The organism is Methanomicrobia archaeon, assembly GCA_016930255.1.
In the GTDB taxonomy this organism is placed as follows: Archaea; Halobacteriota; Syntropharchaeia; order Alkanophagales; family Methanospirareceae; genus JACGMN01.
Window position 1 is genome coordinate 1 of sequence record JAFGHB010000063.1, and the last position, 40,786, is coordinate 40,786.

The 40,786-nt window shown below is 50.9% G+C and carries 38 protein-coding genes and 2 tRNA genes; 28 read left to right on the forward strand and 12 right to left on the reverse strand.

Annotated features, from left to right (window positions below; all coding sequences use genetic code 11):
* The coding region (locus JW878_08560) for a hypothetical protein (GenBank protein ID MBN1763107.1) at window positions 1-248 on the reverse strand (248 nt) is incomplete at its 3' end.
* Between the two features lie 7 nt (window positions 249-255).
* On the opposite strand from JW878_08560, the gene JW878_08565 reads away from it, so the two are divergent.
* Both JW878_08565 and JW878_08570 read left to right on the forward strand, forming a co-directional pair.
* On the forward strand, window positions 256-1,623 hold the full coding sequence (locus JW878_08565; protein MBN1763108.1) for a tyrosine-type recombinase/integrase: 1,368 nt from the start codon (window positions 256-258) through the stop codon (window positions 1,621-1,623).
* A 560-nt stretch (window positions 1,624-2,183) separates the two neighbouring features.
* Window positions 2,184-2,648, forward strand: a complete 465-nt coding sequence (locus JW878_08570) for a DUF2124 family protein (GenBank protein ID MBN1763109.1) — start codon at window positions 2,184-2,186, stop codon at window positions 2,646-2,648.
* Window positions 2,649-2,693: 45 nt separating this feature from the next.
* Here the strand turns inward: JW878_08570 and JW878_08575 are convergent, their stop codons facing one another.
* From JW878_08575 to JW878_08590, 4 genes are all read right to left on the reverse strand, one after another.
* Window positions 2,694-3,278, reverse strand: a complete 585-nt coding sequence (locus tag JW878_08575; protein MBN1763110.1) for a hypothetical protein — start codon at window positions 3,276-3,278, stop codon at window positions 2,694-2,696.
* Between the two features lie 154 nt (window positions 3,279-3,432).
* Window positions 3,433-4,563, reverse strand: a complete 1,131-nt coding sequence (locus JW878_08580; protein MBN1763111.1) for a DUF373 family protein — start codon at window positions 4,561-4,563, stop codon at window positions 3,433-3,435.
* Window positions 4,564-4,609: 46 nt separating this feature from the next.
* On the reverse strand, window positions 4,610-6,142 hold the full coding sequence (gene purF, locus JW878_08585) for an amidophosphoribosyltransferase (protein MBN1763112.1): 1,533 nt from the start codon (window positions 6,140-6,142) through the stop codon (window positions 4,610-4,612).
* Between the two features lie 53 nt (window positions 6,143-6,195).
* On the reverse strand, window positions 6,196-7,275 hold the full coding sequence (locus JW878_08590; GenBank protein ID MBN1763113.1) for a histone deacetylase: 1,080 nt from the start codon (window positions 7,273-7,275) through the stop codon (window positions 6,196-6,198).
* Between the two features lie 200 nt (window positions 7,276-7,475).
* Between JW878_08590 and JW878_08595 the strand changes: the two genes are divergently transcribed.
* The 7 genes from JW878_08595 (at window position 7,476) to JW878_08625 (ending at window position 13,097) form a co-directional block, all read left to right on the forward strand.
* Window positions 7,476-7,988, forward strand: a complete 513-nt coding sequence (locus JW878_08595) for a signal peptidase I (GenBank protein MBN1763114.1) — start codon at window positions 7,476-7,478, stop codon at window positions 7,986-7,988.
* Between the two features lie 30 nt (window positions 7,989-8,018).
* Window positions 8,019-8,540, forward strand: coding sequence for a 50S ribosomal protein L16 (locus JW878_08600; GenBank protein ID MBN1763115.1), 522 nt, complete (start codon window positions 8,019-8,021; stop codon window positions 8,538-8,540).
* Between the two features lie 118 nt (window positions 8,541-8,658).
* Window positions 8,659-9,210, forward strand: a complete 552-nt coding sequence (locus tag JW878_08605) for a flavin reductase family protein (GenBank protein MBN1763116.1) — start codon at window positions 8,659-8,661, stop codon at window positions 9,208-9,210.
* Window positions 9,207-10,373, forward strand: a complete 1,167-nt coding sequence (locus JW878_08610) for an argininosuccinate synthase (protein MBN1763117.1) — start codon at window positions 9,207-9,209, stop codon at window positions 10,371-10,373. Before JW878_08605 ends, JW878_08610 begins: the two co-directional genes overlap by 4 nt.
* 37 nt (window positions 10,374-10,410) lie before the next feature.
* Window positions 10,411-11,730, forward strand: coding sequence for a 3-phosphoshikimate 1-carboxyvinyltransferase (gene aroA / locus JW878_08615; protein MBN1763118.1), 1,320 nt, complete (start codon window positions 10,411-10,413; stop codon window positions 11,728-11,730).
* 29 nt (window positions 11,731-11,759) lie between these two features.
* The gene (locus JW878_08620) at window positions 11,760-12,980 is read left to right on the forward strand and encodes a potassium channel protein (GenBank protein ID MBN1763119.1); all 1,221 of its coding nucleotides are present in this window, start codon (window positions 11,760-11,762) and stop codon (window positions 12,978-12,980) included.
* Between the two features lie 43 nt (window positions 12,981-13,023).
* Window positions 13,024-13,097 (forward strand) — tRNA-Trp (locus JW878_08625).
* A 13-nt stretch (window positions 13,098-13,110) separates the two neighbouring features.
* Here JW878_08625 and JW878_08630 read toward each other — a convergent pair.
* Window positions 13,111-13,638, reverse strand: a complete 528-nt coding sequence (locus JW878_08630) for a MogA/MoaB family molybdenum cofactor biosynthesis protein (GenBank protein MBN1763120.1) — start codon at window positions 13,636-13,638, stop codon at window positions 13,111-13,113.
* Between the two features lie 105 nt (window positions 13,639-13,743).
* Here JW878_08630 and JW878_08635 point away from each other — a divergent pair, with 105 nt between their 5' ends.
* From JW878_08635 to fliE, 8 genes are all read left to right on the forward strand, one after another.
* A complete protein-coding gene (locus tag JW878_08635; protein ID MBN1763121.1) occupies window positions 13,744-14,535 on the forward strand; it encodes a slipin family protein in 792 nt (263 codons plus the stop codon).
* Window positions 14,536-14,584: 49 nt separating this feature from the next.
* Window positions 14,585-15,910, forward strand: coding sequence for a molybdopterin molybdenumtransferase MoeA (locus JW878_08640; GenBank protein ID MBN1763122.1), 1,326 nt, complete (start codon window positions 14,585-14,587; stop codon window positions 15,908-15,910).
* A 113-nt stretch (window positions 15,911-16,023) separates the two neighbouring features.
* A tRNA-Tyr gene (locus JW878_08645) sits at window positions 16,024-16,145 on the forward strand.
* Window positions 16,146-16,154: 9 nt separating this feature from the next.
* Window positions 16,155-17,201, forward strand: a complete 1,047-nt coding sequence (locus JW878_08650) for a M42 family metallopeptidase (protein MBN1763123.1) — start codon at window positions 16,155-16,157, stop codon at window positions 17,199-17,201.
* Window positions 17,202-17,223: 22 nt separating this feature from the next.
* The gene (locus JW878_08655) at window positions 17,224-17,994 is read left to right on the forward strand and encodes an anaerobic ribonucleoside-triphosphate reductase activating protein (protein ID MBN1763124.1); all 771 of its coding nucleotides are present in this window, start codon (window positions 17,224-17,226) and stop codon (window positions 17,992-17,994) included.
* Complete coding sequence (locus JW878_08660; GenBank protein MBN1763125.1) at window positions 17,988-18,320, forward strand: MmoB/DmpM family protein; 333 nt, start codon at window positions 17,988-17,990, stop codon at window positions 18,318-18,320. Before JW878_08655 ends, JW878_08660 begins: the two co-directional genes overlap by 7 nt.
* Window positions 18,321-18,348: 28 nt before the next feature.
* Window positions 18,349-18,795 carry a DUF22 domain-containing protein gene (locus JW878_08665; GenBank protein ID MBN1763126.1) on the forward strand — a complete coding sequence of 149 codons (447 nt, stop codon included), beginning with the start codon at window positions 18,349-18,351 and terminating at the stop codon, window positions 18,793-18,795.
* Entirely contained in the window at window positions 18,783-19,349 is a 567-nt protein-coding gene (gene fliE, locus JW878_08670; GenBank protein ID MBN1763127.1) for a flagellar hook-basal body complex protein FliE, read from the forward strand. Before JW878_08665 ends, fliE begins: the two co-directional genes overlap by 13 nt.
* Window positions 19,350-19,403: 54 nt before the next feature.
* Here fliE and JW878_08675 read toward each other — a convergent pair whose 3' ends face one another.
* Window positions 19,404-19,844, reverse strand: coding sequence for a hypothetical protein (locus tag JW878_08675; protein MBN1763128.1), 441 nt, complete (start codon window positions 19,842-19,844; stop codon window positions 19,404-19,406).
* A 178-nt stretch (window positions 19,845-20,022) separates the two neighbouring features.
* On the opposite strand from JW878_08675, the gene dnaJ reads away from it, so the two are divergent.
* The 3 genes from dnaJ to JW878_08690 all read left to right on the forward strand — a co-directional run bounded on the left by dnaJ (window position 20,023) and on the right by JW878_08690 (window position 23,933).
* Window positions 20,023-21,276: a molecular chaperone DnaJ gene (gene dnaJ, locus JW878_08680; protein ID MBN1763129.1), complete on the forward strand. Its 1,254-nt coding sequence runs from the start codon at window positions 20,023-20,025 to the stop codon at window positions 21,274-21,276.
* Between the two features lie 42 nt (window positions 21,277-21,318).
* On the forward strand, window positions 21,319-23,097 hold the full coding sequence (infB, locus tag JW878_08685; protein ID MBN1763130.1) for a translation initiation factor IF-2: 1,779 nt from the start codon (window positions 21,319-21,321) through the stop codon (window positions 23,095-23,097).
* A gap of 443 nt (window positions 23,098-23,540) precedes the next feature.
* A complete protein-coding gene (locus tag JW878_08690; protein MBN1763131.1) occupies window positions 23,541-23,933 on the forward strand; it encodes a 30S ribosomal protein S6e in 393 nt (130 codons plus the stop codon).
* Window positions 23,934-23,999: 66 nt separating this feature from the next.
* Here JW878_08690 and JW878_08695 read toward each other — a convergent pair whose 3' ends face one another.
* From JW878_08695 to JW878_08710, 4 genes are all read right to left on the reverse strand, one after another.
* Window positions 24,000-25,136, reverse strand: a complete 1,137-nt coding sequence (locus JW878_08695) for a hypothetical protein (protein ID MBN1763132.1) — start codon at window positions 25,134-25,136, stop codon at window positions 24,000-24,002.
* Window positions 25,137-25,328: 192 nt separating this feature from the next.
* Window positions 25,329-26,597: an HD domain-containing protein gene (locus JW878_08700; protein MBN1763133.1), complete on the reverse strand. Its 1,269-nt coding sequence runs from the start codon at window positions 26,595-26,597 to the stop codon at window positions 25,329-25,331.
* Between the two features lie 59 nt (window positions 26,598-26,656).
* A complete protein-coding gene (gene thiD / locus JW878_08705) occupies window positions 26,657-28,000 on the reverse strand; it encodes a bifunctional hydroxymethylpyrimidine kinase/phosphomethylpyrimidine kinase (GenBank protein MBN1763134.1) in 1,344 nt (447 codons plus the stop codon).
* A gap of 73 nt (window positions 28,001-28,073) precedes the next feature.
* Window positions 28,074-28,607, reverse strand: a complete 534-nt coding sequence (locus JW878_08710) for a hypothetical protein (protein MBN1763135.1) — start codon at window positions 28,605-28,607, stop codon at window positions 28,074-28,076.
* A gap of 93 nt (window positions 28,608-28,700) precedes the next feature.
* Here JW878_08710 and JW878_08715 point away from each other — a divergent pair, with 93 nt between their 5' ends.
* Genes JW878_08715 through JW878_08725 form a run of 3 tightly spaced genes read left to right on the forward strand, consistent with a single transcriptional unit; the run spans window position 28,701 to window position 30,924 of the window.
* Window positions 28,701-29,447, forward strand: a complete 747-nt coding sequence (locus tag JW878_08715) for a glycosyltransferase family 2 protein (GenBank protein MBN1763136.1) — start codon at window positions 28,701-28,703, stop codon at window positions 29,445-29,447.
* Window positions 29,444-30,646, forward strand: coding sequence for a TRC40/GET3/ArsA family transport-energizing ATPase (locus JW878_08720; protein MBN1763137.1), 1,203 nt, complete (start codon window positions 29,444-29,446; stop codon window positions 30,644-30,646). The genes JW878_08715 and JW878_08720 overlap by 4 nt, the downstream gene beginning before the upstream one ends.
* Window positions 30,625-30,924, forward strand: a complete 300-nt coding sequence (locus tag JW878_08725; GenBank protein MBN1763138.1) for a hypothetical protein — start codon at window positions 30,625-30,627, stop codon at window positions 30,922-30,924. Before JW878_08720 ends, JW878_08725 begins: the two co-directional genes overlap by 22 nt.
* A gap of 53 nt (window positions 30,925-30,977) precedes the next feature.
* On the opposite strand, the gene JW878_08730 is transcribed toward JW878_08725, so the two are convergent.
* On the reverse strand, window positions 30,978-31,964 hold the full coding sequence (locus JW878_08730) for a hypothetical protein (GenBank protein MBN1763139.1): 987 nt from the start codon (window positions 31,962-31,964) through the stop codon (window positions 30,978-30,980).
* A gap of 287 nt (window positions 31,965-32,251) precedes the next feature.
* Between JW878_08730 and JW878_08735 the strand changes: the two genes are divergently transcribed.
* From JW878_08735 to JW878_08755, 5 genes are all read left to right on the forward strand, one after another.
* Complete coding sequence (locus JW878_08735; GenBank protein MBN1763140.1) at window positions 32,252-36,418, forward strand: hypothetical protein; 4,167 nt, start codon at window positions 32,252-32,254, stop codon at window positions 36,416-36,418.
* A gap of 387 nt (window positions 36,419-36,805) precedes the next feature.
* Window positions 36,806-37,537 (forward strand): PGF-CTERM sorting domain-containing protein, encoded by a 732-nt coding sequence (locus tag JW878_08740; GenBank protein MBN1763141.1) that lies wholly within the window; start codon window positions 36,806-36,808, stop codon window positions 37,535-37,537.
* Window positions 37,538-37,715: 178 nt separating this feature from the next.
* Window positions 37,716-38,351 carry an exosortase H gene (gene xrtH, locus JW878_08745; GenBank protein MBN1763142.1) on the forward strand — a complete coding sequence of 212 codons (636 nt, stop codon included), beginning with the start codon at window positions 37,716-37,718 and terminating at the stop codon, window positions 38,349-38,351.
* A gap of 54 nt (window positions 38,352-38,405) precedes the next feature.
* On the forward strand, window positions 38,406-38,999 hold the full coding sequence (locus JW878_08750) for a hypothetical protein (protein MBN1763143.1): 594 nt from the start codon (window positions 38,406-38,408) through the stop codon (window positions 38,997-38,999).
* A 277-nt stretch (window positions 39,000-39,276) separates the two neighbouring features.
* A partial coding sequence (locus tag JW878_08755; GenBank protein MBN1763144.1) for a PKD domain-containing protein occupies window positions 39,277-40,786 on the forward strand: 1,510 nt, incomplete at its 3' end.

Genomic DNA, 40,786 nt, shown 5'->3' on the forward strand with positions numbered 1-40,786 from the left:
GAATCCGAGACGAGTGCGGGTTTGGTCTCCACCATGTGCTCCTGGATGGTTGCACCACCCGGTAACGCGTGGTTCACCACTTCCATGTAGTTGTTTATGGTATCGGGTGTGACTTCCTTACCCAATCTCGTCTCCAGAATCGCGTGCGCGTCATCCAATCCGAGCATGACGGTTCTTCTCATATCATCCCAGATCTGTTGCATCGCAGCATTGTTCACCCAATCCTTTTTATACAGGCAGATATCCATATAGGTGATGGAGAAGGTGACTGAGAAAGCGATTGACGTGGACTGGGTAGAAGCGAAAGCAGAACTCGAAAGAGACGATGATGCCTTTAGCGACACCAAAGAGGTACGGGTAACCCTCGTCGGAAGAGGCAGGAAAATCAGGGAAAACCGCGCACGACTGATAAAGTTATACTGCAATTGGAGAGCGCGAAGCCCTGGCGAACTGATAGAAGAAGCGAAACGAGTAGGCGTGAAGGATACAGAGCTGAAGCTAAAAGAGTTTTATGACTGGCTCCGGACTGACTACCTAATACCCGAAAAAGGAGGGAAGAGAAAAGGGGAAAGGGGACTGGCACCACGATCAGCGGGACGGATCATTGAGGATATACGGGTATTTTACAAAGAGAACGAGATTTCCATTGGAAATTTGCACTTGCCAACACCACGAAAACTAAAAGAGAACTTCAGAAAGTTCCTATCGGCACAGGATGTGAAGCGGATGATAGCGGTCTGTGAGCGGTTACGGGACAGAACGATCATCCTGTGCGCGTTCCAAGGCGGGCTGGGGATGAAAGAACTTATCACGCTGAACTATGGTGATGTGGCTGAGGGTTTAGAAAAGGGTGAAGTTCCACTCACGCTCCATCTCATGCGAGAGAAAGAGGGGATAGAATATTATACCTTCTTAGGGGAAGACGCGATAGATTCATTAAGCTGTTATATCAAGTTGAGGAAAAAAGGGTCGCGATATCTGGATCCCGAAGACATAAAGAGAGATTCTCCCCTCTTCATATCAGAATCCAACCGCCGCAGGAAGGAGCGTGTGAGGGCGTATGAAAGTGGGATTAACAGAGCGATGCAGGCAGTAGCACTGAAGGCAGGGCTGATAAGCGAAGAAGAGAAAGGGCGAACAATAAACACTGCGGGAATACACGCCTTACGTGCCTCGTTCTCCACACTCCTTCGGGATCAAGGTGTTCCTCCGGATTACGTAGAAGAGATGCTGGGGCATAAGCTTCCGTATGATAGCGCGTACATGAGAGCAACGGTAAACCGGCTCAAAGAGGCGTATATGAAGGCATATCCTGCATTGAGCATCAAACAGGTATTCGAGAAGCCCCCACAAAAAGAGGAGATAGATGAGCGAATCAAAGCGTATTTAGCACGAGTCGGCATAACGAATAATAATGGCAGGGTTTACAAATGCCCTTCTTGCAGTAGCAATCTCGATCAGAACTGGAATGTATGCCCTCACTGTGGATCGGATATCGGGGTTAAAAAATGCCCGAGCTGTAATTCCTCGATCGCGGCCTCGTGGAAATTCTGCCCTTATTGTAAACAAAATCTGAACAACCAGAAATATATCCATGACTGGATCCCTCGAGGGGATACGTGACTTAGATCCACAAACGCAATTGTGCCGGTAACATTTGCACAGTATTTAAATTAAATTTAGTAATAACTATGAAAAAAAGGTGAAAAATGAGCGAAGAGGCAATGCTGGAAGTGTTGGAAGCGCTATCGAAAATAGGGGGGCAATGGGAATTAGGAGAATCGGTGTGGCGTGTCTGGGGCTGGATACTGCTCCATTCCTGTCCCGTATCACAGAAGGAAATAGAGGAAGGCACGGGCTACAGCAGCGGATTGATCGCCATAAACGTGCAGAAATTGAAGATGGCGAATATGATTAATGAAACCTCTATGGGTGGAGATAAGCGTTATTTTGTTAATACCTCGTTAACTGACGCGTTTGGCACGTTTTCGAGGCGGTTTTTCGAGGATAACATAAAACCGGTGATTGCACTCCTCTCGGAAAACTTGGATAGGATAGAGAACGCAAAAGTGAAAAACACGTGCTGTGAACTCATAAACGAATATGAGAAATTAAATCCTATGGTTCTTGTCCTTTCCAGGCTAATCGAGGATATAAACACACGTGCGATAACCGGGGAGGAAATGAGAGAGAGAAACGGGATAGTGGATTTCACGGGAGCATTTAGAAACAGCATAGCAGACCTAAAGTATGGATCTAAAGTGGTGTTTACAGGTTCAGTAGCGGTATGCACACCTTTCATCGAATTGCTCGCGTACACGGTAAGAGATCGTGGTTTTAAGATGGTATATGTGCCGAGAGCGGATGCGAATGAGGCAAGGAAGATAAAGGAGATAGAGCACATAGGGTATAGCGTTATAGACGAAAAGGCGGATCCGAAAAAACCTGATGCCGTTGTCGTACTTGGTGGGCTGGCGATGCCTAAGTTTGGCTGTGAACCAGAGGATGTCACTCGTTTGATTGAAGAGCTATCTGGAGAGAAGAAACCGAAAGTTATCGGCGTGGGGTTCATGAACATCTTTGAGCGTACGGGCTGGGATAAGAAGCTCAAATTCGATACGCTAATCGATGAGGCCGTTGTTAAATAGCCCGTCCGTGTTCGGGATTGTGGCCTACCTACTCGAGTTCAAATTTTAAACTTTGTTTTGGATGGTGCGATACGTGTCTATTCGCTTTAAACTCCACTCGGCGTCGTCCATCTCGCCTTGCTCTTTCCAGTATTCATAGTTCTTTTGCCACGCGTCTGCGGGCACGTCATAATCCGAGATGTCTTCACCGGCGAGCGACATAACCTCCGCGGCATGTTCGTACGCGTCGGCGGCTCCGAAGAAGTTATCCTGCGCAAAGAAGAAATTACCAATGGTCTCGTAACGGTCCTTACAAGCCTCATAGTCCCCCGCCTTCTCATGCATCTGACATGCCATATTCATAAAGAACGCCCATAGTGAACGCTCCCCGAGCCGCTCAGCGAACGCGGATGAACGCTCAAAAAGCTCTGCTGCGTCCTTCCAGCGCTGGATCGTATCGCAAATCCGAGCGGCATTGAAATAGCCGTACATACACAAGAAGTAGCTGCCCTTACTCTCCTTTATCTCAGCATATCTTCTCCACAGTGCGATTGCACCCTCATAACTGCTCTTCTTCTCTTCTTCTCGCGCCTCACGCTCATAAGACCGTGCTGCCAAGTACGCATCCATCTCGTTTCCCTCCGCTTCCATCTTACATTCTGTAATAAATAATGCCTGACGTAATATATATAAGTTTCTAATTTTAATAATACATACCTATCAAACATTTCGTAATATCGTGAACCGATCGCACACTGGGATAATCGGTGTGAATTGATGGTCGTTCGGGCGTATGAATTACACGCTACTCGGTCTCTATTATCTTGTCATCGCCCTCATTTTCGTCTTTTATTGTCGTACCTTTCATATACAACGAAATCTTCACGCCTATAAAGGATATAAAAACAGCGCCGAGGATGGAGGAGAAGAGCGTCAGGTACCCTATAGGAGAAATACCTTTGTATAACCAGATGATGGCGTCGCTCCCGCCCCACAGAATCAGCCCCGAGGCAATTATAGAGAATAGAATGGCCCAGTGTCTCACTATTTTTTCGCCTTCTATCAGCATACTCATCATCTTGCCAATGAGCGGCGCGAGTGCAGCTCCAACGTACCACCATATGCTGAACTTGATGAAGTACACGATACCCACTAAGATCTGTTCGTCTAGCTCGGGTTCCACCTCGGTATAGCCCATAATGCCTTGGAAGGTGCCTGCTAAGAAAAGCACAAGCGCAACGATGTACGTAATAAACGATATCTTACCACCGTATAAGGACTGTTTCATGCTGTCAACGAGATTTATTATCAAGTTTTCACGCCCTAATCCTCTGAGCAGGATGTAAATTCCTACGACCCCTATGATAAGTCCCAGCGCTTTACCTGAGAGATTGAGCAGTAGCGAAACGGCTAACAGGAACATGATAAGACCTATTGGTGGCAAAAAGGTGTGCGAAAACTTTGGATCCTCTAACAACCGCTTGAACACATAAAACGTGTTCTCCAAAGGTTCACTCTGCTTTACCACCACTCGCCGGACAGAGTCAATCCGCACGCGCGACTGGATAATGGGGATAATCCATTCGTCCTCTGCACCATCACTCACGAGAATCGCAGATTTAGCCTCGAATTTGGAGAGAACCTCATCAAGTCGTTGTCCTATTCTCCTATCAGACTCTACGCCAACAATCTTATCGCCTGCGATTAAGACGACTTCCACCTCTGCGTCTTCCTCGCTTGCGTTCAGTCGTTCATAAATTCGAACCGCTTCAAATATCGCATTGATGTCCGACTCTTCGGAATCAGCGAGAGCCAACTTCGTTGCCGCGGATAAAAGCGCCTCTCTGCCTATAATGGGCGTCTCTAAACCTGCTTTCTCTCCGATGTCATTATCGCGGTCTACACAAATGATAAGTATCGTAGTTTTAGACCCCACTCTTCTCCCCCTCTACTCTAGCATTATTCACTTATAGGGTATAAAGCTATCGCTCGAATTGCGTCAGTCTCAACTGTCGCGCTATGCACGTTTCACCCGGTATTTCCACGGGATACTTACCAGTGAGACAGCCGAGGCACAGATTGTTTGCGTCTATACCCACGGCATCCATCAATCCTTCCATGCTTACATACCGTACCGAATCGGCGTTTAAAAATGCCGCTATCTCATCGAGGCTCCTCTCCCAGGCTACTAAATCCTTCCGCGTCGGCGTGTCAATGCCAAGGTAGCACGGCGCTATTATGGGCGAGCTCCCGATTCGCAGATGTACTTCCGTTGCGCCTTTCTTCTTCAAATAGTCCACGATTCTCCTCGAGGTGGTCCCCCGGACGATGCTGTCATCCACCAGCACAACCCGCTTCCCCTCTACGTTCGCTCGCACGACGTTTAATTTCAGTCGCACGGCAAGATCACGAGACGTTTGTTCCGGCATGATAAACGTCCGGCCTACGTAGCGGTTCTTTATAAAACCCTCCATATAATCGAGTCCTGAGCGTTTCGCGTAGCCGATAGCGTACGTTATGCCGGAATCCGGTACGGGTGATACAATGTCCGCGTCCACGCCGTGCTCCTCTGCTAGGCGCTCTCCTATCTTCAACCGCACGTTGTAGACCAATCGTCCGTCTAATACGGAATCCGGCCTCGCGAAATAGACATATTCAAAAACACAATGGGCGCTGGTAATCCCGCGGTATAACTGCTGAGAATCGAACGTAACAGCGTTTTTGGGCGTAGTTACACGACTCGGTAAGCCCTGCTGGGGGTTAATCATCAATACTTCACCGGGTCGCACATCGCGTAGTAAAGTCCCGCCTAACGTATCAATCGCAGGACTTTCTGAGGCTATTATGTACCCGGAATTAGCTCCGCCATTTCCATCTTTCAACTCGCCGAAGCACAGCGGTTTAATGCCCAACGGGTCCCTCACGGCTATCACCGTATTATTCATCAGAATAACCAACGAATAGGACCCTATCACGCATTTCATCACTTCCTTGATTGCTTCTATTGGATTACGTCGCATCAATTCCTTCGCCAGGAGCTGTGCTATCACCTCCGTGTCGGTATCAGAATGAAATATCCGACCCTCCTTCTCTAACGAGCGTCGTAACGCCTCCGCGTTGACCAGACTACCGTTCAGCGCTATAGCCATCTTTCCGTTCTTGTAATTGACGAGCAGAGGTTCGGTATTCTCGGCTTTTGACGCACCTACCGTGGAATACCGAACATGGCCGATGCCAATAGAGCCCTTCAGCGATTCTAATCGTTTTGGCGAGAACACTTCATAAACGTACCCCATAGCCTTTATCAGACTTATATCCTGCTCTGTTCTTGGTATATCGTTTTCTATCTCTGCGTTTGCACCGCTACTCACGCCTATACCTGCAGATTCCTGCCCCCGATGTTGCAACGCGTAGAGTGCATAATAGATGGGCAAGGCGACATCTCCGTTGGTTAGCGCGATACCCGCGATTCCGCATCCTTCCTTTTTGCTTACATCCACCTCATCATCCTTCATTTCTGAGACTCCTCCTTCACTCCTCCGCCGATTTACAATGGTCTAAATCCTCATCATAAATTCCAATAAACCTTTTGGACTGTCTTAATCTCCGCTATCCGGGTCATCACCCGCTCATTCGGACCGATTATGCGGTTCCTCAAATCCCCATTATCGGCGATGAGCGAATTGAAAACAGCGAGAACGGATTCCGCGATCGCGTTCAGATCGTATCCTCCTTCTAATGTCATCACAATCCGTCCTTTACACAGCTCGTTCGCTATCGCCATTATCACGTCCGTAAACAATCCAAACCCCTGAGATGTCACGGCCATTGAGGCCAACGGGTCGGCAACATGCGCATCAAAACCCGATGATACGAGCACAACTTCCGGTCGAAACTCTCGTGCTATCGGAACTAAAATGCTGGTGAATGCATATAGATAGCCTGCATCGTCCGTACCGATAGGCAGCGGGACGTTAACGGTGAATCCCGTGCCGTCGCCTTTACCTACTTCATTTATCCAGCCGGTGCCGGGATAGTGCGGATATTGATGTATGGAGAAATACAAGACCGAAGGGTCCTCGAAGAACACTTCCTGCGTGCCATTGCCGTGGTGCACATCCCAGTCAGCAATCAAAATGCGTTTAGCCCCGTATTCCCGCTTTAATTGTTCAGCAGCAATCGCAACGTTGTTAAATATGCAGAAACCTCGGCCTCTAGTCGAGTTAGCATGATGCCCTGGTGGCCGAACCAGCGCGAATATACGCCGCAGCTCGTTCGATTCATCCATTACCTCGTCTACCGCTTTTATCAAGCCGCCCGCGGCAAGTAACGCTATATCGTACGTAGCACTGCACAAAGGCGTGTCGGGGTCGAGCATGCCACCGCCGCTTTTACAGAGCGCTTCTACTTTCTGCACATAAGCGGGCGTATGCACGTATTCTATTTGCTCGCGTGAGGCTCGCACGGGGTGTATCCTTTCTATCTTCTTCGTTAGATTGCGCTCTTCCATACCGCGCATTATGCTTATCAGCCGTTCTGCGCTCTCAGGATGATACCCCGTATCGATGTGTGGTTCATACTCTCCGTGATACCCCGTGTCGTGTCGCAAATAATCCTCGTGATAGACAAATCCGGTGGCAGCGTTCATCTTTCGTTTCGTACGTAGTTAAATTGAATTGTTAACGGAACCAAAGCGTAATAAACTTTTTGGAACGTTCTGGTTCAATGAGTTCGATTGAACGTCAGTCAGGTTCGAGAGTGGAAGCTGGAAGCGAGAGCTATTCTTATTTTATTACTGGGGTCTACATGATTATCACGACCGAGGAACCGGAAGTTGGGAGAAGGCAGATGAAGAAAGCATTGATCGAACTGGGGAAGAGCCTGGTGGAGGCGCTGGTAATCGTCGCTCTTATCGTTTCTATAGCATACGTAGCTACGGGCTCGTGGCATATAGGCTTTGCGGTCGAGTCAGGGAGCATGGAGCCGAATATGCAGGTGGGCGATCTGATCTTCGTGCAAGCACCGCACCGCACGACTATCACAACCTACGAGGAGGGGCAGCAGCTCGATTATACAACCTTCAACAATTATGGTAACGTGATTATATACCGCCCGAATGGGCTCTCGTCCGCAACGCCGATAATACACCGGGCGATGTATTGGGTGGAGCAAGGAGAAGCAATGCCTAATGGCAAGCCCGCACCGCACGCCGGCTACATAACGAAGGGCGATAACAATTCCGGCTATGACCAGCCAATGCTGGGCGTGGACCCGGTGAAGCCTGAATGGGTGGTTGCGGTAGCGAAAGCGCGAGTTCCGTACTTGGGCTATCCCTCGCTCATCTTGAAAAAAGGTTTTTAAACAGGAACTTAGATGGAATAATAAGAAACCATGAGTAGAAAGCCAGCTCGGATGTACACGAAAGTAACAGGACCTGCATATGTGCGACGGAAATATATGGGTGGAGTTCCGGGAAGCAAGATTACCATTTTCGACATGGGCAATTCCAGTGCGGAGTTTCCGGTCTCTCTCTCCTTAGTTGCAAAGGAGGCGTGTCAGGTACGGCACAATGCGCTGGAAGCCGCACGGATATTCGCGAATCGGTATCTGGTGAAGGGTGTGGGGCGAAAGAATTTTCAGTTGAAGATTCGGCTGTATCCGCACCACGTGCTGCGGGAGAACAAATTGGCGACCGGAGCAGGAGCAGATCGTGTATCGAGCGGCATGCGACATGCGTTTGGGCGAGCGGTCGGAACGGCAGCGAGGGTGAAGCGTGGGCAGAAGATGCTCACCGTCGCGGTCGAGGAGGACAATGTGGATCAGGCGAAGGAAGCTCTGAGACGGGCGAGCTATAAGCTGCCGACACCGTGTAGGATCGTTATTGATAGAGGCGAAGAGTTGGTGGCTGCCTAATTTGCGGCTTTTTATCAGATAAATTTTCTGAGGAAGGGAAATAACAGAAAGCTTATAACCCCGCGCGCGAATTTAGGGTTTAATTAAGTGGATTGGAATACTGACAGGGTGTTGAAAGATGGAGCTTGAAAGAAAAGCATTCCCGAAATTGCTTGTTCGGACAGTAGTAGTTATTACAACAATCTCAGAACAAGGGATCGCGAATGCAGCTCCTTTCAGTTTCAATTCGCCAATAAGCTTCGATCCGCCGCTATATGGCTTCTCGTGCAACCCCGCGCACGATACGTGGCGGAACATCCAGGCGAACGGCGAGTTCGTGGTGAACGTGGTGGGAAAAGACCTCGCGGGAATCTTGCATATTCTTGAAACTGACTACCCGTACGAGGATAACGAGATAACACATGCGGGGTTAACAGAAGCACAAGCGAAGGTAGTAAAGCCGCCGAGGATAAAAGAAGCACTCGCATGGATGGAGTGCACACTTGAAACTACCGTTGAATTGGGCGACCATATCTGGATAATGGGGGGCGTAGTGGCAGTGGCAGTGAAGGACGAATTCTGGAAGGAAGCAGGGCGGCTTGACGTGGAAAAAGCGAACTTATTATGTCATTTAACAGGAGAATCTTTTGTCGTGGATATGAAAGAGGCGAACTATAAGAGGGCGAAATGAAGAAAGTAGTGCTTGCCTATTCAGGAGGATTGGACACATCGGTCTGCATTCCATTGCTGAGAGAGCAGTACGGCTACGATGAAGTGATCGCGGTACTGGTAGACGTAGGCCAGCCGGAAGCCGATATAAAAGAGGGTGTGGAGCGTGGCGAGAAGCTCGGGGACTCGTTCAGGCTCGTTGATGCCAAGGACGAGTTTGTGCGCGATTACATCTTCCGATTGATCAAAGCGAACGGGAGTTATGAGGGCTATGTGCTGGGCACGGCGATTGCGAGACCGTTGATAGCGAAGAAAGTAGTGGAAGTAGCGAAAGAGGAGAACGCCGAGGCGGTCGCGCATGGCTGCACCGGCAAGGGCAACGATCAACTCAGATTTGATGCGGTATTCAGGGCTACGGACCTGGACGTCATCGCACCGGTACGAGAGATGAGTTTAACGCGCGAAGAGGAGAAGAAGTACGCAGCGGAGCACGGCATTGCGTTTGGCGCGGAGAAGCGCTGGAGCATCGATGAGAATATCTGGAGCAGAAGCATCGAGGGCAGCGAATTAGAAGATCCTGCCTTTTTACCGCCTGAAGAGATCTTCCAATGGACCCTTTCCCAGGATGACGCGCCTGATGATGCTGAAATTGTAAAAATCGGCTTTGAGCGTGGAATTCCGGTCGCGTTGAACGGGAAGAGGATGGACGGTGTAACGCTCATTAAAGAGTTGAACAGGATGGGCGGCAAGCACGGTGTTGGCCGAACGGATATTATCGAAGATCGCGTTCTGGGCTTCAAGGCGCGTGAGAATTACGAGCATCCCGCCGCTACGATATTGCTGGAGGCGCATCGCGACCTCGAACGACTCGTTCTCACGAGAACCGAGCTGAAGTTCAAAGACTGTGTTGATCAGACCTGGAGTGAGCTGGTCTACCAGGGTTTGGTGATGGATCCGCTTTATGACGATCTTAATGCCTTTGTGGACAAGACGCAGGAACGGGTGACCGGCACAGTCTTTATGAGGCTGAAGAAGGGTGTTGCACGCGTCGTGGGACGGGAATCACCCAACGCATTGTATTCCGCGGATGTCTCCTTTGACGCGAAGCAAGAGACCCGGATCGTCGAGGGTTTTTCCATTTATCACGGCTTCCAGTCGCGAATGTGCAGAAAATCGTTGGAATGAACGTAACCGCGGATCGCAGCGGTATTGTTTTTGAGCTATGAACGTAACGGTGCGAAGGTCAGGGATCGAAGGCGAAATAATCGCGCCACCCTCGAAGAGCTATACGCATAGAGCCATAACGATAGCCTCGCTGGCGAGGGAAAGTGAGATTTCCTATCCGCTTCTCTCAGGAGATACCGAAGCGACCATTAACGCAGCGAGATGCGTAGGCGCGACGGTAACGGTAGATCGTGACGGATACGGGCCGAAAATAAAATTGGATGGTGTTGAAGGTAGTCCCGTCACACCCGAGGAGGTAATCAATGCTGAGAACTCAGGCACGACTTTACGGTTCTTTACTGCCGTGTCCGCGCTATGCGAAGGTGAGACCGTGCTCACCGGCGATGCGTCATTGAGTAAGCGGCCGAATTTGCCGTTACTGAACGCCTTGAACGATCTCGGTGCAGAGGCACACTCTACAAAAGGAGACGGCACCGCGCCATTAGTCGTAAAAGGCCGATTAACCGGTGGAGAGACTGCGATAGACGCATCCATCAGTTCACAGTTCATTTCCGCACTGCTCATCGCCTGCCCGCTTGCACCGAAAGATTCTTATATTCAGGCGAACAATCTTAGCTCAGTACCTTATATGAGAATGACAACCGAGGTCTTAGAGCAGGCAGGTGTTGGGGTTTCTTTTTCTACTTCGAGCGGTTCACAAGATTATTATTTCCACGTGGAAGGTGGGCGGAGTTATGATTTACGCAGGTTTACGGTGCCGGGCGATTTCTCGTCCGCCTCGTATCTCTTAGCCGCAGCTGCAATTACGGATTCAAAGCTGAAGGTAAGGAACCTGTTTCCCTCAGCGCAGGGCGATTCCCGGATCGTGGAGCTGTTAAAGGATATGGGTGCGATTATACGCTGGGACCGGGAGAGCGGGGTTGTGGAGGTAAACGGAGCTGAATCTACGGGTCTGAGTGGAATCACGGTAGATATGCGTGAGAATCCGGATTTAGTGCCGACAATCGCGGTTTTAGCTGCCGTTGCGAGTGGCACGACGGAGATAACCAGTGTTGCGCATCTCAGATATAAAGAGACCGATCGGTTGCGGTTCTTGGCAGAGGAGCTGCCGAAGCTGGGCGTGCGAGTAAAAGAGCGAGAGGACGGGTTGTTGATAGAAGGGCGGAAAGAGAAGGGCTTAACCGCGGGGGCGAAGGTCTATTCACACGATGATCACCGATTGGCGATGTCGTTGTGTATCGCGGCGCTTGCAACCAGAGGTGAAACGGTCGTTGAGGGTACTGAGTGCGTTAATATCTCTTATCCTGGCTTCTTTAAGGTTATGCGTGATTTAGGAGCTGAGGTAACCCTTTCGTAGTGGGGGTATGAAGAACAAAAACCAAGAAAATGACCGAAGATTTGAAGGATGAGATACGGGCTTTTAATGCGAAAGAAGTGCTCGTGGAGATGAAGGACATCTCAGGGTCGATGCTGGACCTCGCGTATTCCGCAGTTCTGTACAGCAGCCCGGAGATCGCGAACGAAGTGTTTAAATTGGAGCAGACGATGCATTCGCTCTTGTATAAATTGAGAATCGCGATCATGCTGGGGGCGCGGAACGTAGAGGATGCAATAGAATTCGCGGGGATATTACAGATCGCCTCGGCGGCGGAGAAGATCTCGAATGCGGCTAGCGACATCGCAAAGATAGCCACCTCGGTCAATATCACCGACTATCTCGATCGTGAGGATTTCGAGGAAGCGATACTCAATGTAACGATTAAGCCCACGTCTGTCTTAAAGAATAAGTCGCTGAAGAGCTTGAAGCTCGAAACCGAGACAGGGATGCACGTATTAGCGATGAAAAGGGGCTCGAAGTGGATTTATTCGCCGGATAAAGAGGAGCAATTGCGGGAAAACGACCTAATCATCACTTCAGGCCCGACCGAGGGAATACCGGCGTTTTGTAAATTTGCAACGGGTAAGGAGTACAAAGGCTGGGAGAAGGAGGAGCGAGAAGAAGGGATAAAAGGGAAGAAACTCACCGAAGAAATCGCAGATCTCATTGCGGATATGAAGAATATGTCAGAGCTGATGGTGGGGCTCTCGTATTCCGCCGTAAGGTTTTACAGCAAAGAGATAGCGCAGGAAGTGCGAGACATGGAAGAGTCAATGGATCGGATGAAGGAAGAGCTGGAGATCTTAGTGATAGAGGCGGCGCGCGGGGTAACGAAACGGAGCAATTTCGCGGAGTTCCGGGGCTTATTGCATATCGCGTGGTCTTCGGAAATACTATCGGACGCAGCGTACGAGATCGCCGACGTGGTGTTGCGTGATCTCCCCTTGCATCCGGTCTTTTCAGCCTCGATCGAAGAGTCCGACGAGATCATCCTGCGGATGGGAGTGAAGAACGAGGATATCTTTGACAAGACGCTCAAGGAGTTGAGAATAGAGACGCGAACGGGGATGTTCATACTGGCAATTCGGCGAAAGGACGGCAAATGGGTGTATAACCCCGCGGGCAGTGCAGTGATACGAAATGGCGATCTGCTCATCATGCGGGGGCCACGCGAGGGCGAGACGAAGATGAGGGAAATTTGCGGTGAGGTTATCAGTACAGATCAGTAATTATTTTAATACCCAGTCTAACATACAGTAGGATGTAAAAGAAGGGGTCGTGGCCTAGTCCGGAAGGGCAGCGGGCTCCAGACTCGCCGATCGTGCGTTCGAATCGCACCGACCCCATCGGGTTTTTTAATTATTCCTTTACATGCTTCAGTATATGCGCGATCTCAGGCATGATTATCTCTTGGAGCGCTAATTGCACTGCTGCGGGCGAGCCGGGCAGGCAGAAGATCGCTTTTTGATCGATCACACCACCGATCGCACGGCTTAATACTGCTGCCGTGCCTATCTCATCATAACTCTTCAGCCTGAAGAGCTCGCCGAAGCCCGTTATCTCCTTCGTCAGCAGCTTCGAGACAACCTCTATGGTAACGTCGTGTGTCGTCAAGCCCGTGCCGCCGGACGTGATAATGAAATCAGCACCAGTGCGCAAAGCGTTTACGATACCTTCGGCTATTTTGTCCTCCTCATCGGGCAGCACTTGATAGTATACCACCTCGTGCCCGTTTTCTCGCACGAGTTCCTGTGCGCTTTCGCCTGACAAATCGTCGATCTCTTCCTCTCCTCTTTCGCGCTTCCAGTATTTCGAGGTGCTGATCGTGAGTACTGCGCATTTGTAATGCTGCTTTACGCCATTCTTATGCTTTGCTGGCACGGTCATTTCTGTCTTCATAGTGTTACTGTACGGTGTAAACTATTAATAATGAAGGAATAGAATGGAGTTATATAGCATAGCATGGAAGTGGAGGAGGTGCTGAAATAAAAAATGGCTTATGAATGGCTTATTGGAGTTTTATTTTTTGCAGTGCTCGTATTGGCATCGTCGGTAAAGGTAGTGAAGGAATATGAGCGGGGTGTAATCTTCAGGCTTGGACGTCTGGTCGGCGCGAGGGGGCCAGGGCTGTTCTTGATCATACCCGTATTCGAGTCCATGGTGAAGATAGACTTGCGTGTATCTGTCTTTGATATACCCCCGCAAGAGGTCATAACCAAAGATAACGTCACTGCGAGAGTGAATGCTGTCGTTTATTACCGCGTGCTTGATCCCGAGAAGGCGGTAACTGAGGTAGAGCAATACCAGTATGCCACCTCGCAAATCGCTCTGACCACAATAAGGGGTGTGATCGGTCAGGCGGAGCTGGACGAAATACTCTCCGAGCGAGACAAGATCAATAAACGATTGCAGGTCATAATAGACGAAGCAACAGACCCTTGGGGCATAAAGGTCTCTTCAGTGGAGATAAAGGACGTTGAACTGCCAAAAGAGATGCAGCGTGCAATGGCGGCACAGGCAGAAGCAGAGCGGAATAAAAGAGCACGAATTATCTCCGCAGATGCCGAGTTCCAGGCGGCGAAGAAAGTTGCAGAAGCTGCGAGCGTCCTGCAAAAAGAAAAAGGCGGGATGTTCATTCGAACGCTCCAAACGATAAAGGAGGCGACGGAGGAGAAGGCCACCACAGTTATCATTCCGTTCCCGATAGAGATGCTCGATGCGCTGGGATACCGCTCTGAGGCACGTTCCAAGGATAAAGAAGAGACCAAGGAGAGATCGGAATAAGAGACCGAAGCTTTTTTCTTCGATCAACCTTTCTCTTTAAGCGAGTTTGATGGGGGAGCAGTTCTTAGAGATAACCGAGAAGCGGGAAGTCGATGCGATAATCGCGCGCGTTGCCGCAGAAGTAGCAACGGCACGAGCAAAAGCAGACGCAGCGGTAGAAAAGGTGAACGTAGCCGAGGCGCTCGGTAGAGTTGCTGCTGTCGCTGTCTTCTCAGCGCTTGATGTTCCTCCGTTTGATCGGGCGATCATGGACGGCTACGCAGTTGTAGCTTCAGACACCTTCTATGCCGATGAGGATAATCCCGCTTCCTTGATTGTAAACGGGTTAATCTTTGCGGGCGAGTTACCAAAACAGTCCGTAGAGCCAGGCTATTGCAGTGGCATATCGACCGGAGCCCCGCTGCCCAAAGGCGCGAACGCTACGGTGAAAGTAGAGAACACCGCCGAGTATACCGAGGTTATAGAAGGCGAAGAGCGAACGAAGGTAAAGATTTACAAACCCGTCGCTCCAGGCGAGAATATCATGCGTGTTGGCTCTGATATAAAGCGAGGAGAGCAACTAATACGGCGCGGCACGACGCTCACACCGCGTGATACCGGAGTCCTGGCTGCATGCGGGCTCAACGAAGTTATGGCCCGCAGAAAGCCGACGGTCGCGCTCACGTCCACGGGCAATGAGCTCACAGCACCTGGTGAAACGCTCGAACCCGCGAAGATCTATGACGTTAATGCCCAGACCCTCAGCGATTCGGTCCGTGAATGCGGTTGCACACCGTATTTCCTCGGCATAGTACGTGACGATATCGAGGAGATATCAGGAAAGCTAGGGGAGTCGTTGGAAAAGGGTGTTGACGTTATTATTGTCTCAGGAGGGACTTCCGCCGGCGTTGGTGACCTGTTGCCAAAGGTGGTAGAAGAGCGGGGCGAGATTCTCGTACACGGCGTTGACATCAAACCCGGAAAGCCCTTCATCTTCGGGACGATTCAAGGGAAGCCTTTCTTTGGCTTGCCCGGGAATCCGACATCTGCATTGATCACTTTCAATCTTTTCGTCGCGCCGCTGCTTCGCGTGCTATCAGGGCGTGCCCGGGACTATGAGGAAGCAAAGCGAAGAGCGGGAAAAGGAATAAAAGCAAAGGCTGCAATGCGGATCTTCTCCGATAAAGGCCGAAATGAATACGTGCTTGTCACTATCGGTCCGACGGAAAATGCGGAAGAAGCGGCATTCCTCGCTTATCCTATTCTCACCGGTTCGGGCGCGATTACAACGCTGTCAAAAGCCGATGGCTACCTCTTCATGGCAAAGGGTAAGGAGATAATAGAAGAAGGGGAACCGGTGGAGGTTGCAGTGTTGACCGAACTACCACGCAGCTAAGAAACCAACTGGAAGTTTACACCGGGTGTGTGCGCATGCAACTCGGCACTGCCACGGACTTCTCACGATCACGAACTACATTTATATTTAACCGCCATATATCTATCTAACATCCCGCCTTAACTCAGACTGGAAGAGTGCGCGGCTGTAGTGTGGCGTTTTAGATCACCTCCCGAAGATCTTATTACCGCGCGCGGATACCGTGCTGTCCCCGGTTCAAATCCGGGAGGCGGGATTTTTCAAAATGTCTGAACTGAAAGAACTGCTGAAGAAACTGGCAGAGGCACATGGCCTTTCGGGCTACGAAGGCGAGATAAGGGCGATAATCGAGGCCGAGTTAGAAGAGTATGTGGACGAAATAACAATCGACCAGTTAGGGAATCTGATAGCCACGAAGCACGGTAAGAAACCATCTGTTATGGTTGCTGCGCACATCGATGAGATCGGACTTATGGTGAAGCATATAAATGATGAGGGGTTCATTACGTTCTCACCCATTGGCGGCTGGTTCGCCCAAACGCTGCTCAATCAGCGGGTGATTGTGCACGCGGAGGGCGGCGGTTTGTACGGCGTTATCGGCTCGAAGCCACCGCATGTAATGAAGAAGGAGGAGCGCGAGAAGGTCATCAAAGTGGAAGACATGTTCATCGATGTGGGCGCTCGTAGCAGAGAAGAAGTGGAGCAGATGGGGATATCCATCGGCACGCCGGTTACTATCGACCGGCACTTTGTCAGTCTCGGAAATGATAGGGCTTCTTGCAAGGCACTTGACAACCGTGCAGGCGTTGCCGTGATGATAGAGGCATTGAAACGGACAAAAACCGAATTCGAGGTCTACGCAGTAGGAACAGTGCAGGAAGAGGTAGGGCTGAAAGGAGCGCGAACTACCGCGTATGCGCTCAGTCCTGACGTGGCACTTGCGACCGATGTTGACGTAGCCGGCGGGCATCCGGGAATGGAGAAGAAGGATGCACCGGTCGAAGTAGGCAAAGGCCCGGTAATTACCGTTTCCGACGCCTCCGGTCGTGGCATTATAACGCCCCTTTCGGTACTGACGTGGCTGAAAGAGACCGCAGCTCGTTGCGATATCGAATATCAGCTCAGCGTGGCGGATGGCGGCAATACCGACGCAAGCATAATACATCTCACGAAAAGCGGCATACCTACCGGCATCGTAAGCATCCCGACTCGGTATATCCACACGCCCGTAGAGTCGTTAAGCTTGCAAGACCTTGACAAATGCGCGGAACTCATTGCACGTGCGATCGAGTTGGTGGGCGAGTACTTCTAACTAACTCTACTCTAACTAACGTATGGCAACCGTAAACCTTGGCGGGATCGTCCCCTTCTCTACCATTGACTGGCGCGGAAAAGCCGCGATGGTGATATTTCTCAGTGGCTGCCCGCTCCGATGCATTTATTGCCAGAATTCTCAACTCCTGGGAGTGGCGAACTCGGTTGACGCGGAAGAGCTAGAAGCGGAGATAACCAAGAACAAAGATTTTATCGACGCGGTGGTGCTATCGGGCGGCGAACCGTTCATGCAACCACACGCAGTAGAGGCGATTGCGCGATTTGCCAAGAAGCACGCGCTGCTCGTTGCGGCGCAGACCTGCGGTTTTTATCCCCAGGCAGTCGAAGCTATGCTCAAGAGTAACCTCATCGATAAGATCTTCCTTGACATTAAGGCGCCACTGGCGGATGAGACGCTTTATGAAGAAATAGCAAGAGCGTCGGGGGTGGCAGAGCGGGTGGAAAGTACGCTTGAGGTTTGCATTCATTCGGCTATTGATCTCGAAATAGTAACAACGGTCTTCAAAAATTTCATTGGCTTGGAGGAAGTGAAACGGATCGCAATGGAGCTCGAAGAGGCGGGTGCCGCAAATTGCCCGTATGTCATACAACAGGGACGACCGGAACTCGTTCCAGAAGGAGTGATAAGAGAAGCTGACGCGTTCACAAACGATGAACTGAAAGAACTTGCTGCAGGTGCTTATCAAACCGGGCACCTGAAGGAAGTGAGAATTAGAACCAGAGCAGCTGGCGAGGAAGTGATTTATGGAGGGAATAAAGAAAGATGGTAAGCGTTTTTCTTGATGCGATCCCGCCAAACGTGCTTGCTGCAAGAGCATTGTGTAAAGATAACGAGGAGAGCAATGCGACGTTCGTCTGCTTCGGTATGCTGATCCGGATACGGGGCGATGAGAGACTTGTGCTGAGGCGTGAAGTTATCGAAGAGGCGATTGGTCGGGGGCTGACGGAGAACGAATGGCAGAGTATTATGTGGCATTACATCGGTGTTATCTCGAAAGCGGAAGAAACCGAGCTTGTATTCGAGGATTCCGAAGAATCAAGGGCGATGGACGCGTATTGGGATGAGCAGTTAGAACGTCTAGAGGAGAAAACTTAAATAAGTGTTTGTGGTATAATTCAAGAACATGGCAAGAATAGAACACGTTTACTGGAAGGACAAAATCGGCGGCGAAATAGAGCGGCAGGTGACAGAGGCTTTCAGCTACGGTTTCACTGTCGGCCCGCACGGCGAATGGGAGATGCTCATTGCAAAGGAAGACATAAAAGTGAAGAAGAATGAACTCGTTACCATAAAGATAGAAGAAGTAGAGGTGCCCAGGAAGGCGATAGTCCTACCTTGCCCCATAATGCGACATGCCCTTGGTATAGTTGCTTCGATCGCATTTGTGGGAGCGCCAATGAGTGTTGAGGAACGGAGGACTCTTAAAGAGGTTATTTTTCTCCCCGTAACTGATGGTAAGGTTGGAAAAGGCGAGTTACTCTGTGTTGTAAACGTCTTCTATGCCTCCATAGAGCGAAGGCTTGCGAGAGGTGCTGCGGAGAAGTGGCTGCGCGAGAGATACAGGTATTAGCATTTGTCGGCGCGCCCGCAGCGGGGAAGACTGTGGCTGCTTTAGTAGCAAAGGATATGGACCTCCCGATCATCACGATGGGAGACGTGATACGAGAAGAGCTAAAGAGGCAAGGTCTGCCGTTAAGTGACGATAATGCGGGCAGACTTGCAACTGAGCTGCGTGAGCGGGAAGGACTCGATGCAATCGCCAAGCGGTGCATCCCACGTATAAGAGCCGTACTGGATAGAGTGGGGGGCGAAGCGAAAAAGACCGTTGTCGTAATCGATGGGATAAGAGGCACGGCAGAGGTAGAAAGCTTCAAGAAGGAGTTCGGCCCCGATTTCACGCTTGTCAGGATTGATACCCCGCTTATTCGGCGCTACGAACGGATAAAAGCACGTGGCCGGGCTGACGACGCGTTAACACTCAAAGAATTCAAAGAGCGAGAGGAACGAGAGAAGGGGTGGGGAATGGGCGAAGCGATGGAAAAAGCAGATAAGGTGGTAAAGAACGAGGGCTCTTTGGGAACGTTTAAAGAAGAGATAAAGCGGATTTTAGATCCACAAGTTTGACGGTGATTTCTGACGCACGCGATAGATATACAGCAGGCTACGTACTGTACTACTTTATACTACTGCGCTTGCTGCTTTTGCGTGGTCTGTAGCACGCAACAGGTAACTTCTCTTCGCTCTGCTCCCTTTCCGCTCTAATGTGCCGTCAGAATGCAGACTTGCCAGATAGGTGGAGATGGTGCTCAGTCGCACATTCTCATCGAATACCTCTTCGTATATTTTTCGTACCTGTGAAGATGTGAACCACCCCTGAGGTGCGCGTTCATCAAAGCGTAAAAATCCGACCAATCGCTCTTTTATGGTGAGATCGTCGCTTTCCAAATCGTAGGGATAATCGGTGGAGAGCGATAAACGTTCGTTCACCAAGAAATTTTCGACCTCTTTTATCGCACGAGGGCCAAGTGCTTCGGCTACGGAGTAAGCTATTTTCTCCATTACGGTTATCTCTCGCCCCCCAATTGTTACTTCCACCCGCACCTTCACTTCTTCTTTCACGCCTTCTCCCCCTTCAGTGAATAAGTGAAACATTATTGGAGGTTATATATAAATACATAGGGTGCTTGCGCATATTTCCAGTGGAGCGAACGAATTATTAAGTGAACCTTGGGCGGCGGTTAAAAACTTTATACCATACGATGATAGATAGAATTTAGATAGCGAGGCATAGCTGAAATTGGCAGAGAAGCGAGATTACTACACTGTTTTAGGTGTGGAGAGAGAAGCATCGAAGGATGATATTAGGCGTGCGTATCGGAGATTAGCGAAGAAGCATCATCCCGATTTGAATAAGGATAACCCAAAAGAGGCTGAGGAGAAGTTTAAAGAGCTTTCCGAGGCTTATGAAGTGCTATCAGATCCGCAGAAGCGTGTAAATTACGATCGACTCGGACATGCGGGCGTTGATTTCGGCCCTGGCGGATTTACGTGGTCTAATTTCACGAGAAGCAGCGACATAGAGGATATCTTTGGCGATCTGATCAGGGATCTGTTTGGCGGCAATTTCGGATTCGGTGGCAGTAGAGCTACGCGAGCCGGAGCGGGTTCTTCTCCATTTGACGTCTTCTTTGGCGGCGGAGGCCGCGGCTATACACGCGCAGAAGAGCGTTATAAGCCAGAACGGGGGAGCGACATTCGATATGATCTTGGAATAGAGCTTGAGGAAGCAGCGAAAGGTTTGGAGAAGGAGATAAGCATCACGAAGAACGAGCGCTGCACCTCCTGTAGCGGTACGGGAGCGAGTTCAGGCGGATTGGAGACATGTACCGCGTGCGGCGGGTCCGGGCAGGTGCAAAGAGCGCAGAGACAAGGCTTCGCGCAGTTCATTTCCATCTCGGCCTGCCCGAGCTGTGACGGTCGCGGTCAGGTGATAACGAAGCCGTGCGGGAATTGTAATGGCTCCGGTAAGGTTAGAGTAACGAAGCAAATCACGGTGAAGATCCCCTCGGGCGTGGATACCGGGAGTCGATTGCGGGTGGCAGGAGAAGGCGGCGCAGGGGAACGAGGCGGCCCTCCGGGCGATTTGTATGTGATAATGCATGTACGAGAGCATGACTTCTTCAAACGAGCGGGGGCGGATCTGTTCTGTGAAGTTCCGGTTCGCTTTGCTCAAGCGGCATTCGGCGATGAGATCGAGATAAGCACGATCGATGGCGACGGTGCGCGAATAAAAATCCCCGCGGGTACGCAATCAGGCACGAACTTCCGGCTGAAGAACAAGGGCATGCCTGATTTGAAGGGCTACGGCAGGGGGAACCTTGTAGTGCGGGTGAAGGTGGTGACGCCGACGAAATTGAGCAAGAAGCAGAAAGAATTACTCTCCGAATTTGATAAAGAGGAAGAAGGACAGGGGCACGAGCGAGAAGAAGGCGGCTGGAAGCAGAAGAAGAGTTTCTCGTGGTGGAGTAAAAGCAGAAGTAGAAGTGGCTGATTACTTGATAGCTAGGATGAAAGAAGGGGGCGAGCGAAAGACATGGGCGAGAAGCGCGACATCAGGACTCCGATACTCTCTGTGGTGGGGCACATAGATCATGGTAAGACCACGTTGCTCGATTCACTGCGGGGCACGACGGTGGCGGAGAAGGAAGCAGGTCGCGTTACACAGCACATCGGCGCCACTGAAATCCCGATTACCACGATAAAGCAAATTTGCGAGCCGCTGAAGCGCGATTGGACGGACATAGACATTCCAGGGTTGCTTATTATTGACACCCCGGGACATCATGCCTTTGCGTCTTTGCGGAAACGCGGCAGTGCGTTAGCGGACGTTGCGGTCATCGTGGTTGACGTGATGGAGGGCTTTCAGCCGCAGACGTACGAATCTTTGAGCGTGTTACGGTTATTAAAAACGCCGTTTGTCGTCGTATTGAACAAGATCGATCGTATAAAAGGGTGGCACTCGAAGAAGAAGCCATTCCTTATTAATTATACTGAACAGCCGGAATACGCGCAGAAGGAGGTAGATACGCGGCTATACAGCGTCGTGGGCGATCTTTACGATAAAGGCTTCTCGGCGGATCGGTACGACCGGATAAAGGACTTTTCGAAGAACGTGGCGATCGTACCGGTGAGTGCGAAGACCGGCGAGGGCATTGCGGATTTGCTGCTCGTGCTGATCGGGCTATCGCAGCGGTACTTCGAGCGAACCTTACAGCTGCATTTGGAGGAAGCGGGCGTTGGCACGATCTTGGAGAAGAAGGAGGAGAAAGGGCTTGGGACCACGATAGACGCGATCTTATACGATGGTAAGCTCAACGTGGGCGATACGATTGTCGTGGGAAGCACCGAGGAGGAACCGATCGTAACGAAGGTGAAGGCGTTGCTCAAGCCACGGGCGTTGCAGGAGATACGTGTGGAGCAGCGATTCGAGCGTGTGAAAACGGTGAATGCCGCGGTCGGTCTGAAAATAGTGGCGCCAAATCTGGAATCAGCGCTGCCCGGGTCGCAGGTGCGTGTCGTGAAGGAGGAAGCGGCGCTCGAACGCGTAATGGGCGAAGTGAAGAGCGATATCGAAGCGCTCAAAATGGAAACCGTCCCCGAGGGGATCATTATAAGAGCAGATACCATGGGCTCGCTCGAGGCGCTTGCCCAGGAGCTCAGGGAGCAGGGTATCGAGGAGATCAAACGCGCAGACATCGGGAACATATCCAAACGGGACGTGATGGAAGCTACTACGGTTACAGATCGTTATTTACGGGTTATCTTCGGGTTTAACGTTGGCTTTCTTCCTGATGCGAGAGAAGCGGCGGAAGAAGCAGAGCTTCCGGTGTTTACGAGTGACGTCATTTATCGGTTGATCGAGGATTACGGAGACTGGGTGAAGACCGAGAAGGAGCGAGAGAAGAAAGAGCTTCTGGAACGGGTGAGTACGCCCGCGAAGATCAAGATACTGCCCGGATGCTTGTTCAGACTGAGCAAGCCGGCGATTGTTGGTGTGGAGGTGCTGGCTGGAAAGATAAGGACGGGTGTGGAGTTGATCAAACCGGACGGGTCGAATGTCGGCCCGATCAACGAGATACAGGATAAAGGCGAGAATATATCGCGTGCAGAGCAGGGCATGCAGGTGGCAATCGCGCTACGGAAACCGACGGTCGGGCGGCACATCAACGAGAACGACGTGTTGTACACGAATCTTAACGAAGCTGAGGTAACCGAACTGAAGAAGCACGGTGGGGTACTCTCGCCAGAGGAAGAGGAAGTGCTGGAGGAATTGTTGGAGATTAAACGGAAAAGGCCGTTCAGGGAGGAGTGAAGCCATAATTCTATAGCTGCGCTAGGGGCTTATCTTAAGGAACGCGCTGTCTTGTGATCTTGATTTGCGAGAAAATCTACAGAGGAAGATGAAAATTAGCAAGAATTTAAATAGATAAACGCTTTCATTTCCTATGAGGTGATATCAATGCCATCAAAAATAGAAGCGATTGTGACAATAATTTCCACTATAGCTTTCCTAATAATTTTTCTCTGGCTTATTTACGGTGGTGGTACTGAAACTGTCTACAGGGTGCTCAATTTGCCTGAGTTGCCATAGAAAAATCTGCATGCGAAGTTAGTGTTGACATAATCAGGTCCCTGTAAGTGTCGGACGACGAAAAAATATAAAGAGCACGAACGAAGAGATTTATTAGAAGCAGGTGTAAATTTATAAGCTAAGCTAAGATAAGAAAGGAGCAGAGAAGGGGGCACAAGACCAAAATGCAGATTGTGATAAGCGATTCAAAAACAGGTAAAGCGTACAAAGTAGAAGGTAAGGATGCAGAAGCGAATGCGCTCTTCATCGGGAAACGGATCGGCGAGGTGGTGGATGCGGACATTCTTGGTCTGGGCGGCTATGCACTCGAGATAACAGGTGGCTCGGACAAGCAGGGCATGCCGATGCGTAAAGACGTTGCGGGTCCGGTGCGGAAGCGGATTTTAATCACTGATCCTCCCGGTTACCAGCCGAAAGAGCAGGGTAAACGGCGCCGCAAATCCGTGCGGGGTAATGAAATCTCCACTGAGATCTCGCAGATTAACCTAATCGTCAAGGATTACGGCAAGAAATCGCTTGCGGAGCTTCTGGCGAAGGCAGCAGCGGAAGAGGCGTGATCTTTCATTTTACTGCTCTCTTCTGAGTTTTGCCATGCATGTCGGGTTGAAAACCTTGCTATTACGCTACAATATCAATTTTATGGCAGGAATCCAATCATGGTAAACGCGTCCATTCACGTCCGTGAATGTGGTGCAGGTGATTTCCCCTCCCGATAAACTCAACTTTTTAAGATGGAGGGCTTGTCGTGGGTACGAGCCCGTTTTTAGCGTGTAGTTGTACCTCACGTAAGCTTGTAACGTGATGGGAGCGCTAAACGAGAGATTGTGCCAGTCATTATCGTAACCAGTCCAGGTGGCTTCTGTGAGCAGCGTTCCGTTCGGATAATAGAAAGCAACGTGCTCCGTATGGCCACCGGTGCCCTCACAGTAATACGTATAGAGCGTTTGCACCGTTAGCGGGTGATAAGGCATAATCGTACCGTTGTAGGTGCCTGCTATGCTCGGGTACGTTCCCACACCGGTGTCAAAGGTCGTCGCGGTGAAGCGTACGGTTGTTTTATTGATTAAAAGACCGATATCTTCGCTCGGGGTCACTTCCGCTGTGATGGTCGCCACACCGGGCTTCTTTCCTGCAGTTAACGTTGCCGTTGCCGTCCCGTTTTCAATCATGGCTGAAGGTGTTATCTCGCCTAAATCCGTGCTGAAATCCACAATTGGCCACATCCATATCCAATACTCTCCATCCCATACCGTTGCGTTAATGAACGAAGTCGAGACGCCATCTGCAGGGATCGCAGGAGGGTTTGCTGTGAGGTAAAGGGTAGGATTCGTCTCGTTTGGTGGTTCCGGTGGTTTCGGTATTTCGAGGTTAACGACGGTGGTTGTATTGGTGAGGAGTCCTATAGTGGGCATGTCAACGACAGCCGTAACGGTCGCCAGACCCGGTTCATATCCCGCGGTTAGTATCGCCGTTGCAGTCCCGTTCTCAATCGGTGCCGATGCCGTTATGTTTCCGCGATCGGTACTGAAATTGACCAGTGGTCCGGACTGAATCCAACCTTCACCATCCCATACCGTTGCGGTGATCGTCGCTTGATCAACTCCGCCTACTCGGATCTCAGGCGGATCTGCGGTAAGGTAAAGCGCAGGCTGACCCGGCGTGGGTGAAAAGGATTGAGAGCCAAAGATCGAACTCGTCAGTAAGGCCGAAATTGCGAATAGTCCCATTATAGCTGCTTGCCATTTCACCTTTTGCGCCATCTTTTCTGCCATCCCTTACATATCACGAAGATCTACCGTTTACACTATCATTGTAGGTACTTAGTCATTTAACTAGTGTATGGCTTTTACGAGGGCAATGCGAAGAGAACTTGCTGAGCCATCCAAATAGAACCTCGATTACACAGGTGATGCGGGCTGGATGGATTCACGTATCTCCGACTATGTGCCCTCTCACTTATACTGCAACAATATCTCTTCCGCAGCTTTTTTCACCGCAGTCCGGTATTTTTCAGACGTATAAACCCCGATTTTATACTTCCGCTCGAATTCACGACTGAGCATGGCAACGAGCGATGAGACCTCCCGTAAGCTCTTAAATTCGTTCCCGATAACGACCTTCGCCGCACCTTCTTCTAACTCCTCGCCTTTTGGCTTCTGATAGTCCAGCAAGACATATTTTTTATCAACGCCCGCACGCGTGCTTATCTCATCCACGACTTCTTGCAGCCGTCGTGCGTCACGTAATTCCTCCGCAACGTTACCCTCCAGCTCGCTTACGTTGGTATACACAGCCCGTTTGAACAACCGCCGCTCGTTCAGCCGTGTTATCATCTCGTTTGGATAGCCTCCGGCATTCCTGAGCGCGATATTTATCTCGGAATCGTCCATACTCCTTAATGCGGCTGCATAGGCCTTCGGTTCAGATACAGCCCCGGATTCAGATCGAGATTCGATGAACGCGTCAAGCGCGTTCAAAAGCATCAATTGCGCTATCCGACCGGTATGATGATTATAAACGGTCGGATGCATCAGGAATCGAGAGAAGAGCAGATATTCTGCCGGGAGAATCCCCTTCTCTGTCAAAACGAGCTCATCGTTGAAGAAGCCAAGCCCCTGAATGAGCCGTATATTGTCAACGACGCCGTAAGCCACGCCAGTATAATACGAATCTCTGACCAGATAATCCATCTTGTCCACGTCGATTTCGCCGTTTAATATCCGAAAAAGATCCCGCTTTCGCGTGCCCTCGTTTTTTTCGCCTTTTATGTAACTCAGTATCTTCCGCATGTCCAGGTGATGTTCTTCTACAACCTCTGTAACGGTCGGTGCCGTGGTTTCGGTATCTTTTTTCCGCTCTCCCGCAGGTGCAAAGAGCACGGATTCGAGATCTTCATGGCCTTTTCCCGTCAGCCGCTTTATCAGTGGCTCGGTCACGTGCGAATACGGGCCGTGGCCAACGTCATGGATCAAAGCCGCGACGAGAAGCTCCTGCTCCTCCTCTTTCGCTACTTCGAGCCGGTTCAGCAAGACGTTCATCAGGTGGTACGTGCCGAGCGAATGCTCGAACCGCGTATGGTTTGCGCCCGGATAGACCAGATAGGAGAAGCCGAGCTGTCTGATTCGCCGCAACCGCTGCATCTCCACGGTATCTATGATCGCGCTGGCAAGTTCGTCCAGTTCTATATATCCATGCAGCGGGTCTCGTATTACGTTCGGCATCAGCCTTTCTGATTTTATAAAAGAACGTTTTGTCAAGTTAAGTTAAGGGAAAAAGTTTGTCACTCTAATGTCTCTATGATTCTCGTCACTTTTTCCGCGACTTCCATTGCCGTATTCCCAAAGATTCGCACCATTGGCTCCTTTCCTACCGCACCGAGGTCGAAGATCACCTCAGGGACGAATTCACAACTCGCTTCTCGCACGCCCCAGTCCATGGTCTTCACATCGGTTGGTTCTTTAGCGCGGTTAAAGGAAGTGACGCGCATGCCCAGCGTCTTGCAAGCCTCAACAATCTCCGGCGAGTATTTCACGTTCATTGCGCTTCGTTGCGCTTCATCCAGGGCCATCATCGCCAGTATCAGCCGTGCAACGTGATCACTCACGCCGAATTCCACGCAGCCTGCGGTTACCCCCTCTTTCATACGCACGATCCGGCCGTCCACGGCTGCAACGTCCTGCTTGCTCGCTGCGGTTTCAATGGCCATACCGACGTTCGTGCCGACCTCAGGAATAACGGATTCAAAGCCTTCGATCGCTTTCAGCGTTCTGACCGCTTGCTTGACGTTTTCCAGAGTCCAGTATCTATCAGCGTCTTTACGCACTCGCTGCACCTGGTTTACGGCGATCATCGTGGATACCGTTTCGCCACCGACGATGGCATCGTAGACAAAGCCTTTTGCCGATGCTGCCGCCTTCTGTAGCGGGTTGCCCTTCGCCAGTTCGGCAGCCAGCGCGGCGGAATAGGAGCAGCCGCCACCGTGTATTATTCGATCCGTCTTTACGACCGGCGAGCTTATCTCGGTGAACTCGCCATCGTAAAGCACATCCGTTGCTCGTCCCGCGGCTAATTCCTCTTCGAGATGCCCTCCTTTTATTATGACGGCCCATGCACCCATGCCATGCATTTTCAGGGCTGCTTCTTTTGCATCGTCCTTTGTTCCGATCTCCATCCCGGAGATAACGCGTGCTTCCGGCACGTTCGGCGTTATCACCGTGCAGAGCGGTAAAAGCTGCGTGATGAGTGCATTCAAAGCGGAGTTTTCGATTAACGCGGCGCCGCCAGAGCCCGCTTTCATTACGGGGTCTAAGACAAACGGTATTGTGTAGCGTTTGAGCGCCTTCGCCACCAGTTCGATTATTTCCGCGGAATACAGCATGCCGGTTTTTGCATAGTCCGCGTTAAGGCCTGCATCATCCATAATAGCGGCGATCTGTGCCTCCACGATTTCTCCGAGTACTTCATGCACCTCGTGCACGCCGGACGAGTTCTGAGCGGTGATGGCGGTGAGAACCGACGCGCTATAAACACCCAGCGCGGCAAATGTCTTTATATCCGCCTGTATCCCCGCGCCACCGCTGCTATCCGAGCCCGCGATGGTCATTAACCTCCGTGCTTTCCGCATCGTGCTCACTACCCCTCCTACTAAAAAGAAAGGAATAGCTGCAAATAACTCTATAATTATATAGATGTGCCTCTCACCGTACTTTGATCACGCTGTACTTCTCCAGCATCTCGCGCGTGATAAAGCCAATCCCGCATCTATTACCCAAAATCGCTATGACGATCAGCTTATCCGGCTTCTTTACGTTCACTTTCGGCTTCCTGCCGTAAACCTTCTCTATCAGATCGAAGAAATAGCCGCTTACTTCGCGCTCCACCTTCTGGCTGGTGACGCCCCCTTTCAACCCTCTGTGCTCAATACGGAATCCAAACGTCTCACCGGGCTCGACCTCATCGAGATATTCCTTGACGCGCTGCTTCAGTTTATCTATTACGCTCTCCGGGGACACCACAAACGCATCATCGATGGGGATCACCCGCTTTACGTACGGGTACTTCTTACGCTCAGCATCCTCTAAGAACTCCACGATATCTTCCACGTCTCCAATTACGGCATCGCGAAATCCCGAACGTTCAAACTTGCCGTCCTCTTCTAACGACTCTAATAGGTCCTGCTCCTTATCTCCGTCCCCTATTACAACGACGTTCCAATCCTCCACCATGATCATCGCTCTATCTTTTACGTCCGGGCAAAATAAAACTTACCGCTTTTTTAATATCCGTAACCGATCCTTTTACGTAACGTACAAAAGTGAATTGCCATGCAAGAAGCGGGGGAAGAAAAAAAAGAACTCTCCGTTGTGCTTCCGGCGCATAACGAAGCGAGCAAGTTAGAAGCTGCAGTACGACAGACAAAGCAAGCGTTAGCGGCAATCACCGCTGCGTACGAGATACTCATTGCAGAAGACGGCAGCACCGACGGCACGGCGGACCTAGCAAGCCGGATAGCAGCCGAAGACTCGTCCGTCAGGCACATTCACAGCGACGAACGATTGGGTAGAGGCAAAGCGCTGAATCGCGCGTTTAAAAGCGCTCACGGCGATATATTAATGTACATGGACGTTGACCTCTCCACCGATCTGTCGTACGTAAAACCGCTGATAAACGCGATACGAGCGGAGCGGTACGATTTCGCAATCGGTTCACGGCTGATGAAAGAGAGCGATGTGAAACGCTCATTTAAGCGAAGTATAATGAGTAAAGCCTTTAATTTCCTTGTTCGCGTGATTTTACGGTCAACGCTCCGGGACCATCAATGCGGGTTCAAGTCCTTCCGCAAAGAGGCCTTGATGCAGATCCTGGACGAAATAGAGGATGAGCACTGGTTCTGGGATACCGAGCTGCTCGTCCGGGCCCAGAGAAGCGGGTACAGAGTAAAGGAACTACCGGTGATATGGACGGATAAGGGCGCTGCAGGTACCAAAGTGAACGCATTCAATGACAGCACGTCCATGTTCTCTAAAATTATAAAGTTGCACTTTCATCTGAGAGTGAGAAGTGGAAAATGAGAGTTATCTTTTATACTGGTAAAGGCGGTGCAGGGAAATCTGTTATCTCTAGTGCTACAGCTTTGAAACTAGCCGAGAGGGGCTACAAAACTCTGGTTATCTCTTCCGATCCGGCGCATACGCTCTCGGATGCGCTTGAGACTGAGGTGCATCACCGACCGACGGCAATCGTGGACAAACTCTGGGCAGTTCAAATAGACCCTATACGGGAGGCGCGCGAGTCCTACGGCGTGATACAGGAATACGTCGTTAATCTCTTCAAGTCGCGAGGGGTTGATGAAGTGCTCGCATACGAAATCGCCGCATTGCCGAACATGACCGAGTTCGTATCGCTGTTAAAGCTGGTGGAGTACGTGGAATCGAACAGCTACGATGTCATTGTGCTTGACACCGTGCCATCAGGGGACGCGCTTAAGAACATTTACCTGCCGACAATCCTTGGATCCACCGCATCGAAAGTCATCAAATTGGTAGCCCCGCTTGCTAATATCGCGAAAATAGCAGAGCCCATTGTGGGGATACCCACACCGGGCAAAGAGGTCATAAAACAGGACATTAAGCTCCTTGAACTGCTCAGCAAGCTTAAAACGATCATAGCGGATCGAAAAGTCACCAGTTTACGGCTGATTGCGAATCCCGAGGCATTCAGTATACAGAACTTAAAAAGAACCTACCTCCTTGCCAATCTCTACAATATCAACGTTGATCTTGCTGTAATGAACAAGATAATCCCGGAAGACGTGAGTGATGCGTATTTTAAGGAGTGGAAAGCGGCGCAAGAGAACTATCTGGCAGAATCAGAAACAGCCTTTCATCCCCTGCCCCTGAAGAAGCTCAGGCTCTTTCAATCAGAGGTTAAGGGTTTGAAACTGCTTGCCGAGGTTGGCGAGGAATTGTTCAACGGAGAAGATCCGGCCCAGATCTACTACGAGGGTAAGGCGATTAAGGTGGAGGAGATAGAGGGAGGTTTAGAAGTAATCGTTCCATTACCTACTGTAGGTAAATACAAGGAGGTGTGTGAGGTTGAACGGATGGGTGAAGATCTTTCGGTTGTGATATCGACCGATATCGGGGAGGCGCGAAACTTCATCCCACTCCCCGCGATTGCACACTTGATGAAGCTCGATAAGGCAAAACTTTTAAATGCGGAGTTGCATATATACTTTACTGATGAACGATGGAAGAAGGAAAGGAAATGAGTAGGGAGGAAGAGGATTTAGTAAAGGCGATCAAGGTCCTTGCGGGAACGGCGGCGGTACCCTTGAAGGTTGCTGCGGATATTACCAGCGACATCGCGAAATCTCTTGAGGATTATGTACCGAAACCATCAGAGTTCGCTTCTCGTCTTATTGACCTGCGGATAAGCGCACTGCAAACAATAACGAATGTCATAGAGAAGGAAATATCCTTGTTGGAGACTTACAAGAAGGATCTCGAAGCGGAAGAGGAGAAGAAAGAGAAGGTCAAGGTGGAGTAGGTTCAGACGGGTGGTTCAAACCCGGACCAGCTTGTATTCCAGCATAGCGCCACTCAGCCCGCCCGATGCGAATTCCGCCTCTGTACAGTGTGGATCCCAACGATCAGCGGATACGCGCCGTATTCCAGCCCACGCACACCGTAATCGGAATGCGTAAGGCCGATGGCGAGGTACGTTTCGTTCTTCCGCAGGTAGCGGAGCATTCGCCAGCCGTACGTCCACCGATGCTCCTCCTTCAGGGCGTTCCAGGCGTGGTAAAAGGCGTTGCAGCGGCACGACCAGTGCCGGTACAGCCGGCCCGAAGCGTCTTTGAAGTTGAACCGAAGGTAATGCTCATAGCTCTTCGCGCCCTTCTTCGCGCGCACCTTCTCCTCATACACCTGTGTTATGCGCGGTTTTATCAAGCCCAGACTCCTGCCACGTTTAAACACGTCGTCCACGGAAGGATCAACATGCCGATCCAAAAAAGCTTGCTTTTCCGCTTCGTTCAGCTCTTTCTCCACACCAGTACCGTAAACGAAGAAACGGTCTTCTTTACGCGGCCGCCTGCCCCGCCACGCATCGAGGTAAACCGAGGAGACACAGAGATTCTTGAACAGCGGCGTGCCCCCTGTATCCATTTCGCGTTCATAAACGCCCTGAGGCCGTATCCAGTCGCCGGTATCGGCGGCGATGCCCGCGATGCAAACCTGCCCCTGTTCCGGTCTCGCAACCGCGAGTACGGTGAGTTTCGTGGCAGTTGCATGCCGCAGCGGCACGATAGCTGCGTCGGTTTTTGTGATACGCGCATACCGTCCGGCATGTACTCGCTTCTCGCCGCCCGCTTGCGGTCCGGAGACGGAAGCGTTCTTTATACACAGCCCATCGCCTGCGTTTATCTCGCCGCGTATAACAAGCTCTGCTTTGTCGTCCCAGAGGGATACGCGCGTGTAATCGAATTCATCCGCGATGATGAGGTCAACGATTCGTTGAGTGATACTTCCGTCCGTTAGTTCCCGGACGGGCAGAATCCGGAGCACTTGCCCGGTCACAATCGTCATTGCTTCAATTTAGCAATTCTTCCCCTGCAGATAAATCTTTCAGGAGGATAACTAATCACTCGGGAGGAATCCACCGGGCACGCGCTTTGCCGTGCTGATACAATGGATGAATAAACCGCAAGCTTTATAAAGGAGCAAAGAGAAAAGATGTTCACTCTCTCTATCGCCAGAAAGGAGAAGAGGCGAGGGGGGAGATGTAACGGTAGTATAAAAGGAAGGGGTGAAAAGGCGGAAGCTTTATATATCCCTCTTGCAATCAAAGCATTTAGGAGGTGAAAAGAAAAAAAATGAATATCAAGAAGAATATAATAGGACTAACACTAGCGTTTATAATGGTTGCATCGATTTTTACCGTTTTACCAGTGGCAGCAGATGGCCCGACACCACCGAGCGGTGCGGACAATCCACTCATTCCAGTCGAAGATCCCTATTACGTCTCGTCACTGCGTGTCTACGGTGAATGTGACGAGGGCTACATGGGGATGGACTATGATGAGAAGGGACAGTTCGCCTATGTTAACATGACGGATCCGTTTGATCCGACGGTTCTCTACAAGGATTCGATTACCTTCGATCCCGCACTGATCATCGAGGCGGATTATGATATGATGTCCGCGGATAGTCACAATGTCTTCGAGAAGGCATTCTTGCGACTCTGGTACGAGCCAGAGCACCAGTATACCAAGCCAGCGTACATCCATCCAACGATCGAGGTCGAGACCACCTACATGCTGGTCGATGCGTCGGGGACGAGCGATAATGAACCCTGGCCTGGGTCCGCAAATACGACCTATTTCGTATTCCCCATCGTCGAGCTGCCACTTGGTCAGACTGGACTCGGTGATGTTGAGAATAATGTAACAGGAGACCGCGCGAATATGGTGGATCTTGTGCTCGTCGAGGGCACTACCGCGCCGAACGGAACCACACCACAGGGCAAGATCGCGATAGAGAAGGGCTATACGTTAGAGGCTGGCGATACTATCCAGTTCCTCGATCACAAGTTGCGACTCGACTATGTCGTGGAGCGTGACGGCGTAAAGTTCGCGAAGGTAACGATGTGGTATGCAGGGAACATGGCCGACGATACGAGGGTTCGCCTCTTGTTAGGCGAGTACGACGATGGATCTCCGGACGCACCGAGGGATAATACCTACTTCAAGCGGCACAACGAACGATACAGCACGCCATCTCACACGTACCCGGCTTTCAGAACTTGGTACGCGCGATTTGATGCCCCAGTGGGAGACACTGGCGCGGAGATCTACGTAGGTATGGAGCTTGCAGCAAATGACACGTTCTACGTGAACGGCGTCAGGTACGATGTGCCAGCAGTAGGAGTCGTCGATACAAACGGTGACGACGTGGCAGACAAGTACAAGTATATCACCCTGAGGACGCCATTACCCAAGGCGGAAGATGGCGAGCAGGTCCCGGATGACGGTAAAGCGTCATCACAGTGGCTTGACACCATCAGGGTAACCGAGCAGATTCCGCTGCTCCCACCGTTCAATGTGGAGCATCGAATCGTGGAGGACATCAACTACTATGGTACCGAATCACCTGCCGACCGAACGCTCGATGTACCGGCACTGGCATTCTGTTATGTCGAAGAGGACATCGATGAGCGATACTCGACCGATCTGCTCGAGGTTCTGAACGAGGTCAATCGCTATAACCAATCGCTACCACCTTTCGAGAACTGGACAAAGGAGGACATTCAAACGAGGCCTGACCAGTATACCGCGTTTGCACTCCCGTGGAACGGGACTACACCATCGCCGGATCCCGGCGAGCCGTGGTACTACCTGCTCACTACCTCGTTCTACGCACCGAATTCGATCAACCTCTCGACTCTGTCATCACCGGGCGGTATCCCGCGCGCAGCGTTCGTGCACGACGCACGGCCTGGTTACGAGCAGGACATCTACGTGAACTTCCCGGGTGCGGGCATTGATGGGAACCTGTCGGTCCGTGTTTACGGTGAGGATGACATAGGGCCGTATCCAGAATACGCCGCATTAGGTGGAGGGCTCTTCCATTACGAGGACTACACACAGCCATTCGATCCAGCAGCGATACGGAAAGATTCGATCACGTTCAATCCAGCGATCCTGCAGTGGAATGCCGCCAACTATCCAATGTCGGCGGACTCGGAGAATATCGACCTGAAGAAGTACCTGCGGATCTGGTACGAGCCAGAGCACAACTACAGCAAGCCGAATCCCGATTATCCAGACACTTACTACACGTATCCGACGATCGAGGTAGAGACGACGTACTTGCTCATCGATCGGCAGGATAAGTTGCCGATCACCGGTTCGGGCAATACGACGTTCTTCGCATTCCCGATCGTTGCCGATCCCGATACAGAGCAGCCAGGGCTCGATCTCTTCGAGAACCCAAATATGGGTGAGCAGGCTACCAGGGAGAACGTGGTGACCTTGCAGTACGTCTATGGTACGGTTGACCCGTACTGGAAGACGGTCTACGATAACGCGACGATCCGTATCCAGAAGACCTACACGTTGAATCTCGACGATAGGGTGGACTTTATGGATATCGGGCTGCAATTGGAAGACCTCGGGATGACCGGCGCATCAGTGCGTCTATTTGCACTCAGAAATAACAACGACGGCGCTCATTTCGGACAAAATGCAGGTCAATCGTTACCCTACTACGAGCGGCGATACGTCGATTCGGAGAGTTTGGATGACTTTGCGGATGTGCGCTATCCGGACCGCACGTGGTACGCGGTGGTAGAGGACAGGGATCCATCGGAGACTAACAAGAGCTGGGCAACGATTACCGTGGGTAAGGAGCTCAGAGCGGGTGACGTGTTCTACGTCGACGGTGTCCGGTACGACATCGTGGCGATCGAGGTCGTCGACACGGACGGTGACGGCGTTGCGGACGAATTCAAGTACATCACCTTGAAGACGCCCTTGCCGAAGTGTGTCGAGGAGCTGGAACTACAGTACGATCCGTTCCCAGAGCTACCGGATGACGGCATCATCAGCTCGACGTGGATCGTCTGTGTGCCGCCAGAAGAGCCCATACCCTTGAACCCACCGTTCAACATGGAGCATCAGATCGTGGATGACATCGACGTGCCGCTGTGGGAGCCGACGGCTCACATAGCTGAGTGGCCAATCGGGAACCCGGCGGGTGTCTATGGCTCCACATACTTCCCGTGGGGCGAGCGCTACGTGACGATGCAGCATCCTGAGGAGGACATCTACTGTGGCCTGTATAACGGCTCTACATGGGTATCCTACTTCGTTGCGGTGCAGGTGAACACCAACCCGGCGGATCCGAACGATCAGGGCTGGATCGCTTATGACGTCAAGGAACGGATCATTCCGGAGTTCTACGCTCCGTTAGAGGTGATCTGGGTTGACGAGACGTATGAGCCGCGATACACGACGAACCTGTGGGAGATACTCAACGAGACAATCACCGGTGATGAACCACCACTCGAGGACTGGTTCAGGTTTGACATCTACACGAGGCCGGACCAGTATACCGAGTTCGTGCTGCCTCCCGATAAGGAGCGCTGGAACTTCACGAGCAATCGCTGGAGGACACGCTTGCACAACGACTATCTCATAACCACCTCGTTCTTAGCGCCGAATGCAGAGGGAACGCTCTATGATCTTGCATACAACGAATCCAGGAGAGCTGCATTCGTCTTCGATGCGATCGAGACGAGCGGCATCTACGTCAACGAGCTTACGGACACCGGCTTGCCATGGCCAGGGAACAACACGCCGAACGTGATGGTCATACTCGACAATACAAGTGTGGAAGGCTGCATGGAGGTGACGCTAACAACGGATGGAACGACCCACGATGCGTGGCCGCTGCTCTTCTGGGTAGACTGGGATGATGGCACCGTCTCTGAGGAGCAACTGGTCCAGAACGGTCAGTTCGCAACCTTTGTGAAGTCGTACACCGAAGCAGGAACGTACAACATCAAGGTCTACGCAAAGGACATCTACGACAAGATCGGCGTGAACGATACCGAGAGTATCACGGTCACCAGCGACTGTTTCGTCCTGACCTTCTATCCGGGCTGGAACGCGTTCTCTGTACCACTTACCGGTGAGCCAGTTAGTACGGTAGCCTCGGAATCCTGGGTCTCTGCTGGTCAGGTCTGGCAGTACGACTGGGACTCTGAATGGTCAGTAGTAGTTGCGGGTGATTTCGATCCCGACAGAGGCTACTTCGTCTACAAGACCACACCGGGTACGGCGACGGTCGTCGTCAGTGGTACCAAGGCGGAATTCAATGAGGCTGCAGCAATCTTCCAGGCAGGAGAGTGGAACCTGCGTGGTGCGGGCTGGACAGCGGATACTGAGGCCTACTGGCTGTACTACTTCTTCCCGTCAACGCAGACCTACGGACCAACGCACAACGTCGGACGCGGTAAGGGCTACTTCACCAAGTTCTAACGACACGAAACAAAACCAAACTTACAAGATAGAAGAGAAGAGAAGAAAGTGGGATATTTTTTATTCCCACTTTCGTTTTTTATTTTCCACACGTATTTTCTTTTTTTGGTGCTTACTTACCACCAGTACAGACATTATGCAGTAACTCGGGATCTTTCTCTCGCCCGTGGGGTTACGATTGGTGTAACAACAATCCACGTACTCCTTGCGGCAGGCAATATCTCCTTTTCAACTACCAATTACGTAGCGTAGCATCTTGGGACGACGATTACCACTTCGCTCGTGATAAACCAAAGTGATTCGTAGCTATCCCTATATTTTAAATACTTGGAGCATGAAAGGAAGGTGTAAAGGAGGATCAAAGAGCTAGGGGGTGAAGATAAAAAAATGAGAAGAAGGAGTTTGGGATTAGAGTTTGTGATTACGCTGGTTCTATTCGCGTCACTGCTGGTTGTGCCGGCACTGTGTGCTACTCTCCCTCCACTGCCAGAGACAATGCCGCCATCCGTATTCCTCACGGCAGATCCGACGTCAATTACGGCCGACGGGAGTTCAACAGCGACGATTACCGCAACGGTGTGGGAAGGAGAGGATTGGATATCCTATGGAGTCACCGTTGAGTTCAGCACCGATCTTGGCGAGATTACCGGGTCGGTACCCCTCAATGATACTGCAGCAACAGCAACGCTAACCGCAGGAACAACCGCAGGTACAGCGACTATCTCGGCGGAAGTGAGTTTGTACGGCGACATTTTAACCAATACAACCACCGTCACCTTTACGTCCCCCGGAGACGGGGGCAACGGCGGTAACGGCGGAGGTGGTGGCGGAGGCGGTGGAGGTACGACGACCACCCCGACACCAACCGCAACGACATCGCCGGGTGTAACGCCAACGCCAACCACAACGTCAACGGAAACACCGGGTCCAACGGCAGGAGCAACCACTGCACCGACGGGAACACCAGGCGCAACGCCAGCACCAACTACAACTGCACCTACAGCAGCAACACCGGCTCCGGCGACACCAACGCCTGAAGAGCCCGGTTTTGGAGCAGTATTCGCCATTGCAGGCTTGTTAGCAGTTGCCTATCTGCTGCTGTGGAGAAGGCCCGAGTAACCACTCACCACTTTTTTATTTTTTATTTTTTCACTCATTCCACGGTGAGCGGGCTCGGGCAAACGGTAATTTCGCGGAGACTGGTTCAGTGCGCTCATTTTGCATTTTTAATTTATTATTCATTAGATCTTACGATAGATACTCTAATGAAATGTGAACGGTCCGTATAATCCAGACTATGAGTAAACAGAAGAAAGGGAAGGGCCAGAGGAGCAAAGAGAGGAGCAAAGCAGGCACAGGTAAGAAGCTTGAGCAAGGAGAGAAGGGGCATACCATTACCTTTTCGGTTAAAAAGGATCTCGTAAATCCCATATTGGAACGGGTGCGAGAGAACAGAGAGACGCTGCAGTACGTAGCGCTCTTCCTCTCCTTTTGTATCGCGTTTTATCTTTTTTATTACTTTCTCGCGATTCGCAGTTCAACGGCACTAGCGCATTTGAATGAGATCACCGCGAGTATTTTGGGTACACTCTTCGCGGTAGGAGGTGCGCATGTGGTAGTCGACGGAGCGGTGGTAACGATCAACGGGTTCTCACTGGAGATAATAGACGAATGCACGGCTGTTTTTTCCTCGATTGTCTATTCCGCATGCATCCTGGCATATCCGACCACGTTAAAGAATAAAGGGCTGGGCGTCGCCTTTGGTGTGCCTCTTCTCTATGCGATCAATATGGTTCGTCTTCTTGTCATCACCCTCGTTGGCCTCTCCGCACCGCATCTCTTCGAGTTTGTGCACGTCTATCTCTGGCAGGCTTCGTTCATCATCTTTGTGGTGGTAATCTTTTTACTCTGGCTCAAGCTGATTGTGAAGTGAAATAAGGTACATCTCCAAAGCACGCATAACGTGTGAATCCGTATCGTCCCGAAAATGACCCGAAAAGCGAACAAAAAGCGGAAAGCGAAGGCGAAGAAGAAGTTGGAAGGCGCTGAGGGAGTAAAAGAAAAAGAAGAAGAAAAAGAAGACAAGCCGCTCCTTTTTGGCTTAACTGACCGGCAGATGGTGCTCTTTTTGCTGGGCTTTATGCTGGTTTCCGCGGTCTTGTTAGGCGTGTGGTACTCTATCGGCGAGTTTTACCAGGCTGCGGTCTTCTTCGTCGCCCGGCATATTCTGCTGCTCATGGGCTATCCCGCTGCTCAGATCTCCGCGATGGATTTCTCGGGTGCATACCTCGTGAATTTCAATTTGGTGCCGTTACTCGCCTTAGCGATCGCAACGCCGAAGTTGGCAATGCGGCGGCGATTGGAGATGCTCGCGATTGGCATACCGATTCTGTTCCTTCTGCACGTGCTCGATATCGTTGCGCATCTTCCCTATTTCATTGAGCTCCACTATATGCACCGTCTGGGGTTTGCGACACTGGTGGTCGATTCACTGGGGGTTATTGGCCTCGCCGTGGTCTTTGGTATCTGGTTCGTGATCTGCTATCAGGAGTTTTTTAGAGGCGAGCAGGCCTTACGCTAAGCGGTTGGTTGAATGCTCTGCTTCACAACTCGTCTCATTCCAGGCAGGCACTCAGCGTCCTCATAATGTCGCGTGCTGATCGCTAAGCGCGCAAGGCGGAAGCGTTGTAGAAAGTGAAAAGAATCGAAACCTTTAAATACCTATATAAACTGCATATTAGGAAAGGGGAGAAGGAAAAAGTATCAGCTGGCCAGCGATAGAAGTAAAGTTGACGCTTATGTTTCATATTCCCCTTTTTGTACGTACTATAAAAAATAGGAGGTGAAAAGAAAAAAAGATGAACAATACATTTAGAAGAGACTTTACAAGCGAGACTAAAAGGAGGATTGATAAGAATAAAAAAGCGTTAGGAATAGTTTTAGCGGCGATTTTGCTGACGATGGCATTCGTGGCGATGGCACCTGCGGTGGCGGCACAACCGATAATAGTCGATGGTAACAACAGTGATTGGGAGGGATTAGCGGGAGTACAGTGCGTTTCTGATGGCTTTGGGGATATTTATATTGTTAACAAGACGCCATTTGTCAACGGCTATGACATTCTTGAGTTCTGTATGTTCTACGACGTAGCAAATGATACCATTTACTTCAAATTCGATGTAGCCGGAGTTCCTGGTGATACCGATGGAGATGGAGACCCCAACGATACGTCGGATCCAGACAACATAACCGATAGCTTTGAGGTAGGCCCGAATGATGCCTACAAAGCATTGATAGATCTGGATGCTGACCCATCTGTAGACTTCCGATTATCATATCGCAACAATACGGTATTTATGAAAGTGGGGTTTTCCGATGATACTATAGTCCCTGGAACTACAGCAGGATCGATAGGCCCACCCTATTCAAATGACACCATAGTGGAGATGAGCTATTATCCACTGCATAATTTGACGGGCTTCGGGGAGTGCAATGATTTCGAGATAAGAGGCTGGGCCGGAAGTCAGGAAGAGGGGCTCGGTGAAGATGATACGAGTGACCTCTTATTGAACGAAGTGCCAGAACCCATAATAATAACAGAGAATGTCTGTTTCTGCAATAATGTCACCTTTAACGGGTCAGCTTCGTATGACCCTGATGGGACCATAACGAATTGGACGTGGGACTTTGGTGATGGCTACTTCGACTACGGACCGATCGTCGAGCACCATTATGACGAACCGGGAGAGTATGCGGTCACGTTGAGTGTGACAGACGATTTTAACGCCGTATGCTCGAATACGACGACCAACGTAACGGTTTGGGAGAACCCGATAGCGAACTTCACGGCACCACCGGTCTGTAACGGGACGACCACACAGTTTACCGATACGTCAACAAACGGAAGTGGTAACATAACCAACTGGACATGGAACTTTGGAGATAACACGTCGCTAAATTACACACAGCATCCGGCGCACACGTATGCTGCGGCTGGAAATTATACTGTGACGCTTAATATTACAGATGAGAATAACTGTACGAATACCACGAGCAAGAATGTAACGGTGTGGGAGAACCCAGAAGCGAACTTCACGTTTGTTAACACCTGCTTCTGCACGAACGTGACCTTTACTGACACATCAGTGGAGGGAGATGCGAATATAGCGGTGCGGAGTTGGCAATTTGGCGACGGTAACGTGAGCACGGCTACGAATCCGACGTGGCACTATGCGGCACCCGGGAAGTATGAGGTGAACCTGACGGTAACTGACGAGCACGGCTGCAACGACACGATAAGCAAGTGGGTGCAGGTGTACGCGAACCCGGAGGCGAACTTCTCGTTCAATAACACGTGCTTCTGCACGA

Coding starts and splice junctions, on each gene's coding strand:
- JW878_08710 (MBN1763135.1), bottom strand. CDS start 28,607: ATGATCATGGTGGAGGATTGGAACGTCGTTGTAATAGGGGACGGAGAT.
- aroA (MBN1763118.1), top strand. CDS start 10,411: ATGAACGTAACGGTGCGAAGGTCAGGGATCGAAGGCGAAATAATCGCG.
- JW878_08590 (MBN1763113.1), bottom strand. CDS start 7,275: ATGAACGCTGCCACCGGATTTGTCTATCACGAGGATTATTTGCGACAC.
- JW878_08620 (MBN1763119.1), top strand. CDS start 11,760: ATGACCGAAGATTTGAAGGATGAGATACGGGCTTTTAATGCGAAAGAA.
- JW878_08750 (MBN1763143.1), top strand. CDS start 38,406: ATGACCCGAAAAGCGAACAAAAAGCGGAAAGCGAAGGCGAAGAAGAAG.
- JW878_08660 (MBN1763125.1), top strand. CDS start 17,988: ATGGTAAGCGTTTTTCTTGATGCGATCCCGCCAAACGTGCTTGCTGCA.
- JW878_08695 (MBN1763132.1), bottom strand. CDS start 25,136: ATGGCGCAAAAGGTGAAATGGCAAGCAGCTATAATGGGACTATTCGCA.
- JW878_08635 (MBN1763121.1), top strand. CDS start 13,744: ATGGCTTATGAATGGCTTATTGGAGTTTTATTTTTTGCAGTGCTCGTA.
- JW878_08740 (MBN1763141.1), top strand. CDS start 36,806: ATGAGAAGAAGGAGTTTGGGATTAGAGTTTGTGATTACGCTGGTTCTA.
- JW878_08605 (MBN1763116.1), top strand. CDS start 8,659: ATGGAGCTTGAAAGAAAAGCATTCCCGAAATTGCTTGTTCGGACAGTA.
- JW878_08690 (MBN1763131.1), top strand. CDS start 23,541: ATGCAGATTGTGATAAGCGATTCAAAAACAGGTAAAGCGTACAAAGTA.
- JW878_08595 (MBN1763114.1), top strand. CDS start 7,476: ATGAAGAAAGCATTGATCGAACTGGGGAAGAGCCTGGTGGAGGCGCTG.
- JW878_08650 (MBN1763123.1), top strand. CDS start 16,155: ATGTCTGAACTGAAAGAACTGCTGAAGAAACTGGCAGAGGCACATGGC.
- JW878_08630 (MBN1763120.1), bottom strand. CDS start 13,638: ATGACCGTGCCAGCAAAGCATAAGAATGGCGTAAAGCAGCATTACAAA.
- JW878_08570 (MBN1763109.1), top strand. CDS start 2,184: ATGAGAGAGAGAAACGGGATAGTGGATTTCACGGGAGCATTTAGAAAC.
- thiD (MBN1763134.1), bottom strand. CDS start 28,000: ATGCGGAAAGCACGGAGGTTAATGACCATCGCGGGCTCGGATAGCAGC.
- JW878_08735 (MBN1763140.1), top strand. CDS start 32,252: ATGAATATCAAGAAGAATATAATAGGACTAACACTAGCGTTTATAATG.
- JW878_08700 (MBN1763133.1), bottom strand. CDS start 26,597: ATGCCGAACGTAATACGAGACCCGCTGCATGGATATATAGAACTGGAC.
- JW878_08565 (MBN1763108.1), top strand. CDS start 256: ATGGAGAAGGTGACTGAGAAAGCGATTGACGTGGACTGGGTAGAAGCG.
- JW878_08640 (MBN1763122.1), top strand. CDS start 14,585: ATGGGGGAGCAGTTCTTAGAGATAACCGAGAAGCGGGAAGTCGATGCG.
- infB (MBN1763130.1), top strand. CDS start 21,319: ATGGGCGAGAAGCGCGACATCAGGACTCCGATACTCTCTGTGGTGGGG.
- JW878_08575 (MBN1763110.1), bottom strand. CDS start 3,278: ATGGAAGCGGAGGGAAACGAGATGGATGCGTACTTGGCAGCACGGTCT.
- JW878_08610 (MBN1763117.1), top strand. CDS start 9,207: ATGAAGAAAGTAGTGCTTGCCTATTCAGGAGGATTGGACACATCGGTC.
- purF (MBN1763112.1), bottom strand. CDS start 6,142: ATGAAGGATGATGAGGTGGATGTAAGCAAAAAGGAAGGATGCGGAATC.
- JW878_08655 (MBN1763124.1), top strand. CDS start 17,224: ATGGCAACCGTAAACCTTGGCGGGATCGTCCCCTTCTCTACCATTGAC.
- JW878_08600 (MBN1763115.1), top strand. CDS start 8,019: ATGAGTAGAAAGCCAGCTCGGATGTACACGAAAGTAACAGGACCTGCA.
- JW878_08665 (MBN1763126.1), top strand. CDS start 18,349: ATGGCAAGAATAGAACACGTTTACTGGAAGGACAAAATCGGCGGCGAA.
- JW878_08720 (MBN1763137.1), top strand. CDS start 29,444: ATGAGAGTTATCTTTTATACTGGTAAAGGCGGTGCAGGGAAATCTGTT.
- JW878_08725 (MBN1763138.1), top strand. CDS start 30,625: ATGGAAGAAGGAAAGGAAATGAGTAGGGAGGAAGAGGATTTAGTAAAG.
- JW878_08715 (MBN1763136.1), top strand. CDS start 28,701: ATGCAAGAAGCGGGGGAAGAAAAAAAAGAACTCTCCGTTGTGCTTCCG.
- xrtH (MBN1763142.1), top strand. CDS start 37,716: ATGAGTAAACAGAAGAAAGGGAAGGGCCAGAGGAGCAAAGAGAGGAGC.
- JW878_08730 (MBN1763139.1), bottom strand. CDS start 31,964: ATGACGATTGTGACCGGGCAAGTGCTCCGGATTCTGCCCGTCCGGGAA.